Genomic DNA, 47,500 nt, shown 5'->3' on the forward strand with positions numbered 1-47,500 from the left:
TTGATGACAAAGGGAATGCAGCTTTAGTGACTGAGCAGGACTACTTTGCTGTGTTTGAGCGTTTTTCAGGTTTCTTAGAGCGCTTATCTTTCACTATTGTAGAAATTGACCAAGATCGTGGTTTGATCACGGCTGATTATAAAAAGCCAGAATCAAGCGTATGGGACTCAATTTGGGGTGAAGAGTTAGCTGAGCTACCAATTGAAGATGGCCAATATCAAATTCTTGTTAGTCGCACTAAAGAAGGTGGCACAAGCTTAACGTGGATGGATTCTGCAGGCACAATTCTTGAGCCAGGAACAATGAATGATCTCCAGCAAGCATTAGAGAATGCACTGCGTCAGCGCGGTATTAATATTTAATAATTATAATAGTTAAAACCACCACAAAAAGAGCTTAGCCGCTCTTTTTGTGGTTTTTACAGGTTGAAAATATGTCTAACTTAAACACAGCCCATCGCAGTGACTTGCGAACCTTGTTTACCTTTTTCGTTCCCTCACTTATAGGTGTCTTCTTGTTTATGACGCCGGTACCCATAGGTGAGGCAATGACCATTCCGATTGCTGTTATGGCAAAAGCTGTGCAGGCGTGGATAGCTCCTTTCGCGCTTGGTTTAATTACGAGCATTGTTTGCATTACCGGTATTTTATCTTTAGTGATAAAGTTGTTTAAACCCCAGCCATTACTTAAGTTCTTTATAATTAAACATTTATTTGATGTTAGTTGGTTGTGGTTGAGTGTTCGTTTATTAGGCATGGTTTTTATCGTTTTGACCTACACAAAACAAGGGCCTGAAATGATTATTTCCGGTAATACCGGTGCACTGGTTTTAAACGACTTGTTGCCTGTGTTGTTTTCTGTGTTTGTTTTAGCGGGCTTACTATTACCGTTATTATTAAACTTCGGCTTGTTAGAGCTAGTCGGTACCTTATTAACTAAAGTGATGCGTCCACTTTTTGGTGTGCCAGGTCGCAGTGCGGTTAACTGTGTAGCATCTTGGTTAGGTGATGGTAGTGTGGGTATTTTGATGACCGCTCGTCAGTATGAAGATAAACATTATACACAACGCGAAGCTGCCATTATTGGTACTACTTTCTCTGCAGTATCAATCACCTTTTGTTTAGTTGTTATTGGCCAAGTAAAGCTTGAACACTTGTTTGCACCGTTTTATTTAACAGTGTGTTTGGCGGGTTTTGTTGCGGCATTAATTGTGCCTCGCTTACCACCATTACGCTTCAAAAAAGACCTATATTTTGATGGCTCAGAGCCAGATAAAGACGCAGAATCAGTGCCTGAAGGTAAAACATTAGTCTCTCATTCACTTGATGTGGCGCTTGCCAAAGCACGCACTGCACCGGGTTTTGCTGGTACAGTGAAAGAAGGTCTACATAACGCCTTTGATATGGTATTCGCTGTGTTACCTGTCGTTATGGCTGTGGGCACATTTGCCTTGATTATTGCTGAATATACGCCAATTTTTGAATATATGGGCAAGCCGTTTGTGCCATTTTTAGAGCTATTACAAGTACCTGAAGCTGAGGCCGCAGCACAAACAATTATGGTTGGATTTGCTGATATGTTTATTCCGTCAATTCTTGCAGCGGGTAGTATTGAAAGTGATGTAACACGGTTTATTATCGCAGCAATGAGTGTGACGCAATTGATTTATATGTCGGAAGTGGGAGCACTGCTTTTAGGTAGTAAAATTCCGGTTAATATTATCGAATTGTTCTTCATCTTTATTTTAAGAACTTTAGTGACATTACCGGTGATTGTCTTAATGGCACATTGGTTAGTTTAATCTTAGCTAAAGCATTAAATAGAAAAGCCCTGATTATTCATCAGGGCTTTTTTTATCTTCATTATCATCGCTTTTAGGTACTTTGAAGTCCATTTTTGCTGCATGTTTTAGCAACATAAGGTTACCAATTACTACACCAAACACAGCAACAACAATGGCTATAATTTGCCAAGTTTCCATCTTGAAATCCTGCCGATATACACAGCGATATAGTAGCACTTAAAATCGTCTTGCATAAGACAGTGAAATAAAATCAAGGCCAGGGTTAGGGCTCTTGAAACCCGCATTTGAGTAATGTAAATATCTAAGTGCTAAGGTTGAGTTGTCACCTAAATCTGCAACTAGACCCAATCTATCTTCAAACTGATAGTGAGTACTAACGTTTTTGCCTGCAAAACGGGTGTCGTCCAACAGTGAAACGCCAATCCCAAACTCCACATAAACAGGCATGTTTTTCACATTAAACACAGGGTATTGGATCACCGGAGACATAGCTAACACGATATTAGTTTGATGTTTGTTGTCTTTGCCATACTGCCAAATATTAAAACTAGATTCGAAGTACAAACGGGCGTGTTGCAAGGGCAACTTTTCATTGGGTACATGGTACTGATAGGCCAGCTTTAGGCCTTTTACATCACCTTCACCTTGAATGTAATCAATGGCATAACCATGATTTGATGCAGAATAACTTGGTGCTGCTAAAAGAGCAGCTGCACTCAAAATAAGTGCTTTTAACGGCTTTTTAAATTTCATTTCGGTACTTCTCATTATGTCGATGAGCAAGTAAATAAGGCGGTGTTAGGGGCTTTTCAATGTGCAAAAAAACACAGAAGCTGTGCACATTCTCATATTTCTTAGCAATTAGCTGAAAACTATGGAAAAAATCGATTGGTGCTTAATTGGCATTAAAACGGTGTCAGATTGTTTCTTTTTTTACGGATTTAATATCGGTATATTAGCGAAAATTTTCGTTGAGAGGTGAATACGATGACCAAACTAATTAACTCATTTTTATTAATTGCAGCATTTTTTGCTGCATCTGCTTTTGCCAGTGAAGACCGCTCGCCTAAGCAATTATTAGAATCAGTCACTGCTGATTTATTTGTTGATATCGCAAATGTAAATGCGAAAGGTGATGCAAGCTCAGAAGCAATGGCGAATATTGTTGAAAAACGCTTATTACCACACATGGATATTAAGTTTGTATCGTATAAGCTTTTAGGTAAGCACATCAAAGGGCTGCGCCGTGAACAAGCCGTTGATTTTATTGCTGCGGTTGAGCATTACTTAACAGTGACTTATGCTGGCGCGCTAATGAAATACACAGGCCAAAAAGTAATTTTTGATCAATCACAACTAATCGACGATGGTTATGCAACTGTTAAGACACAAATTGTTGATGACAATGCGCCAGCTATAGATTTGCACTTTAAATTACGCCAAGGCAAAGACAAGCAGTGGAAAGTATACGATATTGTTGCTGAAGGTATCTCACTGTTAAGCGCAAAGCAAAAAGAAGTGCTGCAGCGCATTAGCCAAGTTGGCATTGATGAAGTGACACACGAATTAGCAAGTAAGTAAGTCAGCTAAAAAGCGCGATTACCTTCACCTCATCGGGCTTTTTAGTTACTTTCAGTCTCCAACCAAGCAGTGAGTACCGTCCATGTGCCGCTGCTTTTCTATTTTCTTTAAAAATCACCTACTTTGCGCTAGCACCTGTAACCCTCTGTGGTAGAATCATACTACTTTTCTTGTTTACCAGAGTATCTGTCAGATACTGTGTTATTGATGGCAATATTAAGCAAACTGTCAGTTAAATTTTGCTATAACTAAGTGCTTAATTAGACATCGAATAATGTGCAGCGGAGTTGTGTTTTTTTAATGGAAAATGTACTGATTTGGCCAAAGGAATACCCGTTACTGATCAAAGGATTAGCTGAGCAAAACGGGGCTTATATTTTAGACGCTTTAGAAGCTTGGCCGGCATGTCGTTCTACTAATGAAGATGACGGTGTGTGTACGACGGTTCTCCCGCCTATTTACTACCTTACATGGTTGACTCCTCTTGAACCGTTTGAAGAGTGTTATTTCCAACACATCTCTGAATTTGATGAAGCTGCGCTGCATTACATTAATGCTATGAAAGCGCACTTTTTAGAAAACGACTACACCCCTGAGAGTCTTGTTTTAATGTTATGCCAGCGCTTAGAGAAATACGCTAGCGCATTTGCTCAATCGGCTGTTAAAACACCTATAACTTTGATTCACCAGTTATTTAATCGGCGCTATTTCACTGTGATTGAACATGTACTTAATCACGGTGCGAAAATGTCTGCGGACGATGTATTAGAACTGTGGACCGAAGTTGACTTTAGAGAGCGTTTTAGTGGTTTTATCCCTGATTCAGTGGCTGATCTTGAATCATTAACGGCGCTTGCAGCTGAAAAAGTTGCTCACGGTGAAGATTACTTCACTTTACTAAAACTTGTATCACCTGATGTTGACTCAGCATCGTTACTTGAACAAGCTTTACTTGCCCACTTGAGCCACGAAAATGCTAAACAAACCATGGCAAAGCGTTTTATTGAGCAAGGCGCAACAGGTGCATTAGCTGACGAAAACGGTAAAACAGCCTTTATGTGGGCAACCGAAAAAGGCTATGTGAATGTTGTTGAGACAATACTTGAACATCAAGATAAGAAGGCCCAAGACAACAAAGGGAATACAGCATTACATTACGCCGTATTAGCCGAGAATGGACCTTTACTGGTGTTGCTTTTAAAAGCGGGCTATGACTTTAGGGTTCGTAACAAAGACGGTCTAAGCTGCTACAGACTTGCAGTTAGCATTAAAGCAGATAACTTAGTTAAATGCCTTGAGCATGACTTTGGTATTAAAGAGCTTTCGCCAGAAGGGCAGTTTGATCGCGTTAAAAAAGTGCACTTACTCCACGCGATTGTAACTGTGTTACTACCTGTGCAGTTGTTCTTCTTTTTTGACGATAGCATTGCTATTAAAAGTGAGTTAACGCTGGGCTTTACATTAGTTTCTATCTTATGCTTTTTCTTTGCTACAAGTTTAAAACGCTGTGCGCTGTACCCGCATATTCGTCATCCATGGGGGCTGTTTATTTTAAGACTGTTTTCACTATTTAGCTTAATTGGCCAAGTGGGTCTGGCAAGTATTGTCGCGCTAGCCACCTTAGCAGAGTTGGTGTGAACGCATAAAAACTAAATAAAGTGACATAAAAAACGGCAACCTTGGTTGCCGTTTTTTGTTTTAATTAAGCTAAACGAAAGTGCTTATTTATCGTGCTCATGTGCCGCTTTTTCTTCGGCCAGCTCTTCTTTTAATTTACGTATCTTAAGGCCAAGCTCTTGCCCGCGATGGCGAGCATAATAAGTGCAACCAATAAACATCAGACTGGCAAAGATTAACTCAAGTAATACCCAAATCAGCTGTTCTTGTGCGACCCATAGTAATGTAAAACCATGGATAAAATAGAACATCACGATAAAGTTTGCCCACGCGTAGGTGTAAGGCTTATCTTGAATAATCCCTTTCAGTGGTAATAGAAGAGGGAGTATATAAACAACAAAGATAAAGCCGTTACTGTGGCCTTCTCTTGGGGCAATTAAAAACAACCAAACTGGCATTAAAATTAATAAGCCGATATAACCAATCAGTGCAAAACGTTGGAATCGTTTAGTAATTGGCTTTTTGGCAACAGGCTGATTTAGCTTTGGTTCCAAGCTCATTGTAATTTACTCGTAATCAGTGCCAAGCGCTTTCCAACACTTTGGCAAATTTTAATTTCGTCTTTACTTAACACATTGCTGTTATTGCTACCGGCCACATGAGTCGCACCGTATGGCGTACCACCAGTTTCAGTTGCTAATAACTCAGGCACCTCATAAGGCACACCTAGCAACATCATGCCGTGATGTAAGAGTGGTAATGATAGATTCAACAAGGTGGCTTCGTTACCACCATGCATACTGCTTGATGACGAAAAAACACAAGCAGGTTTATCTATCAGCTGACCTTTAAGCCATAGATCACTGGTGGTTTCCCAAAAGCTTTTTGCTTGTGAGGCCATCATGCCAAATCGCGTAGGGGTGCCAAAGGCTAAGCCATCACAATTAATAAGATCATCCTTGCTGATCACAATATCGTGTGGCTGTCGCTTTACAAATGTGCGCAGCAAGGCTGTAGCACCTTGTTGCTCAATCGACTCGGCTATCTCATGCGCCATAGCTTCTACAGAGCCATGGCTTGAGTGATATAGCACAACAATGTTTATAGCCATTAAAGTACGCTTAATACGTTTTCTGGCGGACGACCAAGGGCTGCTTTGCCATTGTGCTCAACAATAGGGCGCTCGATGAGTTTAGGGTTTGCAGCCATTGCAGCAATTAATTTGTCTTCGTTTTGCTCGTTTTTAAGCTCAAGCTCTTTGTAGATGTCTTCTTTAGTACGCATTAATTCACGCGCTGAAGTAAAGCCCAATTGGCTAATTAAGGTCGCAATTTGCTGCTCATTAAGTGGTGTTTTTAGGTATTCAACAACACTTGGTTGTACGTTATTGTTTTCTAATAGGGCAAGTGTTTCACGCGATTTTGAACAACGTGGATTATGATAAATAGTCACAGACATAGTGTGTTCTCACATTTAATAATTTGGCTTATTTTAGGGCAAGCGCTGCGAGACTTAAAGTCTCGCAAGCTCTTTTTGTAATTGACGGTATTGCGTGAGTAGGGCTTTTAAACGTTGTTGTTTAACTAATTCTTCAGGCTCAACAAAGTTTAGTGCTTTTTGAATTTCATCAGCTGCCTTTAAATAAGCACCATACTGGGCCAGTACATTGGCATGCGCTTCATGATAAGAAGCCATATTCTCTTGCTTTTTGTAGACATCAGCAATCAGCTCTTTGGCAAGGTTGTTCTCAGGTTTTGCTAACAAGTAAGATTTTAAAATACGTTCAGCAAGGTCAAATTGTTTTGCTTCCATCGCAGCATTTGCATAGTTTAAGGCAATTACCTGATTGTTAGGTCTATCGATATCTAACTTAGCTAAAAATTCCACCGCTTCATTCGCTTTACCTTGCGCAATGAGTAAGTCGGTGTGTGTGTCTATATAAAATAAGTTCTTTGGATCTTGCTCTAGTAATGGGTTCAAAATGCTGGCTGCTTCATCAAGCTTTTTTTGATCCAACAAGCTAATACCCAAACCATATTTAAGTGCAGTGTCGTTATGAACGGTATTTTCACGCATTAATTTACGAAACAAATCTTCAGCTGCTTTGGCTTTTTGATGATAACGAGCAATAACACGGCTCTTAGCTAAGTTAAACTCTAGGCTATCGGAGTAGTGCCTTTTTGGATACTGCTCGGCACGTAAGCGCACATCAGAGACACGGCTTTCTGGCAATGGGTGAGTCAGCAAAAATGCGGGCGGCTTATATTTGTAGCGAATTTGTGCAGCAAGTTTAGTTAAAAATTCACTCGATTGGCGAGGATCAAACCCAGCATTATTTAAGGTCTGCATGCCAATTCGGTCTGCCTCTTGTTCAGCAGCACGACTATGAGTTAATTGACTAAACGCCGCTTGTGTCTGGTTTGCTGAGATAATTGCAATACCAGCATCAGGTGCCACTACAGTAGCTAAAATACCAGCAATCATACCAGCGATGGTTAACGCGCTGTTATCTTGCTGTTGTTGAATACGACGCGCTAAATGGCGCTGTGTTACGTGGGCAATTTCGTGCCCAAGTACTGAGGCAAATTGACTTTCGTTATCGGCTTGTGCCATGAGCCCTGTATGCACACCTACATGACCACCATAGAACGCAAAAGCGTTGATTTCAGGGTTATTAACCCAGAAAAAAGAAAATGGAAAACGAACATCGTTGGCGTTTGCGACTAAACGGCGGCCCAAAGTGGTCAGATACTCATCAAGAACCGGGTCATTGACAACGGGTGATGAGCCACGAATTTGCATCATCATCACTTCACCGATTGCTTGTTCTTTTTCAATCGGTAAGGCTTGTAATGCCGAGGTCCCTAAATCGGGCAGCTTAAAGTTAGTTTGTGCCTTCAACGGCTCACTGTGCAATATCGAAAATGTCAGTAATGCACTACACAGTGTAATAAAGGCTAATTTTAGTCGCATCTTATTCCTTGTTGATTTGCTCACCTAACATGACTTTTGCTAAATCTATTTCGTCGCTGCATGCTCGGCTGTCTTTTTCGCACAATTGATAGAAATCTTTTATTGTGACTCCATCTAGCTTAACAACGTTCAACTCCCGTTGTAAAAAAGTTATGATTTTATGCGCTACTTTATGAGCATGCAGAATTAAGGCTTTGTCAGCTTTGTCACCTCTTTCAAAGTAAAAAGCGATGAATTTATGAAGCTGGTTAAAACGAATAAGGTTTTTCATGGTGTGCGGATCCCACACCTTAAATTCCATAAAGCGGTTGTCTTTGATGTATTGGTCCACCGTCACATCTTTTGCATAAGGGTAGGCCCATAATTCGAAACCTCGGTCCGTAAAGCTTTGATGCAAAGCAATGCGCGGTTTTTGCTCACAGACAATTTCGCCCATGTCGGTTTCATGGCCACCTAATAAATCAAGGTTCCAGTTGCGTGGGTCAATTAATTGTTTAACGGCATTATCAAAACCGTGGTCTAAAATCCCTTCAGATTCGCTAACCGATGATGCGACCATATGATAAAAAGGCGGCAGCTCGCCCCAGTTTATTTGTTTTTTATACCAGTTTATCTCTTTAAGAGTTGGATTCGCAGGTAATTGCGCTTTATTATGCGAGCCAGGCATCAGGTTTCCTTTACTACCAGTTATTGAATAAGGATAAACTATTGTTTTGCGTGTTTTAAGAAAAAAATGAGTTGTTTCTCATTATAAAGACTTATTTTAGCAAGGTGCCTACATCTTATACTTATTATTCATATTAATAACGCAGTTGATTCGCTATGTTAACGGTTGATTTAAGGGACTATAAGTGCCCTCAACAATTTATTCAGTTTAAATTAGGGTTGAATAAGGCAGTATCGGCTCAACAAGCCGTGACTTTTACATTTAATGCTGCTGAGGCAACGGACGATATGCAGCGATTTTTAGAAAAACATCATTACCATTTTAAAATTGACCTAGAATTAGGTGTGCTAACAGTGGAGCCCATTCGTGTTTGAGTATGTAAAAGCCTGGTACGAAAATAAATTTTCTGATCCCCATTCAGTAACCTTGTTGTTATTGCTTATTGCAACCTTTGCATTTTTCTACTTTTTTGGTTCGTTAATCGTGCCTGTCTTAGTTGCCTTGGTAATTGCCTATTTACTAGATTGGCCTGTTGCTCACTTAGAAAAGCTGGGTTTGAAACGGTTTACCGCAACGATTCTAGTTATGCTGGTATTCAGTGGCTTGATGATTATGATTATTGTCGGCATGGGGCCTGTGCTTTGGCAGCAAACCAGCAATCTAGTTCAAGAAACGCCTTATATGATCGAAAAAGGTAAAGCACTGTTGTTACATCTTCCTGAAGATTACCCAAGTTTGATTACTGAAGATCAGGTTAAATCAATTGTTACCACTGTTGAGACCAAAGCTATTGAGTTTGGTCAGTTGGTGCTATCGGTGTCATTAACTTCGATAAAAGACGTTGCAGCTTGGCTGATTTATCTTATTTTAGTGCCGCTCTTAGTATTCTTTATGCTTAAAGATAAATTAGAGCTCACGCAAAGTGCTGAGCGTTTATTGCCTAAGCAACGTCGCTTGATCATTCAAGTTTGGCAAGAAATGAATCAACAAATCATGAATTATATTCGCGGTAAGGTATTTGAAATTTTAATTGTTGGTACTGCATCTTTTATCGCTTTTGCAGTGCTTGACCTTCGCTATGCGGCTTTACTCGGCGTATTAGTTGGCTTGTCTGTGCTTATTCCATTTGTAGGGGCGGCATTGGTAACCATTCCTGTCGCTGCAGTGGCGTTATTCCAGTTTGGTTTAGAAACACAATTTTGGACTATTTTAATCATCTATGGCGTGATCCAAGCACTTGATGGCAATGTGTTAGTGCCGTTATTGTTCTCTGAAGCGGTAGATTTAAACCCAGTGTTCATCATCGTTGCAGTATTGTTTTTTGGCGGTTTATGGGGCTTTTGGGGCGTGTTTTTCGCAATACCGCTGGCTTCTTTAGTAAAAGCACTTATCAATGCCTGGTCTTCTAAGCAGGTTGAGCTAATAGAAAATTAGCTTAGTCTTAAAAAGTATAGAAAACGCACTTTACTGACTAATTGATTATTATAATTTAGCCGTGAAAAATGTAAAATAGGTTATAAGATATATCTTTTAGTAATATGGTGCGTTTTTCATGGCAAATTTTTACCTTCCTGACGATGCTAATCAGCAAATTTATTTAGATGCGAATGCAACGACTCCTGTACTTCCTGAAATTGCCGATGTGGTTTCGCACACGATGCAAGTCTGTTTTGGTAATCCATCAAGCTCTCATATTACGGGTATTCAAGCAAAACACTTATTAGAACAAACACGTAACAAAGCACGTGAAGTCATTGGCGCTACCGACGGCGATATTTTATTTACCTCGGGTGCAACAGAAGGTATTCAAACGGCGGTTGTTTCAACGCTTATTGCTGCAAAAAATCATCAAATCGAGAATCCGGTATTACTTTATGGGGCAACAGAGCATAAAGCGGTGCCAAATACGCTAAAACATTGGAACAGTGTACTTGATATCAACGCGCAGGTATTAGCTATTCCAGTAGATAAAAACGGTATTTTAGATCATGAGTTTATTCGTAAACATGCTGCGAATGCACTGATGATTTGTACTATGGCAGTAAACAACGAAACCGGTGTTTTCCAAGACTTAACCACTATTGAGCAAGTTATTCGTAGTGAAAACAATAATGTGGCTTGGATGGTTGACTGTGTACAAGCATTAGGCAAAACCAACTTGGCGCTAAGCCAAACAACCATTGATTACGCCCCATTCTCTGGTCATAAATTGTATGCGCCTAAAGGCATTGGTGTACTTTATATTCGTAAAGGCAGTGCATACACGCCATTTATTGCTGGCGGCGGCCAAGAAAGTGGTATGCGATCTGGTACCGAAAATTTACCGGGCATTGCCGGTTTGAATAAGTTGTTCTCGTTATTGCTTGATAAACAAAACCAGACTTTTAAGCCAATTGAGCAGCTACATGCTTTTCGCGAGCAATTATTAGCTGCATTAACAGACACCTTTGGTAGCATTACGTTCAATCACAGTTTTGAGCATTCGGTGCCAACAACGTTGAACTTTGCGGTGAACGAATTAACCAGTAAAGAAGTGATGGACTTATTTGATGCTGCGGGTATCCGTGTAAGTGGCGGCTCGGCATGCAGCTCAGGTGCAAATCGTAGTTTTGTTTTAGACGCGATGGGAGCCAGTGATTGGCAAAGTGAAAACGCGATACGTATGTCGTTTGGCCCAGCTGTTAACCAACAAGAGATTGATTTTGCTTGCGACAAAATACGTTCTTTAAAACCGATTCTAGAAGCAAACTGCTTAGTGGTATCTGATAGTACATCGCCTCAACACGAAGTGTGTGCGATTGGCTTAACACAACTTCGCCATCAAGCAGCGTGCTGCTGGCTTTATGTCGACAGTGATAAAAGCGCTGTGGTGATTGATCCTATCATTGAGCTTATTCCACGTATGGCGAAAATTGTCGCGACACAAGGCCTAACAGTAAAAGCGATTATCGATACCCATAACCACCAAGAACGTTTATCGGCCCGTTGTTTATTATCAAAAGAGCTCACAGAACGTTATGTTGCTAATGAGATAGACGAACTTGGCTGGCCAAAAGATTCAGCAACCATCGAATTAAGCGATGCGCGCTTAACTAAAGTAGCAACACCAGGTCACAGTGACGATAGTGTTAGCTATTTATTATCAGATACGCAAAGCGGTGACATCAGCTATTGCTTCTGTGGTGATTTAATCTTACCAGGAGGCTTAGGTAACACTGCAATTAGCGGTGGTGATGCTGTGAAAATGGCTCAGTCTTTAAAGCAGCTTGCTATGGTAATACAAGATTCAACGGTGATTTGTTCTGGTCATGATTATCAGCAGTGTTTTGCTATGGATTGGCATGCGCAAAAAGCAACGACGCCGTTACTTGCGCAACTATTAAGTGAACTAGTATCAGATGATGAGTTTGTTGAATTAAAGCAACAAGCTGATGAGCAAAAGCATACTGTAAGTCATTCTCTATGTGGCTATGTTGAAACACTTGAAAGTGCGCCGATGAAACAGCTAGTCGCAACCGATGCGAAATCAATGTTAGATGATAAGGCAACTTACCTAATTGATACACGTGAACCGTATGAGCATGGAGCGAATAATTTAGCAGAGTTATTCACTGTTGCTGAGAGCAAAGTGATTAACATTCCACTCAGTCGTATGGCAAACGCCATCGTGCAAGGGCAGCTTGATAAAGCGCATAGCTACATTTTGGTTTGCCGAAGTGGTAATCGTTCAAAACAAGCGGCTAACAATTTGTCGCAGTTAGGGTTTGAAAATGTTTATAACTTAAATGGTGGTTTAGCATTGCTTTAACAAGCAATACCAATTCGCTTAATTAAAAAAAGCCGCTATAGAGCGGCTTTTTCGTAACTTGTATAAATTAGGCCGTTGTAGGACCTGAGCTTTCCCGTACTACTAATGAAGGGGTAAAGGTCGTGATGATGTCTTTATCTTGATTACGTGCACCACGGGTTTTTCTAAACAGTAAACGGGCTGCATGCTGCGAAATTACATCATTCGCCTGATGTGCTGTGGTTAGTTTAGGCCAAGTCTGACGCGAGAACGGTGAGTCTTCGAAGCCCGTAATTGATAGCTGCTGTGGAATTTCGATACCCATTAAGCGTGAGGCGAATAACGCGCCCGCTGCCATTTCATCGTTACCGCCAAGTAGGGCTGTGATGTTTTTCGGGTTATTCTCACCTAACAATGCTTTTGCGCCTTCTACACCTGATTCAAAAGAATACTGGCCTTCATAGATCAGCTCATCATTCATCGAGATGCTGTGATCTTTTAATGCGGCCTGATAACCCTCTAAACGTTCAGTTGTTGATTTATGCTCTTTGTCACCGCATAAAAAACCAATATTTTTATGGCCAAGCGACAGTAGGTGTGCGGTGATTTCGTACGCAGCTGCGTAATCGTTCACATAGATACAAGTGTCTTGGTCTTCTTCAGTAGGGCGGCCAGAGAGTACGCGAACATAATGAATGCCCATCTCATCTAGCATATCAATAATGCTATTTTGCTCTGACAGCGGTGGCGTTAATACAAGGCCAGCTAAGCGAGAGCGCTTGATCATGGTTTTAAAGTCTTCTTCCATGTTGCCATCCAGATAGTTACATGGATGAATAACCAGCTCATAGCCTTCTTCTTTACAACGCGACAACACACCGTTTTGCATGTCGATGACATAATAAGCATTCGGGTTGTCATAAACTAAACCAACAGTAAAAGACGATGTGCCTGCTAGGTTACGAGCAGCAAGGTTTGGTTGATAGTTTAACGTGTTAACAGCGTCCATCACTATATCGTACGTTTTTTTTCTGACCGATGGCTCTTTATTAATCACTCGTGAAACGGTTTTCATTGAAACACCTGCGAGCTTGGCTACATCATTAATGGTTACTTTCATACTGTTGCTTTATAGTTGGTTATATTTGTATTATAATATTATCGTTCAGGTATTCACCAGACGCTTTTTCTTATATGTACATCTATATTTAATATAAGTTAGTTAGTGTATCTAATGTTCTACCAAATTAGCAGTAAAATAATTGAGATAATTTTTATGATACCGGTGTCAAAAGAGAAAAATTGCGCTATTATCTCGACTATAAAATGTAAAAGTAGAACATTGACAGCGTTGTCATTTTAACTTAGTGTTGATTTCACACCGTGTTTTTAATTGCTGTCTTTATTCAATATAATAAAAAGATAGTTAAGAATCAGTTTGTTGCAAGTTTTGAAGGGGATTAAATATATGAGCAGCCGTTCGCAATTAGCTAGTTGGCAAGCACTATCTGAAAGTGCCAAGAAGATGAAACAAATTCATCTTAAAGATTTATTTGCCAAAAATAGCACGCGTTTCGAGCAATTCTCTGCTCAGATCCCGGGTGTATTATTCGATTACTCGAAACAACAAATTGATAAAACTGTTTTTGAACAATTAATTGCTTTAGCGAAAGAGTGTGATATTAGCGCATGGCGCGAAAAAATGTTCAGTGGTGAGAAAATTAACATTACTGAAGACCGTGCTGTACTTCATACTGCTTTACGTAACCGCGCTAACACAGCTGTAATGGTTGATGGCGAAAACGTAACAGATGCTGTTAACGCTGAGCTTGCTAAAATGAAAGCCTTTGTTGGTAAGGTACGCAGTGGTGAGTGGTTAGGCTACACAGGAAAAGCAGTAAAAGATGTGGTTGCAATTGGTGTCGGTGGTTCAAATCTAGGCCCACAAATGGCAACAGAAGCGCTTGCTGCTTATGCTGATGGCACATTAAATGTTCACTATGTATCAAATGTTGATGGTGTTCAGATTGCATCTGTTTTACAAGGTTTAGACGTTGAGACAACGTTATTTGTTATCTCGTCAAAAACGTTTACCACCTCAGAAACCATGACTAACGCTAAATCGGCTGTTGAGTGGTTTTTACAAACGGCACAAGCGCAAGAGCACATAGCTAAGCACTTTGTAGCTGTAAGCACCAATTTAGAAAAAACAGCGGCCTTTGGTATCGCTGATGAAAACGTATTCACAATGTGGGATTGGGTAGGCGGTCGCTTTTCTTTATGGAGTGCGATAGGATTACCAATCGCCCTGTACCTAGGCTTCGACGCGTTCGAAGAGATCCTAGAAGGTGCGTTTGAAATTGATGAGCATTTTAAAAATGCTGAATTTGAAAATAACGTACCATTATTAATGGCGCTTTTAAGTGTTTGGAACACAAGCTTTTTAGGTTATACAGCGCAAGCTATTTTACCGTATGACCAAGCACTACACATGTTACCCGCGTATTTACAGCAAGGTGAGATGGAAAGTAACGGTAAGCATGTTACTTTTGCAGGTGAAACGGTTCCTTACACGACGGTTCCAATTATTTGGGGTATGACAGGTATCAATGGTCAACATGCTTTTTACCAATGTCTACACCAAGGTAATGTAATTGTACCTGCTGACTTTATTGCTTCGATTGAGCCGCAAGTCAATGTAGGCAAGCATCATGATATTTTATTATCAAACTTCTTTGCACAAACCGAAGCGATGATGGCCGGTGTTGATGCAGAGCAAGTAACTGCAGATTTAACCGCAAAAGGTAAATCTGAAGCAGAAATTGCAGAATTATTGAATCACAAGATTCACCAAGGCAATCGCCCAACAACGTCAATGTTATTAGATAAAGTTGATGCGAAAACGGTAGGACGATTAATTGCGCTTTATGAGCACAAGATCTTCTGCCAAGGCATTATTTTAGAAATCTGTTCATTTGACCAATGGGGTGTAGAGCTAGGTAAGGGACTTGCCTCTAAAATTGAAGCTGAATTGTTTGATGATGAAGTCAGTCATCCACATGATAGTTCAACCAATGGACTGATCGCTTACTATAAGACACATCGTAAGCAGTAAAAGATTCGCAGTATTAGCTGCAAACCGAATACCTTTGAACGGGTAGCGCTGGAGTTCTTAGGGCCTGTATTTTTGTGAGAGGATTTACAGAGCCCCTAAGACTCATTTACTTCAGCCAACATAAAAAGAATGAGTAAGCTACTTACAAACAAATTCAACAGGCTTTGTTAAAGGATATTGTCTAACAGGCCACATCAACCAGATAACAACACGCACTGCCATATTGCATGAATTGGATGAACATGGCATTGCCAATGTAGAGAGTGATATATGTTAAATCCATTTGATATCGTAATTTTTGGGGGCGGCGGTGATCTTGCGTTACGTAAGTTACTTCCTGCAATGTATCGCGCTTATCAAGAGGGCAACCTTCCTCAAGGTTCTCGTATCCTTCCTACGGTACGCGAAGAAAGTAAACGTAAAGAATACATCGAAACAGCTCATAAAGCGTTACAAGACTTTTTAGGTAAAGGTGAGTATAACGCAAAAGATTGGAAAGCGTTTTCAGCTTACCTTGTGCCAGTTGTATCAAATGTGACTGAAGCAGATGATGACTGGGACAAATTAAGAGATATTCTTGATGAACACGACGCTGACAAGTCTCGTGTTTTTTACCTTTCTTTACCACCTGCAGTGTATGGTAGCTGCTGTGAAATCTTATCAAAGAAAGGTCTAATCACAGAAACATCTCGTGTTGTTGTTGAAAAACCGATTGGTTACTGTGGTGAATCTGCTGAAGCAATCAATGCAAAAATTGCTGAATACTTCAAAGAAGAGCAAGTATTCCGTATTGACCATTACTTAGGTAAAGAAACAGTACAAAACTTAATGGCACTACGTTTTTCAAACTCATTGTTTGAAAACCTGTGGGATGCAAAATCAATCGATAACATCCAAATTAGCTTATCAGAAACAGTAGGCTTAGAAAGCCGCGCTGGTTTCTACGATAAAGCGGGTGCATTACGCGATATGGTACAAAACCACTTGCTACAATTACTTTGTTTAGTGGCAATGGAATCACCAAATAAACTAAACGCAAACAGCATCCGTACTGAAAAACTAAAAGTACTTGAGTCGTTACGTCCGTTAGTGGCTGAAGATGTTGATGCAAACATTGTACGTGGTCAGTACGTACCAGGTAACTTAGACGGTAAAATCGTCCCTGGTTACTTAGAAGAATTAAACGAAGGTGCGAGTAAAACAGAAACTTTTGTTGCTATTCGTGCGCACATCGATAACTGGCGCTGGGCTGGCGTGCCTTTCTATCTTCGTACTGGTAAACGTATGAAAAAGCGTTGTGCTGAAATCGTTGTTGAATACAAAAAAGTATCTCACAACGTTTATACCGACAACGTAGGTAACATTGAGCCAAATCGCCTTGTTATTCGTCTGCAACCAGAAGAAACAATTCAATTAACACTGATGTCTAAGCGCCTTGATAACCTTGAGATGCAATTAGAACCAGTAACCATGAACATTGAGTTATCGCAAGCGTACAGTAATGGTTTTCATTCAGATGCCTATAAGCGCTTAATGTTAGATGCCGCAGCAAACAACCCGTCGCTGTTTATTCACCGTGATGAAGTGCGTCAAGCATGGAAATGGATTGACCCAATCATTGAGCGTTGGCAAGAAAAAGGTGCACCATCGTTATACCGTGCAGGTACGTGGGGCCCTGAAGATGCAGATGAGCTTTTAGAAGAAAACAACCACGTTTGGTTTAACACAGGCGATAAGGCGTAATTAAGATGGCAACAATTGTTGAAAAATTCTTTGCAAACAAAGACGAATTAACAGCTGAACTTTCTTCAAGCCTTGAACAAAGCCTTGTTGCTGGAATTAAAGAAGATGGTCGTGCGGTATTGATGGTATCGGGTGGCTCATCGCCAGCACCTGCTTATAAGCACTTATCAAACCTTGAACTTGATTGGGCAAGCATTGATGTTGCTATGGTTGATGAGCGTTGGGTTGATGCAGATCATGAAAAAAGTAATGAAGCATTTATCAAAAGCACGCTATTACAAAACCATGGCGCAGCTGCTAATTTCGTGACAATGAAAAATGACGCATTAACGGCGCAAAACGGTGTAGCTGAATGTGAAGCTGCATACAAAGCATTAAAGCGTCCTTTTGATGTGACAATTTTAGGCATGGGCCCTGATGGTCATACGGCTTCACTTTTCCCGCATGCTGAAGGTCTTGAACATGGCCTAGCAACAGATGATTTAGTATGTGCAATTAATGCTATCGAAAGCGACGTGACGGGTAAAATCACTGAGCGTATGACGTTAACTTTAGCTGCTATCGCAGACTCTAAAGTAGTGAAGCTTTTAATTAGCGGTGAAGAAAAGCTCGCTGTTTACAAGCAAGCGAAAGAGGGCGGTGCAGTTGCTGACATGCCTTTACGTGCTGTATTGAATCACCCGCATATCAATATTGAAGTTTATTGGGCGCCTTAATCGCCTGATTAAAATCAATGTCAAAAGCGAGCTATTATGCTCGCTTTTTTGTTTTAAATTCTTATCATTTAACAAATGATTTTGCATAAATACGCTTTTTTAAATAGCTCGATAAAGTGTTAGACAAGTACAAAATGGCTCTATATAATTAAAAATGACAACGCTGTCATTGTTATTAATTGTTATTCTCAATATTCCCTTTGACTCATTCTGCCCAGAAAAAGTTAAAAATAATTTGTACATGACAGCGTGCTTTTAGGAATAGGTTAGTTTTTTAAGCTAATTTATTGTTAGATAACAGGTTTTATATAACTTTTAGTTATGGTTAATAAACGCCCAATGGAAACTAAAGCTTACAAAAACACATGTAATTTTTAGCAAATTTCAAAAACTCATCCTTTTGGTCTTTTCATCTGCAATATCACTCATGCTATATTTGCGCCGTTTATTTGTAACAATTCTTAAAAACTCAATATTAAATATTAGTTATATCAATAACTTGATTATTTCGTTGTAAATTTTTTGCACAAATTAACCAAAAAGATGTAGCACAAATGTAATTTAGAGTGTATGGTTTGTTACTAGATGACAGCGTTGTCATCATCACTGGGCAGAAGTGATATAAAAAACCAACAAAATGATTCAAGGGGAATCCTGTGTTAGCTAAAAATTTTAAGAAAAGCTTATTAGCAGTTAATATCGGCCTCGTAATGAGTGCTGGGTTCACTGGCGCTGCATACGCAGCAGATGAAACTAAAGTTCAAGAAGATGTTGAAGTAATTGAAGTTCGCGGTATTCGCCGTTCACTTGAAGCTTCAATGAATACTAAGCGCTTTGCTGACAGCGTTGTCGATGCTGTATCTGCAGAAGACATCGGTAAGTTTCCTGATGGCGATGTAGGTGAAGCACTAGGTCGTATTTCAGGTGTTGCTGTTAACCGTCAATTCGGTCAAGGTCAGCAAGTGTCTATCCGTGGTGCTTCAAGCCAATTAACACGCACACTTTTAAACGGTCAAACTGTTGCATCAACAGGTTGGTATGACCAACAATCAATCGACCGTAGCTTCAACTATACGCTTTTACCACCTGAATTAGTTGGTGAAATCCAAGTTTATAAATCTTCTCAAGCTGACGTTGTAGAAGGTGGTGTTGGTGGTACTGTTATTGTTAACACTCGTAAGCCACTTGATCTTGACGCTGGTACAACTTTCTTAAGTGCAAAAGCCGACTACGGCACAATCTCTGAAGAAACAGACCCTCAAGTTTCTGGCTTATTTAGCTGGAAAAATGACGAAGAAACATTCGGTTTATTAGGTTCAGTATCTTGGGCTGAAACAAACTACCAACGTAACGGTATCGAATCACTGATCGGTTGGGGTGATATTGTTCCTACTACGTTCCAACAAGAGCGTGAACGTACAGCATTAAATGCAACTTTCCAGTATCGTCCTACAGAAAACCTAGAGCTAGGTTTAAACATCATGAGCCTTGAGTTAGATGCAAACAATGCAAATACCTCAAACTTCGTAATGTTCCCTGACGACAAAGAAGCAGCTTGTGAGCAAACAAATGCATCAGGTACATGTACTTTCTATCGTCGTACTGGTGAAGGTGTAAATCCAGGTTGGACTCAAACTTGGGCACGTATTGCGAGCATGTCATCTGACACAGCTGATTTCAGCCTTAAATACGAAGGTGAAAACTTCACATTAAAAGGTCGTTTCGGTACAACTGAATCAGAAGGTGGTACAGACCTTACTGCAAACTACGGTAACTTCATAGGTGTTCCATCTGATTACGCGGGTACTTATGATGCAACTGGTGATGTGATCAAAATTGATATCAATAACAAATACTTTGAAGCATCAGATTTTGCAGGTCCATTATCTCCAGCTGGTTGGGCACTTAAAAAGCAACCTAACACAGATGAAGAAACTTACGCACAGTTAGACCTTTCTTTCCCTGTTGATTTTGGTGCTATCACAGCAATCAAAACAGGTTTCCGTTGGGCTGACCATGAAGTAAAACAAGAGACTTACTCAACTACTTTAGTTGATACATTACCAACTGGTGATGGTGAGACTTACTACTCAGGTACTATGTCATCAGGTGCTGGTTTCACTTTACCAAAGCCAGATTTTGACAAAATGGTAGCAGATGCACGTGCTGCAATTGTAAGCTTCGATAATGATTCAGCTGTATACCGCTCAGGTTACGGTACAATTGAAGAAGAGAACTTTGCAGTTTACGCAATGGCAGAGTTCTCTGCAGAATCTATCCGCGGTAACTTCGGTTTACGTTATATCTCTACAGATGCAGAATCAGATTACTACGGTTTTGCAAACGGTGAGTACGAAAGCTCTCTAAGCACAGATAAAGCGAGCTACAACGACGTATTACCTAGCATCAATATCGCTTTCGATTTAGCTGAAGATGTAATTTTACGTACCTCTGCAGCACAAGTAATTGCTCGTCCTAACTACACAGATATGTTCTCTGCATCATCTTTTGCAGGTTACGCTGATGGTACAGCAAATAACGAAGTACTAACTAAAGGTAACGTAGGCCTTAACCCATTCAAAGCAACTCAAGCTGATTTAGGTATTGAGTGGTACTTTGATGGTGACGGTATGGTAAGTGCAACTTACTTCTTCAAAGACATCACATCATTTGTTACTTCAAGCCAAATCTTGAATCAACAAATCGGTGTTGTAGACCCAGATACTCAAGGTGATAACTGGACGCTATCTACTAAGCTTAATGCAAGTGGTGGTCAAATCGAAGGTATCGAGCTACAAATTCAAGATGGCTTTGACAGTGGCTTTGGTTACTCAGCAAACTACACATTCGTAGATGCACCATCAGAAGCTGAAAACTACCCAGATATGATCCCATTATTCTCAGATTCGTCTAAGCATACTGTGAACTTAGTGGGTTACTATGAAACAGATACTTACTCAGCACGTTTAGCTTATAACTGGCGTTCAGAGTACATGATCCGTGAGCTTCCTGGTTTCTACGGTAACCGTGAGCACCAATCATACGGTACTCTTGATTTCAGTGCTAACTACAGCGTAACTGATAACATTGACGTAACGTTTGAAGCTGTTAACTTAACTGAAGAAGACAGCGTACAAATCGGTGTTGCTCCTTCTGATGCAGAAGTAGTTCCTGAGCTTCGTAACGGCTACCCAGCATGGAGCTTTGAAGGTGAAGCACGCTACAAGCTAGGTGTATCACTACGTTTCTAATTTGATTTAGATAACGAAATTAAGAAAGCCCAGCTCGCACTGGGCTTTTTTGTGAGTAAAAAGTGGGCGAGTGAAAATGATAAAAAAAATCGCAATTGTTGGTGGTGGAACAGCAGGTTGGTTAGCCGCTAACCATTTGGGTCATGCGCTTTTGCAAAGTGGCATTGAGATCACGTTAATCGAGTCTCCTAATATTGCCAGCATAGGTGTCGGTGAAGGTACTGTTCCTTCGATGCGCAACTCTTTGCAAAAGTTTGGTATCAGTGAAAGTGACTTTATCAATGAATGTGATGTTACTTTTAAGCAGTCAATCAAGTTTGTAAATTGGCTAGATAAACACAAACATGGTGCTAACTTTTACCATCATTTATTTGATCACCCACATATATTCGGTGAGGAGTTAACGCAGCAGTGGCTTGCTGAGGGTAACGGTAATGATTACGCAGACTTTGTCTCTAAGCAACATGCGTGTTGTGAAAATAACCTAGCACCGAAAACAATTTCGACACCGCAATATGCAGGTATCAATGGCTATGCCTATCATTTTGATGCTAAAAAGTTTGCTGCTTTCTTAGGAAGCCATGCCACGCAACATTTTGCTGTTAAACACCTGCTTGCAGAAATAAGGGATGTTAGCTTTGATGAGCAAGGTTTTATTACACATCTAATCGACTCAGAAGCTAACGCCTTAGAATTTGACTTTATTATTGATTGCTCCGGTTTTTCGGCTGCCTTTATTGGGCAAAAACTAGGGGTGGGCTTTGTTGATAAGTCAGCTAGTTTATTAACTGATACTGCAATCACATTGCAAGTACCGACACAAAGCGATGATGAAATACCACCTTATACTATTGCTACGGCACACCAAGCTGGTTGGATCTGGGATATTGCGCTCACAGAGCGAAGAGGAGTGGGGTTTGTTTATTCATCTAAGTATATGAGCGATGAGCAAGCAAACGCTAAATTGCATCATTATTTAGGTAATAAATTTGAGCACTTAACGCCACGAAAGATCCCGATGAAAGTAGGGCACAGAGAAAAAATGTGGCACAAAAACTGTGTGGCTATCGGGTTGTCGCAAGGCTTTGTTGAGCCTCTTGAAGCAACTGCCATCTTAATTGCAGACTTTTCTGCGGGGTTATTAGCTAAACGTTTTCCGCGTACCCGAGAGGACATTAACTTAGTTGCTGATGAATACAATCAGCAGGTGAATTATGTATGGCAACAAACGTTTGATTTTATAAAAATGCATTACTGTATTTCGGATAGAACTGATTCGGCTTTTTGGCGTGATAACAAAAAAACCGACCAGTTATCAGAAAAACTAAAAAATAACCTAGCACGCTGGCAGCGCTTTACACCGGTACGCGAAGACTTTGCCAGTAAGTTCGATTTGTTCGACTTAGAAAACTACTTATACGTACTGTTTGGTATGCATTATGTACCTGCCAAACAGCAATCTAAGCAGAGCGACAATCAACAAGTTGCTGAATTTAAACAGCAGCGCGTCAATCAGCTATTAAGCGAGCTACCTAAGCACAGAGAACTGTTAGATAAAATAAAGAAATTTGGCTTACAGAAGTACTAATTTTATTAACTGAGCTGGCTAAAAAAGGTTTAGCCAGCTTAGTTAATTCTAAAAAACGAAGAGATAGATAAACGACTGTTATTTAAATCATTACAGTACTTTTTGTGATTAAAAAGAGCTGCACTATGCAATAGGTTGCTCTTATAAATTACGAGTCTATTTACCTTCGCTTCAATATCCACCACTTTTTCAAAAAGCGCTGTTGTTTCATTTAAATAGCCTTGATGAGTTGCACTGTGTTTTTCTGTATCAGCAATCATGTTATGCACGCTATTTTGGTTATCAGCTGTCACTTTAATAATATTCTCAGGCAGATATTTGTATATGCCTGTGCCACCCCATTCTTTAGGAGACAAATAATGCACTGCTGCAAATGTTTTATCATCCGTTGAATCAATATGTGGCATACGCTGCAAGGTATTTAATTCATCCGCATTTTGAGTAACTAATGAAAGTTTACAGCGGTGAAGATATAAATTATTTTCGCCGCTAGTAATGATCCCTTGCTCTAAAAGTTCGTTAACTAGCTGCTCAAAAGCTCGGTAGTAAGGCGCAGGCATTTCATCTCGTTTGCCAGGGTATAGAGTGCCATCGCTGCCAAAAGGCTGGAAGTAGGCTGTCTCTGTGGCAAATTGATAAACTGGCTCAACGCTGTGTAAAAAGTCATCAACAATAATAACGGCTTCATTAATTTCACTAATAAACACTTGGCTTACTTTATAGTCTTTATTTAATTGATAGCCTTCCATTATTTGCCTCAGTCATCCCGTGTTTGTTGAATATACTAACAAAAATAGTGGCTTATGCGTGATAATATTTACTTGCTTATAGCTTGTTTTTTCATCACTTAAGGTTAATTAGCAACATGGGTAAATTTGTTAATTTATAATGTACAAACTGCCACAAAATTTTCACTTCCTTTTTGTTGCCAAAACCTATAGGCTTTGGGCACTAACAGCAAAAACATATTATAAAATTAATGGAGCAGTATCATGGCGGAGCAACAAGTACAGCCTTTACATAACGAAAAACATGCCAACACTAAAATTCAAAATGGCATCAACATTGAGTTCATGAAAACTCAGCACTTAGTACCTGTGGTTGCACACGAATTTGCACGCATCGCAAATGAATTCCCAATGGCATTTGTTAAAAACAACGAATCAGGTAAATTTCAAGCAGTTGCTTTATTTGGTCTAGAGCCGGGCGAAAACCTTTTCATTCAAGACGGCAAATGGACAGCTGCATTTGCACCTATGTCTATGACTCGTTACCCACTTGGTCTTGTTAAGCATCCAGAAGCTGACCAATTTGGTATCGTAATCGACGAAGCAAGCCCACTTGTAAGCGAAGAAACAGGTAATGCACTTTTCGAAAACGGTGAAGAAACTGAGTACCTTAAGCGTCGTAAAGAAGCACTTGTTTCTTTCATCGAGTTCTCTCAGGTAACTGAAGCATTCACTAAGTACCTTGCAGACAAAGAACTACTAGTAGCTCAAACGCTAACTGTAGAAATCAAAGGTGAGAAAAAAGACATCAACGGTATCTACCTTGTTGACGAGAAAAAACTTAACTCACTAGGTGATGAAGAGTTCTTAGACCTTCGTAAGCGTGGCTATTTAGCACCAATCTACTCTTTCTTAACGTCTACTCACCAAGTAGCACGTTTAGCACGTTTAAAAGCAGCTCAAGCTTAATTTTAAACTGCTGAAAAAAAGCGCCATTAGGCGCTTTTTTTGTTTCTTTCGTCTGTTAAAGCTTGAAAACCAGCGACGAATTATTCACATTGGGCTTACAAACTAAAATAAATATAAGTGCCCCTATGTTAAAAACATTACTCACCTCAGCCATTGCCCTTAGCGCATTATCATTTAGTACTTTCAGCCATAGTAGTGATCAACCTTTCGCTATTGCTATTCATGGTGGTGCTGGAACAATTGAAAAAAGCCGCTTCACGCCAGAGCAAGAAAAAGCTTACCGTGCAAAACTAAAAGAAGCCGTTGAAACAGGCTATGCTGTGCTCGAAAAAGGTGGTGAGAGCCTAGATGCCATTACTGCGGCAATTAATGTGCTTGAGAACTCGCCGTATTTCAACGCTGGTCGCGGTGCTGTATATACTTATGACGGTGCACATGAGCTTGACGCATCGATTATGGATGGTCGTACACGCCAAGCAGGAGCTGTTGCTGGGGTTAAACACATTGAAAACCCAATTAACCTGGCCCGCCTAGTGATGGAGAATTCAGTGCATGTTATGCTCAGCGGTCAAGGTGCCGAAGAGTTTGCAAAAACTCAAGGTATGCCGCTGGTTGAAAACAATCTTTTCGATACTGAAAATCGCTACAAAGCGTTATTAAAAGCAAAAGAAAAGCTCGATAAACAAAAAGTCACCAGCAAAGACTACCAAGCTGCACACAAAGCCCTGCCAGTTAATTACAAAATGGGCACTGTTGGAGCGGTTGCACTTGATAAAAACGGTAATATCGCCGCAGGTACCTCTACAGGTGGTATGACAGCAAAACGTTTTGGTCGTGTGGGTGATTCACCTGTGATTGGTGCAGGAACCTTTGCTGAAAATGAATCATGTGCAGTATCTGCGACAGGTCATGGTGAGTATTTTATTCGCTACAATGTGGCAGCTGATATTTGTGCTCGCGTAAAATACCAAGGTAAAACCATTGTGGAAGCAGGTAACGAAGTGATCCACGATGTATTAATGCCTGTAGGGGGAACTGGTGGTGTGATCATCATTGATGCTAAAGGTAACATCAGTTTGCCGTTTAACACCGCTGGTATGTATCGTGCGAGTAAATCGAATACATCACCAACGTATGTGGGTATTTTTAAAGACGAGTAATTACCTGTAACGAATCTTCAGGCAATAAAAAACCGAGTTTCACAACTCGGTTTTTTATTGCCACCAAAGTTATTGGCGATTAATTTTTACCTTGAAAGGTGTTTCATCTTGATTCGTTGAGCGATAAGGGTTGATATCTAAACCGCCACGGCGTGTATAACGGGCATACACTTCAAGCTCTTCGAGGTTTAACTGCTGCATTAAATCGCAGTAAATACGCTCCACACATTGTTCATGAAATTCGTTGTGAGTTCTAAACGAAATTAAATATTTTAATAAGGCTTCATGGCAAATCGCTTGGCCTTTATAACGAATAATCACACTCGCCCAATCAGGCTGTGAGGTGATCAAACAGTTCGATTTTAGTAAGTGACTATGTAGGGTTTCTGAGACAATCTCATCACCATTATGGCGAAGTGAGCTGGCATCAATATCATAGCTAGTGATTTCGATATCCAGATCATCAATACATTCGCCCGGTAACGCTGAAAATGGCAAACAATTGAAATCATCAGCTTGGTATAAAGTAACGACCACCGGTGCATTAACTGCATCTGACAAGTCTTTGCTAAGCGCTTGATGTACGTCATCCGGCGTCTCAAAACGTGTTTGATTAAAGCTATTTAGGTACAACTTGAATGACTTTGACTCAATGATGTGACTGCTTTGACAAGGAAATACAAACGTTGCCACAGCGACCATTGGCTTACCCTTGCTATTTAGCCACGATAATTCATAGCCAGTCCAAATATCTTGACCTTTAAACGGTAAGTTATCTTCGCTAACACCTAATGCATCACGGTTTAATTTACGGGCAATAGGAAACAGTAAACTGGGTGTGTAGGTATCTACATACTCTGTGCTTTTACCAAGAACACTGTTTTTCAGTTCGGGTGAGTTGCTGTAATCTGTCATCTTTACACTTTTGTAGTTACAATGGCGGCATTATACCTAAAGCCAATGAGTTTCGCAGTATGTCTGTTTCTACAAAACTAGATAAGTTACATCAAGCATTTAGTGAAAAATGCCTCGAACGCACAGGAAAGCTTCCTGTTATTGAACATGATACAGCATGGCCAAGTCCATGTGAGCAGGGCGAAGTAGATGAGCAGGGGCTTATTCAGTGGTGTGCAACCCCACAACAGCCTGCTGGCAGTTTAGAAGACTTAGCCAAGGCACTAGAGTTATCGTTTCCTGAAGATTTAAGCCCATTGTTTGGTCATGTCTATGCGGGTAATTTGTTATTGAGTATTGATGATCATCACATTGAACTGCTACAAGCATGGAATGAAGATGATTTTAGCCGCTTACAGCAAAATATTACCGGTCACGTGTTAATGAAGCGCAAGCTAAAGCAGCCAGAAACCGTATTTATTGGTCTTACAGAGCAAGATGATCTGCTGATCACTGTATTAGTCGAAAGCGGTGAGGTTTGCTTAGAGTATGTGGGTAAAAAACCACATCATGTGCTAGCGAAAAGCATCAGTGAGTTTTTAGACAAAGTAACGGTGTAAGCTTAAAAAGTAAAAAGGGGCGGTTGCCCCTTTCGTGTATTATTGCCTTTATTAAATTATTGAAAGTCCCACGAAATATTCGAAACAATGCCACAGGGCTCGCACCGAAAATCAAATAAGCCAAACCATGGCTCTGGTAATTTCCACTCGCCATCGCAGCTTGGGCAACGACGTTTAAGCTCTGACTCTTTATCAACGCCGCCTACACGGTATAAATAGTAATAAACCGGCTTCTTGGTTAGAAAACTAATACGTTTCGTGATATCACGACCACGGCGGTATAAGTCACTCTTGATGCTAGTTAGCTCTTCAAGCGCAGGAAATTCACAACGGGTTGCACCATTGATCTGAATTTGATCGCACGCTTGCCAGTCTTCTTGCCATTTAATGAGTGTTTTGTAATCGCCGTTGGCAATGGCTGGAATGCGAAATAACGGTACTGGTAAAAAGTCATCACCACAATAAAGCGGGCTACAGGTGTGCACGTACGTGGTATACAAAATATAGCACGACGGATCATGACACATGTCTGCGCCATTTGAGTGAATGTCTTGGCCGACCACTTTTACTTTTGGTGCCAGTAAGCCTGCAGTGTTTAATTGCTCAATGCTATGTTTTACAAACGGGCTATGGTTGAGCGGATGCATCGCATCTTCGGTTGGGCACATTACACGAGTAATGAAAAATCCATCTTTTAAAACCGTTGGAAATTCATCACCAATAATTTGGCCGTTAAAACGAAGTGCATTGACCAGGCGGTTTATCGCCTGCTCAGCAAGCTCTAGGGTAGTATCTTGGTAGCAATCAAAAGTCAGATCGACAACAAACATTATTTTTTCTCAAGCAGTGCTAATAACCTATCTAATTTAGCTTCAATACGATCCAATTGACTTTCTTTTGGTGTACTCAGTTGTTCATTTGACGGGTTATTGATGAAATTATTAATTGAATCCGGATTGTTTTTATATTGGCTAACCGCAGCGATGATCACAGGCATCGGCATAGGTTGGGTTAACTTACTTTTAGTTAAGGCAACTGTTGGGGTTTTACCTTCATCAAGAAGGGTTTTAATTGCATCAAATACAACGGCATTCATTTTTGTATAAACTCTTTTATAAAGACTAAAAAGCACCGCAGTATATGGGCTGCAGTGCGCGCGTATGGTAGCAATAATAGATGTGGAGTGAAATTACTTTCCTAATTAACGAGCTAAAAGAATGTTATTTAAGCTTGTTAATTAGCTCGCAGGCGTTACTGGCGTAACCTTGCGTCTAATTCATCAATCACCTCGCTCCAAGCACCATCTTCTGCAAGTGATTCTGCCAAAAAGTGTTGCTGAGCTTCATCCCAAAAAGGCGCTTCCTGCAATAGGGTTGTATCAGACAGTTGATGAGATGCTATAAAAGCATCTATTTCACTTTCTTTGCTCGGTAAACCAAGTTGTGCAAATAGGGTCGAAATATCATGTTTTGTCGTATCCATAGTTCTGCTCCTTGTGTATGGCGATAATTATTACTGCTTGAACTTAATGATGATGAACCGCAGTTTAACTTACGCTGAATTTGTCTTTAATCACCGTTGGGTATATACCTTATAGTCTAGTACGAAAATAATAAAACAAATAAAAGGATGAGTATTTTGACAGTTGCTGAACCCGAAACCTTAAGTGTGCAATACCTGAGTGCTGAAGATATCAGCACTGCTGCAAGCCTTATTTATCAAGCCTATCATGATGATCCCGTTCTTCAGAATGTATTAGGTTTTCAACAAGATAACCCAAGTAAATATGAAACTAAATTACGTGCTTTAGTACGTGAAGAGCTAGCAAGTTTCTGGCAAGAAAAACAGCCTCTAATAGGTCTTTACTCACAAAGTAGATTAAAAGCCATTGCCTGTGTATTTGATTCGGCAAGTGAACTACAAGCTGAGCGATACTGGCATTGGCGCTTAAAACTGATGCTCAGTGCAGGTTACTTGCAAACCAATCAGCTTATAGAAAAAGAGCGTACTATTCGCGAAGCGCTTTCAAGCAAAGGCCATTATCTGTTTTTAGCCTTTATAGCCGTTGACCCACATTTTCAGGGGCAAGGTTTAGGCAGGTATCTGCTACGAGGGCTTGATGATTTAGTTGAGTCAAGCAATCAAGCAAGTGGTTTAGCTGTATTTGTTACCCGCTCTGAACAGCGTGAATTCTTTAGCTCTGAAGGGTTTGAGGTGTTCAAAGCCTTGAGCTTTAACCAAGTTGAAGGTGACTTGATGTTCAAAGCTGCAAATTAAGCAAAGGACGTTTTGGAAATAGCAATGTGCGATAAGTCTCACATTGCTGTGCGTTTTATCAGTTTAATGCCTTTAAATTTGTACCTATAATTGCTTATTGTAATGATTTTAAAGGATTTATTGTTTTTGTCATTTTTGTGACTTAGAAAAAATTACTTTTTATGCCTACCAAGATATCCGCATTTCTCTAAACTTAATCATGTCAAGAAGACGCAGGTTCAATGAATGAACTGATGCCAAGGATTAGGATTATGGCAACAAAGCAAGATGCTTAGCAGGAAGCAAAGGGACAAGAGCTAGGGAAGCAAGGAAGAACGAGGACACTGCCAGGATGCAGTACAATCGCGGAGCGATTGAAAAGGACTGACCAAAGGATGATATTAGCAGGAAGCTAAAGGAGCGTTTGGAAAACGAAGTGGATAGCCATTGACGGCAAGAGGACGGCACTAGGATGTGTTAAATGTTACATGAGGTAGCATGGTGGGTGTATCGGATGTATACCCGTTCAGGGGAAAGATAAAAAGGCAGCTTCGGCATAAGTAAGGATACTTAATCATGGAAGTAGCAAGATTGGGGCGTGGCTAATAGCTACGCCTTAGTTCTTTCTGGAGGTTGCACTTCTCGCACTTGCAATTATTCTTGTATAACTCGCAACTCGCAACTCGCAACTCGCAACTCGCAACTCGCAACTCGCAACTCGCAACTCGCAACTTAAATCTTATGTGGCGGTATTACGACACTTTTAAGTAATTCATTTTCCATGATCAAAACGCCTTGATACACGTTTTGTCCATCACTTGAAAACTCAAAAATAAATTCGCTTTTGATACCTGGTTTGCCGCTTTTTAAAATACCAAGTCGGCGTTTATTGCAAGCGACACTCACCAATTGCACATTTAATTGTTCAATTTGTCTTTGTGCATGAAGGTTAGCTGCTTCGGCTACTTTTCTGTTTAACCAAAAAAAGTAGATGATGCTGCCAATGATGATGAGTGTCCACAAGCCTGCCATTTACGAGAATAACCTTCCAATTGCGCGAGCGAGAGTTTCGCTACGATTTTCTTTTCTTAATAAACCTAGTAGGTGAGGGCGAATACTAGGAATTGCAACTAAATCGGTGAAAATACTCACAAACAGTTGTTCAATTTCAGTGTGGTGTGCACAGCAATCCATAAACACATGTAAGCGTTCTGGGTCTTCAAGCGTGCTAAAACAACGCCCTGCAATTGTTAATAGGACATCTGACTGGGTGTTCATATCAGAGCGTAATACAAAATCAACAAGTTGCGCAGTTAAACCTTGTGCTGGTGTTTTTGATAAGCTTCTAAGAGCTGCAACAAGAGCGATGTCGTCTTTATTTTCTATGGCGTTTAAACCATAGGCTAACAATTGTTCTGCAAACACAGGTTCGATTGCAACATGTTCAAGCATTGCACTAAGCGGCTGTAATACTTCGACTGGTAATTGCCCCCAAGCGGCTTGTAGATTTGCTAAATTGTTGTCGTTATCTAAACGCATCGCAAAGTCTGCAATACCTTGTACTGCAACACTTTGCCAATTATCAAATCCCAGTTTGCCTGAAAAATACAGCTGCGCATATTCGTAATACTGTGAAGCACTTTGTTTAAGTAAGCATTTAACCTGTGCATTAAATGCCGCTAGCTTGTTGGCGTTTGGCGTAAATACATACGGGTTGTTGTCTAATTTGCCTTCGGCATTTTCACCGGTAATTTCTGTACCAAGCGCTTCAATTACCATGTTTGCGAAATGATCGCGGCTTGCGCTTACAAGACGGCTTTGCTCATCTAGTGGGAATTTTAAAAACCATACATAAGGTTCTTTAGACGCTTTTACATCCCAAAATTGAATAGCAAGCCAAGCATGACCTGCAAGCGGGTATGGGTAAGGGATTTTTGTTTCTTCAATGGCAAGAAATTGTTTTTTGTCTAATTTCGTGATGTGTCTGCCAATATCGAAGGCACGCCAAGTGGTACCTGCTGCATCCAGAAGTTGCCCTAAGGTGGCGATCTGCTCAGTCATAAAATCTCAATTACCGTAATTAATCTATATCAGCCGCGAATTATACGCCATACCATGGCGCCTTGGAACAGGGTATACTAAGCACAAAGGTATTAAGAGTTTTACAATGCATCAACAGACTTTGGCGCTGCTGCGCGAATTAGAATCCACATTACAACGCCATTCACTTTGGCAAACAACACCGATTGACCCAAGTGCACTCAATTCTGGTGTACCGTTTTGTCATGACACCATGGCTTTTGAGCAATGGCTGCAATTTGTTTTTCTTGAAAAAATGCATACCCTCATTGCACATGCCCAGCCTTTACCCCGTAATTTTGCAATTGCACCTATGGCTGAAATGATGTTGGCACAACACAACGGCGGTAATGATGTGATTAACGTTTTACAAAAACTCGATCAACTTTTGAGTGATGACTAAGATGCAAGAGAGTGTTAAGCCACAATTTGATGAGTTAACGATTCTGTACCGCGATGAAAATTACATTGCGATTGATAAACCATCAGGTTTATTGGTTCACCGTTCGTTTTTAGACAAACACGAAACCCAATTTGCGATGCAAATGCTGCGTGACCAAATTGGTCAACACGTGTTTCCTGTACATCGTTTAGATAGACCAACGTCAGGCGTATTACTGTTTGCGTTAAGTTCAGAAGCAGCCCGTGATATGAATCAGTTATTTATTGATGGGCAAATTGAAAAGCGTTATTTAGCTTTAGTAAGAGGCTTTTTAAACGAATCAATCTTCTTAGATAAACCTTTAAAAGAAGAGCTTGATAAAATTGCCGATAAGTTTGCTGATCAAAATAAAGCACCGCAAGAAGCACAAACGAAATTTCATTGCCTGCACCAAGCAAGCTTGCCTATTCCAATTGGTAAATACCCAACAGTTCGTTACTCGCTGGTGGAATGTTTTCCAAAAACTGGCCGCAAACATCAAATACGCCGTCATTTAAAACATTTATCATTGCCAATTATTGGTGATGTAAATCATGGTGATAATCAGCATAATCAATTTTTTAGAGAGCATTTTCAGCTTCGTCGGTTAATGTTATTTGCCTCTGAATTAAAGTTTGTGCACCCTTATAGCAAGCAACCAATAACAATTAGAGCGCCTTTAGGCGATGCAATGTTAACGATTTGCCAGCAACTTGGCTGGCCAACAGAAGAAAAGGATTATTATGGCAACCATTAGTATTTTTGTCGGCAGTGTTTACGGCGGTGCTGAGCGTTTAAGCGAACAAGTTATTGAAGTCATTGAAAAGTCTGAGCATCAAGCGCAATTAGTTGAAAATGCCACGGTTGATGACATGCTGGCTGCGTCACATATTTTAGTGATCACTTCAACGACGGGTCAGGGCGATATTCCTGATAACTTAATCGCTTTATATAGCCAATTAAATGATCAATTCCCACTGTTAACAGGCAAGCAATACGGCATTATTGCTATGGGCGATCGTAGTTATGGCGATACGTTTTGTGGTGCAGGTCGCAGTTTTGATGAGCTGTTTCGCGATTTACAGGCAAAACCTGTTGGTCATCGTTTAGAAATTGATGCCTGTGAAGATTTTGAGCCTTGGCCTGTTACTGAGCCATGGTTAAATGAGTGGCTGACGAAAATTAGTTAATGCCTCTTATTGGCAAGTGTCTCTTAAAAGTGCTGATTGAATAAGCAATTGGCACTTTCCCCTTGGTTTTTCGAGTACAGAATCTGATATACTAAACCATCATTTTATGAGGCTGTTATGATTTCAAAAAACCAACTGAAACTAATTCGTGCATTAGGTCAAAAGAAATACCGTAAGCAATACAATCAGTACCTTGTACAAGGCGAAAAAAATGTACTTGAATTACTAAACAGTGGTTTAAGTATTGCTCATATTTTTGCGACTCCTGCATTTATTTCAGCGCATCAAACAGCGCTTGCAGCCCATCAAGTCATTGAAGCAGACGAAGACAGCCTAACTAAAGCCAGTACGCTTGTTAGTAACAACGCAGCCATTGCTGTTGTTGATATGCCAAGTCAGCAAGCATTACCCACATCGGGACTTATTTTAGCCCTTGACGGTGTGTCGGATCCGGGTAATTTGGGCACGATTATTCGTGTTGCTGATTGGTATGGTATTAAGCATATTGTTACCAGCGCAGACAGTGCGGATGCTTATAATCCGAAAACTATTAGCGCAACCATGGGTTCATTTGCTCGCGTGTGTGTCTCACAAACTGATTTAACCAGTTACTTACCTAGTTTAAACCTTCCTGTGTATGGCGCATTTTTAGAAGGTGAGAACATCCATAAAACTGCTCTTAAACAAGATGCCGTATTACTCATGGGCAGTGAATCTCATGGTATTCGTGCTGATTGCGAAAGCTTAGTTACTGATAAAATAACCATTCCGGCTTATGGCCAAGCAGAATCGCTTAATGTTGCAATGGCAACGGGTATTATTTTAGATAATTTTAAGCGCCACGCTTAACCTTTTACCCTAAAATGGGTTAAATTGAAGAATAACAATAAAAATCGGTAAAACAATTAGATGCGCTTAAGCACCATAAAATTAGCGGGTTTCAAATCGTTTGTTGAACCCACTAAGATCCCATTCCCTGATCAGATGACGTGTGTTGTCGGCCCGAACGGCTGTGGCAAATCAAATGTCATCGATGCAGTGCGTTGGGTGCTAGGTGAAAGCTCAGCTAAAAACTTACGTGGCGATGCCATGACCGATGTTATTTTTAACGGCTCAACTAATCGAAAGCCAATTTCACAAGCCTCTGTTGAGTTGGTGTTTGATAACACCAGTGGTCATTTACCGAATACTTTTGCTGATCGAAACCAAGTGGCGATCAAACGCTTAGTGACTCGAGATGGCCAGTCAATTTATTTTCTAAATGGCAGCAAATGCCGTAAGCGTGATATTACCGACATCTTTTTAGGCACAGGTCTTGGCCCGCGCAGTTATGCGATTATTGAGCAGGGCATGATATCGCGTTTAATAGAGAGTAAACCGGCTGATTTACGTGTTTTTTTAGAAGAAGCAGCGGGGGTTTCAAAATATAAAGAGCGTCGTCGTGAAACGCAAACCCGCATTAAAAGTACCCGCGAAAACCTTGAACGTTTGCTTGATGTAAGGCAAGAGTTGCAAACACAGCTCGATAAGCTTGCAGTGCAATCAGTCGATGCAAAAAAATACCGAGAGCTAAAAGCCACTGAGCGCACTTTAAAAGGGCAAATTGCGGTTTTAAAGTGGCAGAAGTTACACCAACAACAAATCGATAAAGCTGAGCAAATCAATAAACTTAAAGAGCAAATTCAGTTCTTTAGAGAAGCGCACTCTGGCCACGATGATGTTTTAGCAAGTCTTGAAAATCAGGTGCAACTTGAGCAGCAAAAACTGCAAGACGCCCAGCAGGCTCAGCATCAAACTCATACAGAGTTAACCCGCAAAGAACAGCAACAGATAAGTTTAAAGCAGCAACAGCAAACACTTAGCCAAAACCTTATCAAACAGCAACAACTGCAGTTACAAAATAAAGAGTTGCAAGAAGAGCAACACGCTTCAGCCGCCATTTTACAAGAGCAGCTACAAGAAGCGATTGAGCAAAGTTTACTGTGCGCTGAGCAAGTTGCAGAGGTTGAAGAGCAAGTTGCTCTACAGCAGCAACAAACGCAAAGCGCCAATGAGCAATATCAAAGTACCTTACAGAAAAGCCAAGCTCATAGCAGTGATATTAATGTTGCAAAGAATCAACAGGCTCACTTTGCCCAGACTGTTGCGCAACTTGAGTCTCAGCAGACACAACTTGCCGCTGAAATTAGTGAACTCGAAGCGACCCCAGTTGCAGCGCAAATTACAGAGCAACAACAGCATATTCAAACACTGACGAAGGAGCTTGCGCAGCAACAAAGTGCGCTAAATAAACTCACTCAAAACCTAGAACAAGCGGATAAAGAACAACAGCACTTAGAGCAGGATTTAAAGCGGGTTCAGCAGCATAGCAATGAAAATAGAGCCAGCATAGCTGCGCTTAATTCTGTGTTATCAGAGCAAACCGATAGCGAAAGTGTCTCTCTATTGGCGCAGTTAAAGGTGGCTTCTGGCTTTGAGCCACTAATTGAACAAGCCCTACTTGGCCTTGAGCATCTAAAGGTCAGTCAACATAAAGAGCCTAACAGTGTTTGGCCTGCAGCTGATGATGAGTTACCAAAAGAGTCATTAGCTAATTATATCGAATCGGGTGCTTACCCTGACTTATTAGCCCGCTTTGCATTTCAACCTTGTTTTGATGACGCTATTTTGGCGGATCCATATTGGCTGGCTGTGATTGATGAAGAAGGCTGTATGCATGGTCGTAACTTTCATACCGATGCTAATAAAGACGCCGACAATTCTTTGCTTTTAAAGCATGCTCAGCTTAGTGATGCACAGCAGTTAGATGAAGAGCTCAACGAGCAATTAGAAACTAAGCAGCAATTGCTAAATGAGCATCTAGCTCACAAAAAAACACTTACCGCCGATAAAGAGCAATACAGAGAGCGAATTCACCAAGCGGCTCAGCAGATTGCATCTGCCAGCACTCGACGCGATATGCTATTAGAGCAGCAAACCCAGTGGCAAAACCAGCTTATTAAGTTGCAACAGCGTCAAACCTTACTGGCTGAGCAAAAGCAAAATGCTGACGAACAGCAACAAACGCAGCAGTGTTTACTTGAGCAATTGTTAGAGCAGCAATTAGAACTTGAAACTGAGTTAGAGCAAGCAAAACACCAACAAGGTGAGGCAAATAACCGCTATCGCCAAGTGGCTTCTATGCTTGAGCAATATAAAACGCAAGCCCATCAAGCTAATTTGACTGAACAAAAAGCTCGCAGTGAGTGTCAACTTAGCGAAACCAAACTTCAGCATGCAAATGCCGCCCAAAGTGCTGCCAGTGAAGCTGTATTAGAGCTCAACGAGCAACTAGAAGAGCTAGTGATCCCGCTTGAAGAAGTAGCAGAGCAGATTATGCTATTACTTGAAAAGCATCAACAAAGTGACGTTGAGCTGAAAAACTTGCAAGCGGCCTTGAGTCAAGCTAAAAAGGAGCTTGCTGATAAGCAAACAGCACTGAAATCATCGCAATCTGAGTTGGTGACTTTACAAGAGCAGTTGCAAGCATTGGCGCTGGATGAGCAAAGTTTAATCGTGAAGGCGCAAGCTGCGTTAGAGCCACTTGAAGAACTGGAACAAAATTTAAAAACAGTACTTGAAGAACTGCCTGACAATGCCAATTTAAATAGCATGCAAACGAGGCTTACAAAAACCACGCAAGCATTAAATGAACTTGGCGCGGTGAACTTAGCGGCAATAGATGAGTTTGAGCAGGCTAAACAGCGCAGCGATTATTTAAATCAGCAGCTTGATGACTTAACACAAGCATTAAATACCCTTGAAGGGGCGATTCAAAAAATCGACCGAGAAACAAAAAATCGTTTCAAGGCGACCTTTGAACAAGTAAATACAGACTTTGGGGAGTTATTCCCAAAAGTGTTTGGTGGCGGTAGTGCTTACCTTGAATTGACCAGTGATGATCTACTTGAAAGTGGGGTGAGCATCATGGCAAGGCCACCAGGCAAGAAAAATTCGACAATTCACCTGCTTAGTGGTGGAGAAAAAGCGCTGACCGCATTATCATTGGTGTTTTCAATATTCAGGCTCAATCCAGCTCCATTCTGTATGCTAGATGAAGTGGATGCGCCATTGGATGATGCGAACGTGGGTCGTTTTTGCCGTTTGGTAGAAGAGATGTCACAATCAGTACAATTTATTTATATCAGTCATAACAAGATTGCTATGGAAATGGCAGGCAGATTGACCGGTGTAACTATGGCGGAACCAGGTGTATCACGTATGGTCGCTGTAGATATAGAACAAGCTGTGCAAATGGCACATGCATAAAATTTAGGCATATCAAATAATAAAGGTGAGGGGATGGCCGAAGAATTAAGATGGGCTTTAATCGTAATCAGTGTATTTGTCATTGGTGGTTTATTAATTCACGGCTTATGGTCGGTGCGTAAAAAGGACAGCCCAGATACGCCTTCAGTTGAACGGGTTGAACCGAACGAAACAACCAGCGAGGTTCAAGAGCCTGCAACTGCAAAACCGCAAGAACGTGATGAGCCAGAGTTTGGTGATTTAAGCTTTTCAGCAGAAAGTCACGACGAACCAGCTGTTTCAGAACAGGTTGTTGAAGAGCCTGAAGCTAAGCAACAAGAAGCTGAAGAAGAACCTGCTGATGCACAAGCTCCAACCGATTTCATTATTGTGCATTTACAAATGCCAGAAGGTTTAACAATGGATGGCAGCCAATTATTGCCAGCTGTTAATATGTTAGGCTTTAAGTATTCTGAAGAAGGTTTCTTTAACCGTCATTTAGACCCAGCTGGCACAGGCCCGGTGTTATTCCGTTTAGTGAATATGTACAACCCAGGCACGTTCGATATTGATAATATGGAACAGTTTAGTACGGCAGGTGTTAGCTTATTTATGACCTTACCATGTGATGGCGATGGTCTAAGTGCATTCAATATGTTGCACAGCGCAGCTAAAAAGCTAGCCGATGAATTTGGTGCAACGATTTTAGATAGCAACCGTGAAGAAATGACGGTTGAAAGCGTTCGTGAGTATGTTGAGAAAGTTCGTAGCTTTTCAGCATAATCGCACACACAGAGTATAAGTATTAGGCCACTTGGCGTTAAGTCGTCGAAGTGGCTTTTTTATGTAGATTTTTGAGGTTTTCATGTCCAGCCCTATCTTTGAGCAAATTAGCCAACTTCGTGCCCAGTTAGAAGAGCATAACCATAATTATTATGTGCTGGATGCACCGAGCATTCCTGATGCTGAATATGACCGTTTAATGCGCGAATTAAGCGCCCTTGAGCAAGCTAATCCTGAGTTTCAAAGCCCAGACTCACCAAGCCAAAAAGTCGGTGGTGCTGCACTTGATAAGTTTGAGCAAGTTACTCACCAAGTGCCCATGCTGTCACTTGATAATGCGTTTTCAGAAGAAGAGTTTGCCGCCTTTAACCGCCGTATCAAAGAGCGTTTAATGGACAACAAGGAGCTGACTTTTTGTTGTGAGCCCAAGCTTGATGGTTTAGCGGTATCAATTATTTACCGTGATGGGGTTTTAGTTCAAGCAGCTACCCGTGGCGATGGCATGGTAGGTGAAAACATCACCCAAAACGTGAAAACAATTCGTAATGTGCCGCTTAAGTTACGTGGCGATGACTTTCCAGCAGAGCTTGAAGTGCGCGGTGAAGTATTTATGGACAGCGCTGGTTTTGCCAAACTAAACAGTGAAGCCGAAAAACGTGGCGACAAAGTCTTTGTTAACCCGCGTAATGCTGCGGCTGGTAGCTTACGACAGCTTGATTCTAAAGTAACAGCAAAACGTCCACTGATGTTTTATGCCTACAGCACTGGGCTTGTTGCCGATGGGCAGTTACCAGAAGATCACTATCAACAACTGGCTAAACTGACCGATTGGGGTTTACCACTTTGCCCAGAAACAAAACTGGTTGAAGGCCAGCAAGCTGCACTTGATTATTACCAAGATATATTGACGCGTCGAAGTAGCCTTGCCTACGAAATTGACGGTGTGGTAATAAAAGTTAACGACAAAAAACACCAAGAGCGTTTAGGCTTTGTGGCACGTGCGCCGCGCTGGGCAATTGCTTTTAAATTCCCTGCGCAAGAAGAAATCACCCAATTACTTGATGTTGAGTTTCAGGTAGGGCGCACTGGCGCAATTACCCCTGTAGCACGATTAGAGCCGGTATTTGTGGGGGGCGTAACGGTATCTAACGCAACGCTGCATAATGGTGATGAAATTGCCCGTTTAGGCGTTAAAATTGGCGATACTGTGATTATTCGCCGTGCGGGTGATGTTATTCCACAAATTACCCAAGTTGTCCTTGAGCGTCGCCCTGACGATGCGAAAGACATTGAATTTCCTGCTACCTGCCCAATTTGTGACTCACATGTGGAGCGCATTGAAGGTGAAGCGGTTGCCCGTTGTACTGGTGGTTTAGTGTGCCAAGCGCAGCGTAAGCAAGCAATTAAACATTTTGCGTCACGTAAAGCCCTTGATGTTGATGGTTTAGGCGACAAAATTGTTGATCAACTCGTTGACCGTGAACTGATCAAAACACCTGCTGATTTATTTATTCTAAAACAAGGGCATTTTGAATCCCTAGAGCGGATGGGTCCTAAGTCTGCTAAGAACTTAGTTAATGCACTACAAGATGCTAAGCAAACAACCTTAGCTAAATTCCTATACTCGTTAGGTATTCGCGAAGTGGGTGAAGCAACCGCGCAAAACTTAGCAAACCACTTTTTAACGCTAGAAAAAATCACTCAAGCAAGCGTTGATGCGTTAACTGAAGTAAGTGACGTGGGTGAGATCGTTGCCAAGCATGTACGTGGCTTCTTTAGCGAAGAACACAATATGGCAGTTGTAAATGCGTTAGTTGAGCAAGGTATTCACTGGCCAGAATTAACCGCGCCAAGTGCCGATGCGCAGCCATTAGCAGGCTTAACTTACGTGCTGACTGGCACATTAAGCGAGCTTAACCGTAATGATGCAAAAGCGCGTTTACAAGCGTTAGGTGCAAAAGTATCGGGTAGTGTATCTGCTAAAACAGATGCGCTGATTGCAGGTGAAAAAGCGGGCTCAAAATTAACCAAAGCACAAGACCTAGGCATTGATGTGTTAACTGAGGCTGACCTTATTGCGCTTTTAAGTGAGCACAATGGATAGTCTCTTGCAGGCACTGTCGTCAGTTGCTTTAACAATCGGCAGCTGGCTGCAACCACACCTTTACAATATTTCATTACTGCTGGTGGTGTGCTTTTTATCCTTGTATGCAAACGACATTATTAAAGTGACTAAGCGCTTTGTCGCGCGTCGTCACTTTATTATACGCGTGCTTTGCTTTGTGCTAGTCACTGGGTTTGGGATGGGCTTACTTGTGGTGTTTGTAACTCCATTTTTAAGTAAGTTGCTAATGCTACTCGGTGTTAAATGGCTGGCTCTTACACTTACAGCCGCGTTTTTTGTACTTGGCATCATTGCCGATAAGAAGAACCAAATATGAATCGCTACGGGCCAGAATACTGGGATAAACATGGCGCTTATCGAACCCCAGTAGCGTTTCATTTAACGTTGTTAGTGTTGTTACGCAGTTACTTTATATGGATTATGGCGGCGCTCAGCCGTCGCCCTGATTTAGATATCATGTCGCTGTTTTTTAAGTCGAAAAGCGATTTCTTTACAGCCATTGCTATAGCAGCAATCGCCTTATTACCGGCGGTGATCTTTTGTTTACGCCGACCTCAAGAAAATGCTGAAAGTGCAAAACGTCTCGCGTCTATATGGCGCTTTATGCGCTGGCCATTAATTTTGTGTGCCATCACAGATTTAAGTTGGTTAACCTATCAGGCTGCACACAGTCATTATCAGTTTTCGTTTTTTTTAGCCTGTCAAATGGTACTGGTGTTATGGGTACTGTTATATTTATTAAAAAGCAGATATCTGTCGGTCTTTTTTAATGATTGGCCAGATCCAATTGAAAAAAAGTAGGGCTGCAATATGTTGGCAATTAATAAGCTTTTAGCAAAAATTTCACTCACTATCGCGCTGGTATTAATTGCTTTATGGGTATTTACGCCACTTTGGCACAGTGCTGCATTTTCGTTGTTTGTGATGTTATGGGGCTTTATTACGTTATCAAGCTTATATCGAGTGACTCCGTTATTTGTAACGCGTAACCCCATTACTGATTTACTAAAGCGTGATGTAAATCAGCTAGCGCTGATAAGTCTGGCTGGTTTATTCGATTTTAAACGCAAAGCTGAGTTTGTTTTAATTGGCCAAATTAAGCAGATTGAAATCGGCGAAGGTATAATCCATGTAACGGATGTCAACGACCAGCAAATAACTGCAGTATTGAGTGTTGCTAGCAGCCAAATTAATAGCCATTTAGCACAGCTACTTTCTGAGCGTGAACGTGCACAAATAGATATCCGACTGCAAACACATTAATCACTAGACGCATGCTGCTTGCCCTTAGTAGGGCTTGTGATGTACTGTGCAACTGTTGTATTCAACCCTGAGGGAGCACTATGTTAACTTGGCAAGATATTTTAGAGTTTGCCCATAACGGCAACCCAACACCTCCACGTCGAGTCGAAAAATCGCCATCTGAATGGCAAGCCGAGCTCGAACAAGATGCATTCTATGTAACCCGTTTAAAAGGCACCGAACGTCCTCACAGCTCTGATTCATGTACGATATTTGAACCTGGTCAATATGCGTGTGTATGTTGTGACAACTTACTATTTGACGGTGATGAAAAGTTCGATAGTGGCACTGGTTGGCCCTCATTTACTCAGCCAAGCAGTGTTGAAAGCATTGCCTATATCGCGGACTCTAGCCATGGTATGCAGCGTATTGAAGCTGTTTGTAATGTTTGCCATGCACATTTAGGACATGTATTCCCCGATGGTCCGCCGCCAAGTGGTTTACGCTATTGCATGAATGCCATAGCGATGAAAAAACGCGACTAATGCGTGTTTAACCCATACTTAATCTAGGTACTGGGCAATGATGAAAATAAGGTGCTCACGGTGAATTGGCTTACTAATTATGTAGTCTGTCAAAATACTCGATTGCGCCTTATCGTCTTTTAATACCGATGCTGTAACCGCAATGATTGGAATATGCTTAAAGCGATCATCACTACGAATTAGCTGACTTGCTTCTAATCCACCCATCACTGGCATCTTTAGATCCATAATGATCAGATCAGGTTGGTTCTCTTCTACCTTTTTCAAGGCCTCTTCACCGTTTATTGCTGTATCTATTGTAAAGCTCCAGCGTGATAGAAATGACTCCAAGTACTCTCGGTTGTATGGAATATCATCAACTATCAATATACGAGCTGGATTAAAATGATAGCTAGAAATAGCAGGGTAATTTCGATGTTTAACCTCTGTTTTTGATTCGGCAAATTCTATATTTGGTAGCAATACAATAAACTCGCTACCTTTATCTTTTTCACTAATTACAGATAGTTCACCACCCATCAATTTTATAAAGCGATGAGATATAGCTAAACCGAGCCCAGTGCCACCAAATTCAGAACTGCGTTGCCCTTGAACTTGCTCAAAATCATTAAAAATCAGCGCTTGTTGATCGGTTGGGATCCCCTTGCCAGTATCTTTGACATGAATTTTTATATTAATGTGGCCATCATTTTCACGTTCTTCAAAGTCAAAGTGAACTTTAACGCTACCATGTGAGGTAAATTTAATCGCATTACTGATCAAGTTTGTCAGTACCTGTCGAACTTTATTGCTATCAAGTAAAACAGGGGTTTTAAATTCAGGGTGTGAAGTGACCTGTAAATCTAGATCCTTTTGAGCGCTGAGCTGCAAAAACATCATACTTAGTTCATGGCACATCGTCGGAATTTCGACCCTTTCCATGTCCAGCTGCATTTTTCCTGCATCAATTTTAGATAAATCAAGAATATCATTGAGGACGTTTAGCAGAGAGCTGCCAGAGATCGAAATGGCTTCTAAATAGCGGCGTTTATTTTTATCAGTTTCACTGTCTTGGAGTAATTGGCTGAAGCCTAATACTGCATTAAGCGGTGTTCTTAGCTCATGTGACATATTCGCTAAGAACCTGCTCTTAGCTTGGTTTGACTGCTCGGCTTGCTCTTTGGCATCCAAGTATTCTTGAGTTCGTTTTGCAACGGTTTCTTCTAATTGACTATGTTGCTCATGCATGCTGTTTATTTGTTGTCTTACTGCAGCACGCATCATTTTAAAACCACTGGCAAGAGTGCCAATTTCATCACGACTTTTAATATTTATTGGGCAATTTAGATCGCCAGTGGTAACTGCATGCGAAAACTCAACTAATTGCCCAATAGGCTGTAAAATAATTCGGCGTATAATGATATAAGCAATGAGTAATGCAGTAAGTAAGTAAATTGCGAACAGTGATACAGCATTGCTGATAATTGATTTAGTTTTTAATGTTAAATCAATATCTGAAAAACTAACAATAACATAGCCAATATTTTCATCTTGGGCGTTATTGATTGGAACTGCTACAGCATATTGTTGATCTAAAGTGATGATAGAATTTTGTTTTGGATTGAGCTGCTTTATTATCGTTTGATTTGTTTCTAAGGTATCGACTTTGCTGTAATCAGGGTGAGCGGCAATAAAGTTATTCTGATCGATAAAGTAGATTGTCTTTAAATCATCAAATGTATTATTTGCCAGAATACCTTTAAGAGTGATGCCTTGAATTTTTAAAACCCAACTACCTACTGTATTGTCTTTTGTAAGGGTCTTTATCTCTGAAAGCATAGGTGAAACGATGGCATTAGCTTTTTCACTCATATTTAGCAAGGTTTGCTCTTTTAACTCAATAACATGTAAAGTTGTACTTACCCCTAAAATCAACGTAATAGTAAACCCAATAATGAGTAGGATTTTATGAGCAATACTGACTCTCATTGTTTATTTTCACTCCTTGCCTGTAATGCCCGCATATTAACATTAATTTTTGCATCAGTAGCTTTTATTGATTGCTTTATGTCTGCTCCATAAAAAATTTGACTAAATGTTTGCGATATAAGCTCACCGACAACTGGAAACTCAACCATCCCAGCTTGCAAACGGTCAGGAGTAGCATGCTCAAATACCCATAACATGGCTTTATTAAAGCCTGGTTTGTTTACGAGAGTAAATAGTTTCTCGTGCCACACCTTTTGTCTTGGCGGTGAGCCGCCTGTACTTAATAATGCCGCTGTTTGCTCACTGGTTGCCCACTGAATAAATAACCACGCTGCTTTTTTTTGATTTGATTGGTTATTAATTGCGAATGCCCAAGACCAAGGAGATGTTTCACGGGCGACTGGACCGGCTGGTAACGGTGCGGCTTCCCATTTATTCCAAATATCTGATTCTTCAGCGGTATCTATTTCATTATAAAAATGAGAGGCTAAAAACGCCGAAGCAAGTTGACCTTCTTTAAATAGTCGACGAATTTCATAAAAGTGCAGCAAGCGACTGTTATCAGGATTGCCGAATCCCGTTACAAGGTCTCGGTATGCTTGCAGACTTTGTGCTGTTTGAGGGCTATCAAAAACAGACTGACCTTGCGCGTCAATTACTTCAGCACCATAAGCACGCATAATGGGTAACACTGTCCAAGTGTTTAATCCTGCACCTGGCAGAGTTCGGGAGGCAAATGCGTGCATGCCATTTAAAGATGGGGTGCGGTCAATTGCCTTTTGAAGCTTAATTTTAGTCTCTTGTAGTTGCTCGTACGTGTCGGGTACCGCTAAGTTAAAGTGCTCGAACAGATCTTTACGATAAAAATAAATCGGTGCAGAAAAATCAAATGGTAACGAGTATAAAGCGCCATTGATTTTACAAAGAGCCAAGCTACGTTCGCTAATATCTTCTAACTGATACCAAGCTTTGTCTGTGAGTTTTGGGTTATCAATATAGGGTTGTAGGGGATCTATCCAGCCTCGACTTTGTGCTTCACCCAAAAAGGTTATACCCATTGGCAGTACATCATAGAGGCCTGTATGCATACTTAAATCTTGGTGGCGACGAACACGCATTTGAGATTGTTCTAAGGCATGAAAACCTACAGATATCCCTGTTAACTCTTCAAATAGAGGGATATATGGTTTTAGGGCCAAAAATGCAGGCTGCTCATCTGCTAATATGTTGATATGTGTACCAGACTCACTTTGCCAGTTTATTTTGGCTTGCTGCCAATATTGCAACATTGCAGAAGCTGAACAAATAGGGCTTTTAATTATGAAAGATGCAATAAGGAGATGCTTTATTAATTTCAAAAAGATGCTCCACGAAGAGGGTTATTCAGAAAGCTTGATATTTAACTTGGCAGCTTGTGCTTTTATTTTATCAAACCTCATAGCTTGTTCATCTTCTAAAGACTGAGACGCTAAGAGGGTGTAGCACTTTCTTGCAAGCATTAAGTTGAAAGACTGCCCTTGACTGCTTGTGTCAAATAAACACTGTAGCAGATTTAACGCAATACTGGCATTTTTAGGCATAATTCTAAATGCTTGTGTGAATGCCTCAAGCGCAGTATTGAGCTGGCCTTTATTAAACTGCGTTACAGCGTGGTTATTGAGCTCTTTCGGGCCAAGCTTAATATCACGTCGCTCAGTTTGCTGTTGTTGAATATAACGTAAATACACCGGATCGCTTACTGACGGGTGGCGTTCACAGTGAGTTATTATTTGGTTAAACAGCATCTGTGCTTTATGGTGAAAACCAAGCTCATGAAACGCTTTCGCTTTATCGAGAGCTCCATCTACAGAACGAATCTGAGTGTCACTTTCATCAAGTTGATTGATAAGTGCTTTAGCCTTTTGATGTTCATCTTTTAAATAATGTAAACGTGCGTTAAGAACATCAATTTGTGTTTGATTATTACTATTCGGAAATTGTTTTTTTAAATCACTCAAATATTGATTTGTTTGTCTTGAAATGCGATTAACTTGATCGGTTTGATCCGTCGTTAAGGCAAAATCAATCCCTGCACGAGCCGCATTTAGGTACACATCAGGGTTGTCGTGAATTGAGTGTTTAGCATAACTAGCTATATCTTTTTGGGTTAAATAATTTTTCTCGTAGTCATGATTAAGTAATGAAACATGGCTAAGCGTTTTTTGCCTCTCGATATTGCGAGGTGCAATTTCAACAGCTTGGCTGAAAAAAAGCTGTGCATCATCAAATTTATTGAGCTTTATCTCTAACTTTCCGAGTAAATCCAGAGCTACTAAGCGTGTTTCACTCCTTTGTAGCATAGTCCTCAACATTCTATGAGCGAGAGTATACTCATTATTTGCAATTAAAGCTTCCACTAAGCCAACTTTTGCCCATGTAAATTTTTGAATATCGAGCACAGATTTGAAAAATGCTTTGGCTTGTTCATTTCTGTTTAAACGAAGTAGGGCATCGCCTTTTAATCTCAATAAAATCGCACTGTAACTATTCGATTTGTTTTGTAGTAATTGATCAATGCTCTTAATAGCTTTTGAGTCGTTTTCATCATCAATCAACTGGTATATATTTTTTAGATGATGCTTTCGCAATAAAACTTTTTCAATTCTATTTTTTAAGTCGTAAATAGTAAAAGGTTTAACAAGAAAGTCATCCGGCTGCAGCTCTAAAACACTATGAACCAAAGAACCACTGGTTTCTGCAGATATAAATATAAAACCTGTGGAGTTTTTAATTAGGCGTTTAACTTTAAGTTCTTCATAAAGCTGATAGCCATCCTGGTGTTTACTTAGATTAAAAGAACAAACAATGAGATCAAACTGTTCTATTTGACACTGTTCTTTGGCAGCAATAGCGTGTTCTGCAAATCGCAACTGACGAAACCCCAATCCCTCTAGAGACTGCTTCATATAGCTCTGAGCAAGTGCTTGCTCTTCGACTATTAATATTTTGGCTTTCGAAAAAATCTTTGCGGGCATTAGACTTGCGACCGAGTATTGTTAACAATGACTATAATAAACAGTCTAGCTGCTGACAAGGCAAATTACAGCTTTTGCAACGATTTAAAGTTTAGCTTTGGGCTATATCAATAAAGTGAGAAGTGATGAGTAATAGACTTTAGAAGTTAGATATTAGAAGTTAGATATTAGAAGTTAGATATTAGAAGTGATTGTTATATGTGGTGGGTCGTACTGGACTTGAACCAGTGACCCTCGCCTTGTAAGGGCGATGCTCTCCCAACTGAGCTAACGACCCACATATAAATTTTTTGAAGATTAAATGGTGGGTCGTACTGGACTTGAACCAGTGACCCTCGCCTTGTAAGGGCGATGCTCTCCCAACTGAGCTAACGACC

General features: G+C 40.7%; 44 protein-coding genes, 1 tRNA gene and 2 pseudogenes (1 of these 47 running past the window's edge). 27 read left to right on the forward strand and 20 right to left on the reverse strand.

From position 1 onward, the window contains the following. Both bamC and NO991_RS13500 read left to right on the forward strand, forming a co-directional pair. On the forward strand, positions 1–362 hold the 3' end of the coding sequence (bamC, locus tag NO991_RS13495; RefSeq protein ID WP_054553745.1) for an outer membrane protein assembly factor BamC. It extends 700 nt beyond the left edge of the window; the window shows 362 of its 1,062 coding nt (coding positions 701–1,062); its start codon lies beyond the left edge, outside the window; its stop codon occupies positions 360–362. A gap of 71 nt (positions 363–433) precedes the next feature. After that, positions 434–1,801: a YjiH family protein gene (locus NO991_RS13500; RefSeq protein WP_138600010.1), complete on the forward strand. Its 1,368-nt coding sequence runs from the start codon at positions 434–436 to the stop codon at positions 1,799–1,801. Between the two features lie 33 nt (positions 1,802–1,834). On the opposite strand, the gene NO991_RS13505 is transcribed toward NO991_RS13500, so the two are convergent. Together NO991_RS13505 and NO991_RS13510 are read right to left on the reverse strand one after the other, a co-directional pair. Continuing rightward, a complete protein-coding gene (locus NO991_RS13505) occupies positions 1,835–1,981 on the reverse strand; it encodes a DUF2897 family protein (protein ID WP_082389286.1) in 147 nt (48 codons plus the stop codon). A 39-nt stretch (positions 1,982–2,020) separates the two neighbouring features. Beyond that, the gene (locus NO991_RS13510) at positions 2,021–2,557 is read right to left on the reverse strand and encodes an acyloxyacyl hydrolase (RefSeq protein ID WP_371352122.1); all 537 of its coding nucleotides are present in this window, start codon (positions 2,555–2,557) and stop codon (positions 2,021–2,023) included. Between the two features lie 234 nt (positions 2,558–2,791). On the opposite strand from NO991_RS13510, the gene NO991_RS13515 reads away from it, so the two are divergent. Together NO991_RS13515 and NO991_RS13520 are read left to right on the forward strand one after the other, a co-directional pair. Beyond that, entirely contained in the window at positions 2,792–3,385 is a 594-nt protein-coding gene (locus NO991_RS13515) for a phospholipid-binding protein MlaC (protein WP_294410155.1), read from the forward strand. Between the two features lie 300 nt (positions 3,386–3,685). Continuing rightward, entirely contained in the window at positions 3,686–5,023 is a 1,338-nt protein-coding gene (locus NO991_RS13520) for an ankyrin repeat domain-containing protein (protein WP_209327108.1), read from the forward strand. Between the two features lie 83 nt (positions 5,024–5,106). On the opposite strand, the gene NO991_RS13525 is transcribed toward NO991_RS13520, so the two are convergent. The 5 genes from NO991_RS13525 to NO991_RS13545 are packed head-to-tail and all read right to left on the reverse strand — an operon-like array spanning position 5,107 to position 8,642. Further along, a complete protein-coding gene (locus tag NO991_RS13525; protein ID WP_054553740.1) occupies positions 5,107–5,562 on the reverse strand; it encodes a DUF2069 domain-containing protein in 456 nt (151 codons plus the stop codon). After that, positions 5,559–6,113, reverse strand: coding sequence for an NAD(P)H:quinone oxidoreductase (gene wrbA / locus NO991_RS13530; protein ID WP_209327110.1), 555 nt, complete (start codon positions 6,111–6,113; stop codon positions 5,559–5,561). Before wrbA ends, NO991_RS13525 begins: the two co-directional genes overlap by 4 nt. After that, the gene (arsC, locus tag NO991_RS13535; RefSeq protein ID WP_300361312.1) at positions 6,113–6,460 is read right to left on the reverse strand and encodes an arsenate reductase (glutaredoxin); all 348 of its coding nucleotides are present in this window, start codon (positions 6,458–6,460) and stop codon (positions 6,113–6,115) included. Before arsC ends, wrbA begins: the two co-directional genes overlap by 1 nt. Positions 6,461–6,514: 54 nt before the next feature. Beyond that, entirely contained in the window at positions 6,515–7,975 is a 1,461-nt protein-coding gene (locus NO991_RS13540) for a M48 family metalloprotease (RefSeq protein ID WP_054553737.1), read from the reverse strand. A gap of 1 nt (position 7,976) precedes the next feature. After that, positions 7,977–8,642: a hypothetical protein gene (locus NO991_RS13545; protein WP_054553736.1), complete on the reverse strand. Its 666-nt coding sequence runs from the start codon at positions 8,640–8,642 to the stop codon at positions 7,977–7,979. A 155-nt stretch (positions 8,643–8,797) separates the two neighbouring features. Here NO991_RS13545 and NO991_RS13550 point away from each other — a divergent pair, with 155 nt between their 5' ends. From NO991_RS13550 to NO991_RS13560, 3 genes are all read left to right on the forward strand, one after another. Further along, positions 8,798–9,016, forward strand: coding sequence for a hypothetical protein (locus tag NO991_RS13550; RefSeq protein WP_054553735.1), 219 nt, complete (start codon positions 8,798–8,800; stop codon positions 9,014–9,016). Continuing rightward, positions 9,009–10,076, forward strand: coding sequence for an AI-2E family transporter (locus NO991_RS13555; protein ID WP_300361307.1), 1,068 nt, complete (start codon positions 9,009–9,011; stop codon positions 10,074–10,076). Before NO991_RS13550 ends, NO991_RS13555 begins: the two co-directional genes overlap by 8 nt. A gap of 118 nt (positions 10,077–10,194) precedes the next feature. Further along, complete coding sequence (locus NO991_RS13560; RefSeq protein WP_300361304.1) at positions 10,195–12,450, forward strand: aminotransferase class V-fold PLP-dependent enzyme; 2,256 nt, start codon at positions 10,195–10,197, stop codon at positions 12,448–12,450. Positions 12,451–12,517: 67 nt separating this feature from the next. On the opposite strand, the gene NO991_RS13565 is transcribed toward NO991_RS13560, so the two are convergent. Next, on the reverse strand, positions 12,518–13,549 hold the full coding sequence (locus NO991_RS13565) for a LacI family DNA-binding transcriptional regulator (RefSeq protein ID WP_300544941.1): 1,032 nt from the start codon (positions 13,547–13,549) through the stop codon (positions 12,518–12,520). Positions 13,550–13,897: 348 nt separating this feature from the next. Here NO991_RS13565 and pgi point away from each other — a divergent pair, with 348 nt between their 5' ends. From pgi to NO991_RS13590, 5 genes are all read left to right on the forward strand, one after another. Further along, entirely contained in the window at positions 13,898–15,544 is a 1,647-nt protein-coding gene (gene pgi / locus NO991_RS13570) for a glucose-6-phosphate isomerase (RefSeq protein WP_300361300.1), read from the forward strand. Between the two features lie 270 nt (positions 15,545–15,814). Beyond that, positions 15,815–17,287 (forward strand): glucose-6-phosphate dehydrogenase, encoded by a 1,473-nt coding sequence (gene zwf, locus NO991_RS13575; protein ID WP_054553730.1) that lies wholly within the window; start codon positions 15,815–15,817, stop codon positions 17,285–17,287. Positions 17,288–17,292: 5 nt separating this feature from the next. Beyond that, complete coding sequence (gene pgl / locus NO991_RS13580; RefSeq protein WP_235377595.1) at positions 17,293–18,003, forward strand: 6-phosphogluconolactonase; 711 nt, start codon at positions 17,293–17,295, stop codon at positions 18,001–18,003. Between the two features lie 710 nt (positions 18,004–18,713). Beyond that, the gene (locus tag NO991_RS13585) at positions 18,714–21,254 is read left to right on the forward strand and encodes a TonB-dependent receptor (protein ID WP_171041571.1); all 2,541 of its coding nucleotides are present in this window, start codon (positions 18,714–18,716) and stop codon (positions 21,252–21,254) included. Between the two features lie 76 nt (positions 21,255–21,330). Next, on the forward strand, positions 21,331–22,842 hold the full coding sequence (locus NO991_RS13590) for a tryptophan halogenase family protein (protein WP_300544946.1): 1,512 nt from the start codon (positions 21,331–21,333) through the stop codon (positions 22,840–22,842). A gap of 38 nt (positions 22,843–22,880) precedes the next feature. Here NO991_RS13590 and NO991_RS13595 read toward each other — a convergent pair whose 3' ends face one another. Next, positions 22,881–23,591, reverse strand: a complete 711-nt coding sequence (locus NO991_RS13595) for a DUF6445 family protein (RefSeq protein ID WP_300359465.1) — start codon at positions 23,589–23,591, stop codon at positions 22,881–22,883. Between the two features lie 243 nt (positions 23,592–23,834). Here NO991_RS13595 and NO991_RS13600 point away from each other — a divergent pair, with 243 nt between their 5' ends. Both NO991_RS13600 and NO991_RS13605 read left to right on the forward strand, forming a co-directional pair. Further along, positions 23,835–24,539: a SapC family protein gene (locus NO991_RS13600; RefSeq protein WP_138599996.1), complete on the forward strand. Its 705-nt coding sequence runs from the start codon at positions 23,835–23,837 to the stop codon at positions 24,537–24,539. A 125-nt stretch (positions 24,540–24,664) separates the two neighbouring features. Continuing rightward, on the forward strand, positions 24,665–25,699 hold the full coding sequence (locus tag NO991_RS13605) for an isoaspartyl peptidase/L-asparaginase family protein (RefSeq protein ID WP_138599995.1): 1,035 nt from the start codon (positions 24,665–24,667) through the stop codon (positions 25,697–25,699). Positions 25,700–25,768: 69 nt separating this feature from the next. Here NO991_RS13605 and queF read toward each other — a convergent pair whose 3' ends face one another. After that, positions 25,769–26,614 (reverse strand): NADPH-dependent 7-cyano-7-deazaguanine reductase QueF, encoded by an 846-nt coding sequence (queF, locus tag NO991_RS13610; protein ID WP_300359458.1) that lies wholly within the window; start codon positions 26,612–26,614, stop codon positions 25,769–25,771. Positions 26,615–26,673: 59 nt separating this feature from the next. On the opposite strand from queF, the gene syd reads away from it, so the two are divergent. Beyond that, on the forward strand, positions 26,674–27,213 hold the full coding sequence (gene syd, locus NO991_RS13615) for a SecY-interacting protein (RefSeq protein WP_300359455.1): 540 nt from the start codon (positions 26,674–26,676) through the stop codon (positions 27,211–27,213). Between the two features lie 56 nt (positions 27,214–27,269). Here syd and NO991_RS13620 read toward each other — a convergent pair whose 3' ends face one another. The 3 genes from NO991_RS13620 to NO991_RS13630 form a co-directional block, all read right to left on the reverse strand. Next, a complete protein-coding gene (locus tag NO991_RS13620; RefSeq protein ID WP_054553724.1) occupies positions 27,270–28,043 on the reverse strand; it encodes a Zn-ribbon-containing protein in 774 nt (257 codons plus the stop codon). Beyond that, positions 28,043–28,309: a hypothetical protein gene (locus NO991_RS13625; protein WP_054553723.1), complete on the reverse strand. Its 267-nt coding sequence runs from the start codon at positions 28,307–28,309 to the stop codon at positions 28,043–28,045. The genes NO991_RS13620 and NO991_RS13625 overlap by 1 nt, the downstream gene beginning before the upstream one ends. Before the next feature lie 155 nt (positions 28,310–28,464). Beyond that, positions 28,465–28,695: a DUF2789 domain-containing protein gene (locus NO991_RS13630; RefSeq protein ID WP_036969581.1), complete on the reverse strand. Its 231-nt coding sequence runs from the start codon at positions 28,693–28,695 to the stop codon at positions 28,465–28,467. Positions 28,696–28,842: 147 nt separating this feature from the next. Here NO991_RS13630 and NO991_RS13635 point away from each other — a divergent pair, with 147 nt between their 5' ends. Continuing rightward, the gene (locus tag NO991_RS13635; protein ID WP_054563618.1) at positions 28,843–29,490 is read left to right on the forward strand and encodes a GNAT family N-acetyltransferase; all 648 of its coding nucleotides are present in this window, start codon (positions 28,843–28,845) and stop codon (positions 29,488–29,490) included. Between the two features lie 711 nt (positions 29,491–30,201). On the opposite strand, the gene NO991_RS13640 is transcribed toward NO991_RS13635, so the two are convergent. After that, on the reverse strand, positions 30,202–30,501 hold the full coding sequence (locus tag NO991_RS13640; RefSeq protein ID WP_300579779.1) for a DUF3301 domain-containing protein: 300 nt from the start codon (positions 30,499–30,501) through the stop codon (positions 30,202–30,204). Further along, positions 30,502–31,530 (reverse strand): DUF3549 family protein, encoded by a 1,029-nt coding sequence (locus NO991_RS13645; RefSeq protein ID WP_138599992.1) that lies wholly within the window; start codon positions 31,528–31,530, stop codon positions 30,502–30,504. 106 nt (positions 31,531–31,636) lie between these two features. On the opposite strand from NO991_RS13645, the gene NO991_RS13650 reads away from it, so the two are divergent. The 10 genes from NO991_RS13650 (at position 31,637) to NO991_RS13695 (ending at position 41,617) form a co-directional block, all read left to right on the forward strand. Beyond that, a complete protein-coding gene (locus tag NO991_RS13650) occupies positions 31,637–31,951 on the forward strand; it encodes a YqcC family protein (RefSeq protein WP_187490492.1) in 315 nt (104 codons plus the stop codon). Between the two features lies 1 nt (position 31,952). Further along, positions 31,953–32,726, forward strand: a complete 774-nt coding sequence (gene truC, locus NO991_RS13655; protein WP_187490493.1) for a tRNA pseudouridine(65) synthase TruC — start codon at positions 31,953–31,955, stop codon at positions 32,724–32,726. Continuing rightward, positions 32,713–33,159, forward strand: coding sequence for a flavodoxin (locus NO991_RS13660; protein ID WP_054553717.1), 447 nt, complete (start codon positions 32,713–32,715; stop codon positions 33,157–33,159). The genes truC and NO991_RS13660 overlap by 14 nt, the downstream gene beginning before the upstream one ends. 117 nt (positions 33,160–33,276) lie before the next feature. Then, positions 33,277–34,008 (forward strand): RNA methyltransferase, encoded by a 732-nt coding sequence (locus NO991_RS13665; RefSeq protein ID WP_054553716.1) that lies wholly within the window; start codon positions 33,277–33,279, stop codon positions 34,006–34,008. Positions 34,009–34,068: 60 nt separating this feature from the next. Continuing rightward, positions 34,069–37,467: a chromosome segregation SMC family protein gene (locus tag NO991_RS13670; RefSeq protein ID WP_300359434.1), complete on the forward strand. Its 3,399-nt coding sequence runs from the start codon at positions 34,069–34,071 to the stop codon at positions 37,465–37,467. Positions 37,468–37,500: 33 nt separating this feature from the next. Continuing rightward, on the forward strand, positions 37,501–38,229 hold the full coding sequence (gene zipA, locus NO991_RS13675; protein WP_194442719.1) for a cell division protein ZipA: 729 nt from the start codon (positions 37,501–37,503) through the stop codon (positions 38,227–38,229). Between the two features lie 82 nt (positions 38,230–38,311). Then, positions 38,312–40,333, forward strand: coding sequence for an NAD-dependent DNA ligase LigA (gene ligA / locus NO991_RS13680; RefSeq protein WP_166341481.1), 2,022 nt, complete (start codon positions 38,312–38,314; stop codon positions 40,331–40,333). Next, positions 40,326–40,670 carry a DUF3392 family protein gene (locus tag NO991_RS13685; RefSeq protein WP_138599986.1) on the forward strand — a complete coding sequence of 115 codons (345 nt, stop codon included), beginning with the start codon at positions 40,326–40,328 and terminating at the stop codon, positions 40,668–40,670. Before ligA ends, NO991_RS13685 begins: the two co-directional genes overlap by 8 nt. Then, entirely contained in the window at positions 40,667–41,155 is a 489-nt protein-coding gene (locus NO991_RS13690; protein WP_054553711.1) for a DUF2919 domain-containing protein, read from the forward strand. Before NO991_RS13685 ends, NO991_RS13690 begins: the two co-directional genes overlap by 4 nt. A 9-nt stretch (positions 41,156–41,164) precedes the next feature. After that, complete coding sequence (locus NO991_RS13695) at positions 41,165–41,617, forward strand: hypothetical protein (RefSeq protein WP_300359426.1); 453 nt, start codon at positions 41,165–41,167, stop codon at positions 41,615–41,617. A 61-nt stretch (positions 41,618–41,678) separates the two neighbouring features. Here the strand turns inward: NO991_RS13695 and NO991_RS13700 are convergent. Next, positions 41,679–41,765: pseudogene (locus NO991_RS13700) on the reverse strand (hypothetical protein); the annotation flags it as partial. A 13-nt stretch (positions 41,766–41,778) separates the two neighbouring features. Here NO991_RS13700 and msrB point away from each other — a divergent pair. Then, positions 41,779–42,141 (forward strand): annotated as a pseudogene (gene msrB / locus NO991_RS13705) (peptide-methionine (R)-S-oxide reductase MsrB); the annotation flags it as partial. 18 nt (positions 42,142–42,159) lie between these two features. Here the strand turns inward: msrB and NO991_RS13710 are convergent. The 4 genes from NO991_RS13710 to NO991_RS13725 form a co-directional block, all read right to left on the reverse strand. Then, complete coding sequence (locus NO991_RS13710; protein WP_371352124.1) at positions 42,160–44,109, reverse strand: ATP-binding protein; 1,950 nt, start codon at positions 44,107–44,109, stop codon at positions 42,160–42,162. Then, positions 44,106–45,467 (reverse strand): extracellular solute-binding protein, encoded by a 1,362-nt coding sequence (locus NO991_RS13715; RefSeq protein ID WP_300359417.1) that lies wholly within the window; start codon positions 45,465–45,467, stop codon positions 44,106–44,108. Before NO991_RS13715 ends, NO991_RS13710 begins: the two co-directional genes overlap by 4 nt. Positions 45,468–45,488: 21 nt before the next feature. Next, positions 45,489–47,123: a tetratricopeptide repeat-containing response regulator gene (locus tag NO991_RS13720; protein ID WP_300359415.1), complete on the reverse strand. Its 1,635-nt coding sequence runs from the start codon at positions 47,121–47,123 to the stop codon at positions 45,489–45,491. A gap of 201 nt (positions 47,124–47,324) precedes the next feature. Beyond that, positions 47,325–47,400 (reverse strand) — tRNA-Val (locus NO991_RS13725). Between the last annotated feature and the right edge of the window lie 100 nt (positions 47,401–47,500).

Source organism: Pseudoalteromonas sp. DY56-GL22 (assembly GCF_041414715.1).
GTDB classification, from domain to species: Bacteria; Pseudomonadota; Gammaproteobacteria; order Enterobacterales; family Alteromonadaceae; genus Pseudoalteromonas; species Pseudoalteromonas simplex.

Coding starts and splice junctions, on each gene's coding strand:
- NO991_RS13500 (WP_138600010.1), top strand. CDS start 434: ATGTCTAACTTAAACACAGCCCATCGCAGTGACTTGCGAACCTTGTTT.
- NO991_RS13505 (WP_082389286.1), bottom strand. CDS start 1,981: ATGGAAACTTGGCAAATTATAGCCATTGTTGTTGCTGTGTTTGGTGTA.
- NO991_RS13510 (WP_371352122.1), bottom strand. CDS start 2,557: ATGAAATTTAAAAAGCCGTTAAAAGCACTTATTTTGAGTGCAGCTGCT.
- NO991_RS13515 (WP_294410155.1), top strand. CDS start 2,792: ATGACCAAACTAATTAACTCATTTTTATTAATTGCAGCATTTTTTGCT.
- NO991_RS13520 (WP_209327108.1), top strand. CDS start 3,686: ATGGAAAATGTACTGATTTGGCCAAAGGAATACCCGTTACTGATCAAA.
- NO991_RS13525 (WP_054553740.1), bottom strand. CDS start 5,562: ATGAGCTTGGAACCAAAGCTAAATCAGCCTGTTGCCAAAAAGCCAATT.
- wrbA (WP_209327110.1), bottom strand. CDS start 6,113: ATGGCTATAAACATTGTTGTGCTATATCACTCAAGCCATGGCTCTGTA.
- arsC (WP_300361312.1), bottom strand. CDS start 6,460: ATGTCTGTGACTATTTATCATAATCCACGTTGTTCAAAATCGCGTGAA.
- NO991_RS13540 (WP_054553737.1), bottom strand. CDS start 7,975: ATGCGACTAAAATTAGCCTTTATTACACTGTGTAGTGCATTACTGACA.
- NO991_RS13545 (WP_054553736.1), bottom strand. CDS start 8,642: ATGCCTGGCTCGCATAATAAAGCGCAATTACCTGCGAATCCAACTCTT.
- NO991_RS13550 (WP_054553735.1), top strand. CDS start 8,798: ATGTTAACGGTTGATTTAAGGGACTATAAGTGCCCTCAACAATTTATT.
- NO991_RS13560 (WP_300361304.1), top strand. CDS start 10,195: ATGGCAAATTTTTACCTTCCTGACGATGCTAATCAGCAAATTTATTTA.
- NO991_RS13565 (WP_300544941.1), bottom strand. CDS start 13,549: ATGAAAGTAACCATTAATGATGTAGCCAAGCTCGCAGGTGTTTCAATG.
- pgi (WP_300361300.1), top strand. CDS start 13,898: ATGAGCAGCCGTTCGCAATTAGCTAGTTGGCAAGCACTATCTGAAAGT.
- zwf (WP_054553730.1), top strand. CDS start 15,815: ATGTTAAATCCATTTGATATCGTAATTTTTGGGGGCGGCGGTGATCTT.
- pgl (WP_235377595.1), top strand. CDS start 17,293: ATGGCAACAATTGTTGAAAAATTCTTTGCAAACAAAGACGAATTAACA.
- NO991_RS13585 (WP_171041571.1), top strand. CDS start 18,714: ATGAGTGCTGGGTTCACTGGCGCTGCATACGCAGCAGATGAAACTAAA.
- NO991_RS13590 (WP_300544946.1), top strand. CDS start 21,331: ATGATAAAAAAAATCGCAATTGTTGGTGGTGGAACAGCAGGTTGGTTA.
- NO991_RS13595 (WP_300359465.1), bottom strand. CDS start 23,591: ATGGAAGGCTATCAATTAAATAAAGACTATAAAGTAAGCCAAGTGTTT.
- NO991_RS13600 (WP_138599996.1), top strand. CDS start 23,835: ATGGCGGAGCAACAAGTACAGCCTTTACATAACGAAAAACATGCCAAC.
- NO991_RS13605 (WP_138599995.1), top strand. CDS start 24,665: ATGTTAAAAACATTACTCACCTCAGCCATTGCCCTTAGCGCATTATCA.
- queF (WP_300359458.1), bottom strand. CDS start 26,614: ATGACAGATTACAGCAACTCACCCGAACTGAAAAACAGTGTTCTTGGT.
- syd (WP_300359455.1), top strand. CDS start 26,674: ATGTCTGTTTCTACAAAACTAGATAAGTTACATCAAGCATTTAGTGAA.
- NO991_RS13620 (WP_054553724.1), bottom strand. CDS start 28,043: ATGTTTGTTGTCGATCTGACTTTTGATTGCTACCAAGATACTACCCTA.
- NO991_RS13625 (WP_054553723.1), bottom strand. CDS start 28,309: ATGAATGCCGTTGTATTTGATGCAATTAAAACCCTTCTTGATGAAGGT.
- NO991_RS13630 (WP_036969581.1), bottom strand. CDS start 28,695: ATGGATACGACAAAACATGATATTTCGACCCTATTTGCACAACTTGGT.
- NO991_RS13635 (WP_054563618.1), top strand. CDS start 28,843: ATGAGTATTTTGACAGTTGCTGAACCCGAAACCTTAAGTGTGCAATAC.
- NO991_RS13640 (WP_300579779.1), bottom strand. CDS start 30,501: ATGGCAGGCTTGTGGACACTCATCATCATTGGCAGCATCATCTACTTT.
- NO991_RS13645 (WP_138599992.1), bottom strand. CDS start 31,530: ATGACTGAGCAGATCGCCACCTTAGGGCAACTTCTGGATGCAGCAGGT.
- NO991_RS13650 (WP_187490492.1), top strand. CDS start 31,637: ATGCATCAACAGACTTTGGCGCTGCTGCGCGAATTAGAATCCACATTA.
- truC (WP_187490493.1), top strand. CDS start 31,953: ATGCAAGAGAGTGTTAAGCCACAATTTGATGAGTTAACGATTCTGTAC.
- NO991_RS13660 (WP_054553717.1), top strand. CDS start 32,713: ATGGCAACCATTAGTATTTTTGTCGGCAGTGTTTACGGCGGTGCTGAG.
- NO991_RS13665 (WP_054553716.1), top strand. CDS start 33,277: ATGATTTCAAAAAACCAACTGAAACTAATTCGTGCATTAGGTCAAAAG.
- NO991_RS13670 (WP_300359434.1), top strand. CDS start 34,069: ATGCGCTTAAGCACCATAAAATTAGCGGGTTTCAAATCGTTTGTTGAA.
- zipA (WP_194442719.1), top strand. CDS start 37,501: ATGGCCGAAGAATTAAGATGGGCTTTAATCGTAATCAGTGTATTTGTC.
- ligA (WP_166341481.1), top strand. CDS start 38,312: ATGTCCAGCCCTATCTTTGAGCAAATTAGCCAACTTCGTGCCCAGTTA.
- NO991_RS13685 (WP_138599986.1), top strand. CDS start 40,326: ATGGATAGTCTCTTGCAGGCACTGTCGTCAGTTGCTTTAACAATCGGC.
- NO991_RS13690 (WP_054553711.1), top strand. CDS start 40,667: ATGAATCGCTACGGGCCAGAATACTGGGATAAACATGGCGCTTATCGA.
- NO991_RS13695 (WP_300359426.1), top strand. CDS start 41,165: ATGTTGGCAATTAATAAGCTTTTAGCAAAAATTTCACTCACTATCGCG.
- NO991_RS13710 (WP_371352124.1), bottom strand. CDS start 44,109: ATGAGAGTCAGTATTGCTCATAAAATCCTACTCATTATTGGGTTTACT.
- NO991_RS13720 (WP_300359415.1), bottom strand. CDS start 47,123: ATGCCCGCAAAGATTTTTTCGAAAGCCAAAATATTAATAGTCGAAGAG.